The organism is Flavobacterium terrisoli (assembly GCF_030167905.1).
Lineage (GTDB): Bacteria > Bacteroidota > Bacteroidia > Flavobacteriales > Flavobacteriaceae > Flavobacterium > Flavobacterium terrisoli.
On sequence record NZ_JARGNA010000009.1, the window covers coordinates 115343 to 173013 of the forward strand.

At 37.9% G+C, this 57671-nt stretch carries 56 protein-coding genes (2 of these 56 running past the window's edge); 39 read left to right on the forward strand and 17 right to left on the reverse strand.

What is annotated here, in order from left to right:
- From P1K33_RS13630 to P1K33_RS13680, 11 genes are all read left to right on the forward strand, one after another.
- Positions 1-49, forward strand: the end of a protein-coding gene (locus P1K33_RS13630; protein WP_284653543.1) for a hypothetical protein. The gene continues 515 nt to the left of window position 1, outside the view; only the last 49 of its 564 coding nucleotides appear in the window; the start codon falls outside the window, past its left edge; its stop codon occupies positions 47-49.
- Positions 50-205: 156 nt separating this feature from the next.
- Positions 206-667 carry a hypothetical protein gene (locus tag P1K33_RS13635; RefSeq protein WP_284653544.1) on the forward strand — a complete coding sequence of 154 codons (462 nt, stop codon included), beginning with the start codon at positions 206-208 and terminating at the stop codon, positions 665-667.
- A 212-nt stretch (positions 668-879) separates the two neighbouring features.
- Positions 880-1113 (forward strand): putative signal transducing protein, encoded by a 234-nt coding sequence (locus tag P1K33_RS13640; protein WP_284653545.1) that lies wholly within the window; start codon positions 880-882, stop codon positions 1111-1113.
- A 107-nt stretch (positions 1114-1220) separates the two neighbouring features.
- Positions 1221-1721: a hypothetical protein gene (locus P1K33_RS13645; RefSeq protein ID WP_284653546.1), complete on the forward strand. Its 501-nt coding sequence runs from the start codon at positions 1221-1223 to the stop codon at positions 1719-1721.
- 173 nt (positions 1722-1894) lie between these two features.
- Positions 1895-2299, forward strand: a complete 405-nt coding sequence (locus tag P1K33_RS13650) for a lysozyme inhibitor LprI family protein (RefSeq protein ID WP_284653547.1) — start codon at positions 1895-1897, stop codon at positions 2297-2299.
- A gap of 196 nt (positions 2300-2495) precedes the next feature.
- Entirely contained in the window at positions 2496-2738 is a 243-nt protein-coding gene (locus tag P1K33_RS13655; protein WP_284653548.1) for a hypothetical protein, read from the forward strand.
- A gap of 3 nt (positions 2739-2741) precedes the next feature.
- Complete coding sequence (locus tag P1K33_RS13660; protein ID WP_284653549.1) at positions 2742-2957, forward strand: hypothetical protein; 216 nt, start codon at positions 2742-2744, stop codon at positions 2955-2957.
- A gap of 171 nt (positions 2958-3128) precedes the next feature.
- A complete protein-coding gene (locus tag P1K33_RS13665) occupies positions 3129-3899 on the forward strand; it encodes an Abi-alpha family protein (protein WP_284653550.1) in 771 nt (256 codons plus the stop codon).
- A gap of 183 nt (positions 3900-4082) precedes the next feature.
- Positions 4083-4574 (forward strand): hypothetical protein, encoded by a 492-nt coding sequence (locus tag P1K33_RS13670; RefSeq protein ID WP_284653551.1) that lies wholly within the window; start codon positions 4083-4085, stop codon positions 4572-4574.
- 306 nt (positions 4575-4880) lie between these two features.
- Complete coding sequence (locus P1K33_RS13675) at positions 4881-9155, forward strand: reprolysin-like metallopeptidase (protein ID WP_284653552.1); 4275 nt, start codon at positions 4881-4883, stop codon at positions 9153-9155.
- 105 nt (positions 9156-9260) lie between these two features.
- Positions 9261-9800, forward strand: a complete 540-nt coding sequence (locus P1K33_RS13680; protein WP_284653553.1) for a hypothetical protein — start codon at positions 9261-9263, stop codon at positions 9798-9800.
- Positions 9801-9873: 73 nt separating this feature from the next.
- Here the strand turns inward: P1K33_RS13680 and P1K33_RS13685 are convergent, their stop codons facing one another.
- Both P1K33_RS13685 and P1K33_RS13690 read right to left on the reverse strand, forming a co-directional pair.
- On the reverse strand, positions 9874-10563 hold the full coding sequence (locus P1K33_RS13685) for an SIMPL domain-containing protein (protein WP_284653554.1): 690 nt from the start codon (positions 10561-10563) through the stop codon (positions 9874-9876).
- A 51-nt stretch (positions 10564-10614) separates the two neighbouring features.
- On the reverse strand, positions 10615-11256 hold the full coding sequence (locus tag P1K33_RS13690; protein ID WP_284653555.1) for a rhomboid family intramembrane serine protease: 642 nt from the start codon (positions 11254-11256) through the stop codon (positions 10615-10617).
- A gap of 134 nt (positions 11257-11390) precedes the next feature.
- On the opposite strand from P1K33_RS13690, the gene P1K33_RS13695 reads away from it, so the two are divergent.
- Positions 11391-12263 carry a lysophospholipid acyltransferase family protein gene (locus tag P1K33_RS13695; RefSeq protein ID WP_284653556.1) on the forward strand — a complete coding sequence of 291 codons (873 nt, stop codon included), beginning with the start codon at positions 11391-11393 and terminating at the stop codon, positions 12261-12263.
- Positions 12264-12283: 20 nt separating this feature from the next.
- Here the strand turns inward: P1K33_RS13695 and P1K33_RS13700 are convergent, their stop codons facing one another.
- Complete coding sequence (locus P1K33_RS13700) at positions 12284-13771, reverse strand: aminotransferase class V-fold PLP-dependent enzyme (RefSeq protein WP_284653557.1); 1488 nt, start codon at positions 13769-13771, stop codon at positions 12284-12286.
- Between the two features lie 258 nt (positions 13772-14029).
- Between P1K33_RS13700 and P1K33_RS13705 the strand changes: the two genes are divergently transcribed.
- From P1K33_RS13705 to P1K33_RS13750, 10 genes are all read left to right on the forward strand, one after another.
- Complete coding sequence (locus P1K33_RS13705; RefSeq protein ID WP_284653558.1) at positions 14030-15418, forward strand: DUF1800 domain-containing protein; 1389 nt, start codon at positions 14030-14032, stop codon at positions 15416-15418.
- Between the two features lie 2 nt (positions 15419-15420).
- Positions 15421-16587 (forward strand): DUF1501 domain-containing protein, encoded by a 1167-nt coding sequence (locus P1K33_RS13710; protein ID WP_284653559.1) that lies wholly within the window; start codon positions 15421-15423, stop codon positions 16585-16587.
- A 117-nt stretch (positions 16588-16704) separates the two neighbouring features.
- Positions 16705-17157, forward strand: coding sequence for a hypothetical protein (locus P1K33_RS13715; protein WP_284653560.1), 453 nt, complete (start codon positions 16705-16707; stop codon positions 17155-17157).
- A 78-nt stretch (positions 17158-17235) separates the two neighbouring features.
- Positions 17236-18951 (forward strand): sensor histidine kinase, encoded by a 1716-nt coding sequence (locus P1K33_RS13720; protein WP_284653561.1) that lies wholly within the window; start codon positions 17236-17238, stop codon positions 18949-18951.
- Entirely contained in the window at positions 18948-19562 is a 615-nt protein-coding gene (locus P1K33_RS13725; protein ID WP_284653562.1) for a response regulator transcription factor, read from the forward strand. The genes P1K33_RS13720 and P1K33_RS13725 overlap by 4 nt, the downstream gene beginning before the upstream one ends.
- Before the next feature lie 317 nt (positions 19563-19879).
- The gene (locus tag P1K33_RS13730) at positions 19880-20617 is read left to right on the forward strand and encodes a hypothetical protein (RefSeq protein WP_284653563.1); all 738 of its coding nucleotides are present in this window, start codon (positions 19880-19882) and stop codon (positions 20615-20617) included.
- A gap of 26 nt (positions 20618-20643) precedes the next feature.
- Complete coding sequence (locus P1K33_RS13735) at positions 20644-20871, forward strand: hypothetical protein (protein WP_284653564.1); 228 nt, start codon at positions 20644-20646, stop codon at positions 20869-20871.
- Positions 20872-21241: 370 nt separating this feature from the next.
- A complete protein-coding gene (locus tag P1K33_RS13740) occupies positions 21242-21883 on the forward strand; it encodes a DUF2306 domain-containing protein (protein ID WP_284653565.1) in 642 nt (213 codons plus the stop codon).
- Between the two features lie 149 nt (positions 21884-22032).
- A complete protein-coding gene (locus P1K33_RS13745) occupies positions 22033-22398 on the forward strand; it encodes a VOC family protein (RefSeq protein WP_284653566.1) in 366 nt (121 codons plus the stop codon).
- 9 nt (positions 22399-22407) lie between these two features.
- Positions 22408-22845: a GNAT family N-acetyltransferase gene (locus P1K33_RS13750; protein WP_284653567.1), complete on the forward strand. Its 438-nt coding sequence runs from the start codon at positions 22408-22410 to the stop codon at positions 22843-22845.
- Here the strand turns inward: P1K33_RS13750 and P1K33_RS13755 are convergent.
- The gene (locus P1K33_RS13755; protein ID WP_284653568.1) at positions 22842-23570 is read right to left on the reverse strand and encodes a biotin--[acetyl-CoA-carboxylase] ligase; all 729 of its coding nucleotides are present in this window, start codon (positions 23568-23570) and stop codon (positions 22842-22844) included. The two genes, P1K33_RS13750 and P1K33_RS13755, sit on opposite strands and share 4 nt — an antisense overlap.
- Before the next feature lie 94 nt (positions 23571-23664).
- On the opposite strand from P1K33_RS13755, the gene rsfS reads away from it, so the two are divergent.
- From rsfS to P1K33_RS13800, 9 genes are all read left to right on the forward strand, one after another.
- The gene (gene rsfS, locus P1K33_RS13760) at positions 23665-24036 is read left to right on the forward strand and encodes a ribosome silencing factor (RefSeq protein WP_176305398.1); all 372 of its coding nucleotides are present in this window, start codon (positions 23665-23667) and stop codon (positions 24034-24036) included.
- 19 nt (positions 24037-24055) lie between these two features.
- A complete protein-coding gene (gene ftsH, locus P1K33_RS13765) occupies positions 24056-25990 on the forward strand; it encodes an ATP-dependent zinc metalloprotease FtsH (RefSeq protein ID WP_284653569.1) in 1935 nt (644 codons plus the stop codon).
- A gap of 114 nt (positions 25991-26104) precedes the next feature.
- A complete protein-coding gene (locus tag P1K33_RS13770) occupies positions 26105-26710 on the forward strand; it encodes a lactate utilization protein B/C (protein ID WP_284653570.1) in 606 nt (201 codons plus the stop codon).
- 1 nt (position 26711) lies between these two features.
- The gene (locus P1K33_RS13775) at positions 26712-27533 is read left to right on the forward strand and encodes a phosphatidate cytidylyltransferase (protein ID WP_284653571.1); all 822 of its coding nucleotides are present in this window, start codon (positions 26712-26714) and stop codon (positions 27531-27533) included.
- Entirely contained in the window at positions 27523-28173 is a 651-nt protein-coding gene (locus tag P1K33_RS13780; protein WP_284653572.1) for a phosphatidylserine decarboxylase family protein, read from the forward strand. Before P1K33_RS13775 ends, P1K33_RS13780 begins: the two co-directional genes overlap by 11 nt.
- 13 nt (positions 28174-28186) lie before the next feature.
- Positions 28187-28462 (forward strand): acyl-CoA-binding protein, encoded by a 276-nt coding sequence (locus tag P1K33_RS13785; RefSeq protein WP_284653573.1) that lies wholly within the window; start codon positions 28187-28189, stop codon positions 28460-28462.
- Positions 28463-28465: 3 nt separating this feature from the next.
- Complete coding sequence (locus P1K33_RS13790; RefSeq protein ID WP_284653574.1) at positions 28466-29242, forward strand: superoxide dismutase; 777 nt, start codon at positions 28466-28468, stop codon at positions 29240-29242.
- Between the two features lie 101 nt (positions 29243-29343).
- Entirely contained in the window at positions 29344-30273 is a 930-nt protein-coding gene (locus tag P1K33_RS13795; protein ID WP_284653575.1) for a helix-turn-helix domain-containing protein, read from the forward strand.
- 94 nt (positions 30274-30367) lie between these two features.
- Entirely contained in the window at positions 30368-31135 is a 768-nt protein-coding gene (locus tag P1K33_RS13800) for an SDR family NAD(P)-dependent oxidoreductase (protein ID WP_284653576.1), read from the forward strand.
- A gap of 49 nt (positions 31136-31184) precedes the next feature.
- Here the strand turns inward: P1K33_RS13800 and P1K33_RS13805 are convergent, their stop codons facing one another.
- The 5 genes from P1K33_RS13805 to P1K33_RS13825 all read right to left on the reverse strand — a co-directional run bounded on the left by P1K33_RS13805 (position 31185) and on the right by P1K33_RS13825 (position 35760).
- Positions 31185-33224 carry a M13 family metallopeptidase gene (locus P1K33_RS13805; protein ID WP_284653577.1) on the reverse strand — a complete coding sequence of 680 codons (2040 nt, stop codon included), beginning with the start codon at positions 33222-33224 and terminating at the stop codon, positions 31185-31187.
- Positions 33225-33354: 130 nt separating this feature from the next.
- Positions 33355-33555, reverse strand: a complete 201-nt coding sequence (locus P1K33_RS13810; protein WP_284653578.1) for a hypothetical protein — start codon at positions 33553-33555, stop codon at positions 33355-33357.
- 100 nt (positions 33556-33655) lie between these two features.
- Positions 33656-33991, reverse strand: a complete 336-nt coding sequence (locus P1K33_RS13815; protein ID WP_284653579.1) for a hypothetical protein — start codon at positions 33989-33991, stop codon at positions 33656-33658.
- 183 nt (positions 33992-34174) lie between these two features.
- Positions 34175-34609 carry a hypothetical protein gene (locus P1K33_RS13820; RefSeq protein ID WP_284653580.1) on the reverse strand — a complete coding sequence of 145 codons (435 nt, stop codon included), beginning with the start codon at positions 34607-34609 and terminating at the stop codon, positions 34175-34177.
- A gap of 26 nt (positions 34610-34635) precedes the next feature.
- Complete coding sequence (locus P1K33_RS13825; protein WP_284653581.1) at positions 34636-35760, reverse strand: hypothetical protein; 1125 nt, start codon at positions 35758-35760, stop codon at positions 34636-34638.
- Positions 35761-35936: 176 nt separating this feature from the next.
- Here P1K33_RS13825 and porX point away from each other — a divergent pair, with 176 nt between their 5' ends.
- The 4 genes from porX to P1K33_RS13845 all read left to right on the forward strand — a co-directional run bounded on the left by porX (position 35937) and on the right by P1K33_RS13845 (position 39688).
- Complete coding sequence (porX, locus tag P1K33_RS13830; protein ID WP_284653582.1) at positions 35937-37490, forward strand: T9SS response regulator signal transducer PorX; 1554 nt, start codon at positions 35937-35939, stop codon at positions 37488-37490.
- 91 nt (positions 37491-37581) lie between these two features.
- A complete protein-coding gene (gene tsaE / locus P1K33_RS13835) occupies positions 37582-37989 on the forward strand; it encodes a tRNA (adenosine(37)-N6)-threonylcarbamoyltransferase complex ATPase subunit type 1 TsaE (protein ID WP_284653583.1) in 408 nt (135 codons plus the stop codon).
- Positions 37990-38034: 45 nt separating this feature from the next.
- Entirely contained in the window at positions 38035-39228 is a 1194-nt protein-coding gene (locus tag P1K33_RS13840; RefSeq protein WP_284653584.1) for an alanine dehydrogenase, read from the forward strand.
- 70 nt (positions 39229-39298) lie between these two features.
- Positions 39299-39688 (forward strand): DUF4258 domain-containing protein, encoded by a 390-nt coding sequence (locus P1K33_RS13845; protein ID WP_284653585.1) that lies wholly within the window; start codon positions 39299-39301, stop codon positions 39686-39688.
- A gap of 52 nt (positions 39689-39740) precedes the next feature.
- Here P1K33_RS13845 and secDF read toward each other — a convergent pair whose 3' ends face one another.
- From secDF to asnB, 4 genes are all read right to left on the reverse strand, one after another.
- Positions 39741-42713, reverse strand: a complete 2973-nt coding sequence (gene secDF, locus P1K33_RS13850; protein ID WP_284653586.1) for a protein translocase subunit SecDF — start codon at positions 42711-42713, stop codon at positions 39741-39743.
- A 224-nt stretch (positions 42714-42937) separates the two neighbouring features.
- On the reverse strand, positions 42938-43873 hold the full coding sequence (mdh, locus tag P1K33_RS13855) for a malate dehydrogenase (protein ID WP_284653587.1): 936 nt from the start codon (positions 43871-43873) through the stop codon (positions 42938-42940).
- Between the two features lie 93 nt (positions 43874-43966).
- Complete coding sequence (gene gyrB, locus P1K33_RS13860; RefSeq protein WP_284653588.1) at positions 43967-45907, reverse strand: DNA topoisomerase (ATP-hydrolyzing) subunit B; 1941 nt, start codon at positions 45905-45907, stop codon at positions 43967-43969.
- A 187-nt stretch (positions 45908-46094) separates the two neighbouring features.
- Positions 46095-47711, reverse strand: a complete 1617-nt coding sequence (gene asnB, locus P1K33_RS13865; protein WP_284653589.1) for an asparagine synthase B — start codon at positions 47709-47711, stop codon at positions 46095-46097.
- A gap of 151 nt (positions 47712-47862) precedes the next feature.
- Between asnB and P1K33_RS13870 the strand changes: the two genes are divergently transcribed.
- From P1K33_RS13870 to P1K33_RS13880, 3 genes are read left to right on the forward strand one after another with little or no spacing between them, the layout of a single operon-like run.
- A complete protein-coding gene (locus tag P1K33_RS13870; protein WP_284653590.1) occupies positions 47863-47994 on the forward strand; it encodes a hypothetical protein in 132 nt (43 codons plus the stop codon).
- Positions 47984-49006 carry an acyltransferase family protein gene (locus P1K33_RS13875; RefSeq protein WP_284653591.1) on the forward strand — a complete coding sequence of 341 codons (1023 nt, stop codon included), beginning with the start codon at positions 47984-47986 and terminating at the stop codon, positions 49004-49006. The genes P1K33_RS13870 and P1K33_RS13875 overlap by 11 nt, the downstream gene beginning before the upstream one ends.
- On the forward strand, positions 48984-50489 hold the full coding sequence (locus tag P1K33_RS13880; RefSeq protein ID WP_284653592.1) for a phosphoethanolamine transferase: 1506 nt from the start codon (positions 48984-48986) through the stop codon (positions 50487-50489). The genes P1K33_RS13875 and P1K33_RS13880 overlap by 23 nt, the downstream gene beginning before the upstream one ends.
- Position 50490: 1 nt before the next feature.
- On the opposite strand, the gene P1K33_RS13885 is transcribed toward P1K33_RS13880, so the two are convergent.
- The 3 genes from P1K33_RS13885 to P1K33_RS13895 form a co-directional block, all read right to left on the reverse strand.
- Positions 50491-50940 carry a hypothetical protein gene (locus tag P1K33_RS13885; RefSeq protein ID WP_284653593.1) on the reverse strand — a complete coding sequence of 150 codons (450 nt, stop codon included), beginning with the start codon at positions 50938-50940 and terminating at the stop codon, positions 50491-50493.
- Between the two features lie 69 nt (positions 50941-51009).
- Positions 51010-52740, reverse strand: coding sequence for a porin family protein (locus tag P1K33_RS13890; RefSeq protein ID WP_284653594.1), 1731 nt, complete (start codon positions 52738-52740; stop codon positions 51010-51012).
- 1 nt (position 52741) lies between these two features.
- Positions 52742-55756 (reverse strand): tetratricopeptide repeat protein, encoded by a 3015-nt coding sequence (locus tag P1K33_RS13895; protein WP_284653595.1) that lies wholly within the window; start codon positions 55754-55756, stop codon positions 52742-52744.
- Positions 55757-55996: 240 nt separating this feature from the next.
- On the opposite strand from P1K33_RS13895, the gene P1K33_RS13900 reads away from it, so the two are divergent.
- Positions 55997-56680, forward strand: a complete 684-nt coding sequence (locus P1K33_RS13900; protein WP_284653596.1) for a cell division ATP-binding protein FtsE — start codon at positions 55997-55999, stop codon at positions 56678-56680.
- Here P1K33_RS13900 and P1K33_RS13905 read toward each other — a convergent pair.
- Positions 56649-57671 carry the 3' portion of an ArnT family glycosyltransferase gene (locus P1K33_RS13905; RefSeq protein WP_284653597.1) on the reverse strand. It continues 237 nt past the right edge of the window, so 1023 of the gene's 1260 nt are visible here — the last part of the coding sequence; its start codon lies off the right edge, out of view — the gene reads right to left on this strand; it ends in the stop codon at positions 56649-56651. The genes P1K33_RS13900 and P1K33_RS13905 overlap by 32 nt on opposite strands.

The window sequence follows — 57671 nt, forward strand, 5'->3', positions numbered from 1 at the left end:
AATGGATGGCGACTATGAAAAGCTTGCAAAAATTTTGGAAAGTAAATAAAAAACCAGCTCCTAACAGCCGTTTGGCGTAATAGCTGGTTTGTCTTTCTTGGAAAATACTCTGAACTTCAGCATTTCTTATTACATTTTTCTTTAACTTGCCGCTACTACGCCAATCGGCGGCACGTTAGCTGCAATGCTTAAAAACAACCGCTAAATGAAAAACTTTCTGAATTACATATTAACTATAATTCCTGTTTTATTCATTTCAACAGGTTGCTCGAATATTGATTATCAAAAGATTGTCATTAATAATCATAAAAAGACAATTAAGTTATTGAATCCAAATTTTGTAATCGATTCAATTTCCATAAGCAAGTTTGGAAAGTCTAAACTTTCAATTTCATTACAGAATAAATTACAAGGAAATTCCTTTTTAGACATCACTCAACCGAATTTGGCGTACAAAGTTTACGCTGATAAATTTGATTATTTAAGTTGTGATGATCCCAATTTAACGCTTAGAATTATCATTAGGCAAAAAGGTAAAGATGTAAAACTAACAGAAAATGTGGCTAACAATTTTGAAACTAATCCGTACATTCAAACACTTTACATCAAATATTTGCCTTGTTCAAAAGAAGTCGACACTTTCGAAACAGATGGACATCTTAAATGATTTTGGTGTGCTAGAGTATGCAGAAACGCACAGCAGCTAACAGCGGTTTGCAGCTATAGCTGGTTTAGATTTTCCTAGCCGGAAAATCTAAAAGAGAAAATTTGATATATTTACAACTAAAGATTAAAAACTTCGCCACGGCTGCAAGCCGCGGAACGTTAGCGGTCAGTTGCTCGCCAGAAACGAGAAAGTTCAATTTTAAAAACCAAAGCATGACAAATATATTTAGTGGAGAATTAATCGAAGCAATGAACATTCGAAATTTATTAGAAAATGAAAATATTGAAGTGTTCACGGTTAATGAATATATGTCAAGCATTGAGCCTTGGGTTATAAGTCCTGGAGGTTTCAAACCGCTAACTTTGCAAGTCAATGATGAAGATTTTGAAAAGGCAAAAAAAGTTTTGGAAGATTATGGAAGTGGAAAATTAGAGGTTGGAAAATGAAACTGACGAGTGTTAGTACACAACCGAACCGCTAACAGCAGTTTGTAGCAACTGCAAGGTTTGGGTTTGCCGGAAATCCTAGCGGATTTCCAAAAGTTATTTTGTACTTGGAAACTTTAGTGATAAATTTATTGCAGCTGCTACAAGCTGCGACACGTTATGCAACATTTTTTAAACCCATGACACGAGACGAATTTCTATTTCATTTAAAAGGAGCAAGTTTGATTGCTATGAAGTTTGCGGAAAATTACGTGAAAGATAAACTAACAACGGATTTTAAATATAACGTGATTCTGAACGTGTCGACTGACGATGTAAATTTGACTCAATTTGACATTTATCCAGAAGATACCGGAATTATAAAACTTGACTTAACAGACAATGAAGTTGTTGAATTACTTTATAGAAAAAACAAAGTTCCGGTTTGGATTGACATAAGTGTTCTCAAATCAAGCCGAAAAAGCACAACTTTTAATCTTTTGTGTGCTGGAAGATTCACGGACAACAAAGAAGAGTTTTATTATAATCGGAATGGTTCTGGACCATTTGGTATCAAAAGCCCGAAATTACCAATTGGTTATAAGGAAGGTGATAAGTTTAGCTTATAAAAAAACGTCGCATAACAGCGGTTTTGCGCCATAGCTGGTTTTATCGTTCTTGAAAAATACGCTGAACATCACAATTTCTTATTACATTTATTATTAACTTGCCGCTACGGCGCAAAGCCGTGGAACGTTAGCAAACATAGTCACGAACATTGTAAACACTAGAAAATAAAATTATGCTTCAAAAATGTATTTTATCTCTATTTCTATTGATTGGAATTGAATCTTATTCTCAAACATTAAAAACAGTAAAGGATTTGGAAGTTTCATATCAAAAATGTTTAGACAAAGGTCAAGACATGCGCGGATGTGCTGTAATTTATTATACAAAGACCGACAGTTTACTTAACGTTGCTTACAAAAAGCTTCGAAAAAAATTAAATGATTCAGAAAAAAGCAAACTCAAAACCGAACAGCTTGCCTGGCTAAAAAAACGAGACCAGTATTTCAAAAAAGAGTATTCGAAACTCAAAACCGAAAAGAATTTCGAAGAAGGAAGTTCTGACTTTGATATGGTTTACTATGACAAAAAAAGTCAGTTTGTAATGAAAAGAGTAAAAGAGTTAATAAATAGAAATTAAGCTACGTTTGCTAACAGCGGTTTGCAGCCATGGCTGGTTCCGATTTTGGCTTCGCCCTGTTCGGCGTTCCGCCTCGGGTCCTAGCCGGAAAATCTAAAAGAGAAAATTGCATATCTTTACAACTAAACCTTAAAATCGTCGCCACGGCTGCAAGCCGCGGTACGTTAGCTGAAATCGCCCACCAAACCAGGAAAATATGATAACAGAACAAGATCTCTTAGACTTAGGATATTCAAAAATTGAAGATTCAACAAGAAAGTATGGTAAAAACTTCTTGACTCGTTACAGACACGATGATGAAAATCGCAATTATTCAATTAGCCTAACAGACGACGGAATATTGACTTCACATTTCCCCATAAATCTGTTGAAAGAACCAAAAGGAATGGTAAACGTAACAGATTTAGAAATTTTTACAAATTGGCATAATAATCAATAAATCATGGAAGAAAAAATTAAAGAATTAGAGGCTAAAATAGATAGCTTAACTAAGTTTGTTGAAGAGTTTAATCAAAACCAAGTCGATATTAATAATCAAGTTAGAATATTTTTGGATGAATTGGTTAAAGGTGATGATATTTTAAAAAATGGTATTGTAAGTGCTCTGGAAATAACTGGAAAATTAGAAGCTGAAGTTGAACAACTGAAAAAGAAATAGATAGGCGACTTCAGCTAACAGCCGTTTGTCGCAATGGCTGGTATCGATTTTCCGTAAACGGAAAATCGAGCGCCGGAAATTTTCATATCTTTACCACTAACCGTTAAGCTTGTCGCCAATGACGACAAGCGGCGGAACGTTAGCAGTGATTTTTAAAGAAACCCGTAGAAAATGAGTAAAATAGAAAAAATTATTGACAACATCAATTTGCCTAAAAAAGTTGTCGAAAGTACTGAGTCTTTCCTAAAGACAATCTTGGGATCAGCAGTCGCAGAAACTGGCGAAATGATTACCGATCAAATTAGATATCGAAGATTCAAAAATCAAGTAAATATTTTTTCGAAGGCTCAAACGCTTCTTGAATCAAAAGCAATATCTCCAAAAACCATAAATCTAAAGACAATTGTACCATTAATCGATTATTCGTCGTTAGAAGAAGACGAACAATTACAAGTTGTATGGGCAAACGTTATTGCAAATCTCGCAAGCTATGAAACAGAAGATGCTCTAAACACTAAATGCATTGAAGTTTTAAAAGAAATAACTCCAAACGAAATAATTCTTTTAGACTTCTTTTATAGTATTTTTAAAGAAGAGGAATCTAAAACATTAAAGCGATGGAAAGAACAAAAAACTTTTGAAGAAGAAAGAAAACATGTACATCCGGACAATTCAGTATTCGCTCCTTGGAAACATCTAGATAATTTAAAAATGTCTCTATCTCAAGTAGATTTATATATTGATAGATTAATTTCGTTTGGAATATTTAAATACGAGTTACCAAATCTACATGAAAGTATTGACAAAAAGTATATAAGCGATACATTTTCAGGAAGATCTGAAGCCATTGATGTTCCTAGCTATGAATTAGAAAGTTCTGAGAGAGTTCACTTTACAAATTTTGGTGTATACTTTGTAAATCTATGCAAATATTCAACATAAAAACCACTGCTAACAGCCGTTTGGCGCAATAGCTAGTTTGTCTTTGCCTTCGGCCCGTTCGCTTCGCTCGGGTCTTGGAAAATACTCTGAACTTCAGCATTTCTTATTACATTTTTCTTTAACTTGCCGCTACGACGCAAAGCCGCGGCACGTTACCAGCTATTTTTTGAAAAACGATATTGAATGATAGAACCAATAATAGGATTTTCAGCTTTCTTCTTGATAATTTACATTGTAATTCGGATAGCAAATAAATCCCGAAAAGAACAATATATACAATTGATTGATGAAATAGAGAATCAAATATTACTCAAAATTGAACAAACGAAAAGCTCTATAACAACATTTGGACTTAATAATAGAGATTTTTTATTTAATAATTGTGATTTATATTTAACTCAAAATGCAATAGTAATTTTGGGATATACAAAAGGTAGCTTTTTCAAACAACTTTCAAAACCTATTATATTAACATCCGACGTGCTTGAATATTCCGCAAAGTTTCCTTTTGCATACATTATGAGGTTTAATAAAATTAATTTTGAAAATAATATTATGGGAGTTTATTTTGGAGAAAAAGGTTTAACTAAAACTGAAGTCGTAATAAAATTAAAATCTCTGAAGGAAAATGAAATTGATAAATTTAAAGAACAGGCATTAAAAAACTGCTGGTAACAGCGGTTTAGCTTCAATCCGTTTAGACCTTCTGTCTCGCGTATACTTAAACTCACCGGTAATAACTTCATTTGCGCAGTCTAAAATAGAATGGCCAATAATTTCATAGGTCAACCAATTTCAAAAACTATCCAATATTATCTATTTGTAAAATTTTGGTTAACTCAAACTTACAAGTTGTCAACAATTTTGCCAAAATATTATATATTTATTAACGAATTAGCATTCTTATTTTCAACTTATCAATAAATGTATATATTTGGCTCACTAATTAACCAAAGTGTACATATGAAAAACAAGTTACTCATGATAGCGCTAGTCGCTATCTCGGGCTTCTCATGGGCTCAAGTGAAAAAAGACCCATGGAAAACCACTTCAGAAAAGGCAGATGCAGTCGTCGTTGCCAACAAAAAAAACCTTATCAATCCAAGATTATTTGAGCTGGACGTAAATGAATTAAAGCATTCATTAGCCAGCGCTCCGGAGCGATTTACTTCAGGAAAATCTAACACCATTGTGGCTTTTCCAAATGCTCAGGGCCAAATGGAACGCTATCGAATTTTGGAATCATCCAACATGGATCCGGCATTGGCAGCACGGTATCCGGAAATCAAATCTTATATCGGACAAGGTGTTGATTCGCCAAGCTCCACTATTTATTTGAGTTTGTCTCCGCTGGGATTACAAACTATGGTTATCCACGCTGATCAATCGGCGGAGTTTATTGAACCATACACTACCGATTTAAGTACTTATGCTGTTTACAGCAAGGCTAATAAAGCCGCTTCGTTAAATAAATTTGAGTGTAAAGTGATTGCCACTGCTCAAAATGATTTAGCCAAATCGGGCAGCAATATCAGCATGGCCCGTCCGAATGCTGATGATGCTTTATTGCGCACCTACCGTTTAGCGATGTCGGTAACCGGTGAATATACCGCTTATTTTGGCGGAACAAAAGCTTTGGCTTTGGCGGCCATCAACAATACGATGACCCGTGTAAATGGTGTATTTGAAAAAGATTTTGCCACACGATTGGTATTGATTGCCAATACAGACAGTGTAATTTACACGAGTGCTTCTTCTGATCCCTATTCACCGGCTTCAGGTTTAGACAATTGGAATCTACAATTAATGAATACCTTAAGTTCCGTAATTGGCAATGCTAATTTTGATATTGGACACCTTTTTGGAGCTACAGGCGGCGGCGGAAATGCAGGTTGTATCGGATGTGTATGCAGCAATGACATGTCCACCTATGTTGATGGAGGAATCACGTATCCAAATAACTATAAAGGAAGTGCCTATACTTCACCAAATGATGGCGTTCCTTCGGGAGATAATTTTGATATCGATTATGTGGCACACGAAATGGGTCACCAATTTGGAGCCAACCACACTTTTACCCACAGTAATGAAGGAACAGGTGTTCAAATGGAACCGGGTTCGGGCTCAACCATTATGGGATATGCCGGTATAACCACCTTAGACATACAGGCACACTCTGATCCTTACTTCCACGCGGTGAGTATCCAACAGGTAACCAATTATATCAAAACGACAACTTGTCAAACCAATACAGCTACAGGAAACTCAATCCCAACGGCAAATGCAGGTTTGGATTATACCATTCCGAAAAGCACACCGTTCATGTTAACCGGAGCGTCAACTGATGCCAACGGTGACACTTTAACTTATGCCTGGGAACAATTCAACTCTCAAAGTACGGCCGCAGCGCCAAGCGCCACCAAAACTACCGGCGTAAATTACAGATCATACAATCCATCTACAACACCAACAAGATATTTCCCTAAAATGTCATCGGTATTAACCGGTGCGACAACTACAGCAGGAAGTGAAATTACGGTTGAAGCTTTGTCTTCTGTAGCACGCACATTAAACTTCCGATTTACCGTTCGCGACAACAGAGCCGGTGGTTCAGGAAACAACAGTGATGATATGGTCGTTACCGTAAATGCAACTGCAGGACCATTTAGTGTTACTGCTCCAAATACAGCGGTTTCATATGTTGGAGGTTCCACACAAACCGTGACTTGGGCTGTAGCAGGAACCACTGCCAATGGTGTAAACTGTGCCAATGTGGATATTTTAATTTCCACCAATGCCGGAAGTACGTGGTCAACGTTGTTAGCGGCTACGCCAAATGACGGAACACAAGCCGTGACTATTCCGAATACGGCTGGTACAACCAACAGAATTATGGTAAAAGGTACCAATCATATTTTCTTTGATGTATCGAATGCTAACTTTACGATTACTGCCGGTTCGAGTGATACTACCGCTCCGTCAGCACCAACCAACTTGACTGCATCCGGAACGACTCAAACCACCACTAACCTATCCTGGACAGCTTCTACTGATAACGTAGCGGTGACCGGATATGATGTATATAAAAATGGTGTTTTATTGGGTTCAACTACGACAGCCACTACCTATCCTGTAACCGGATTGACTGCTTCAACCGCTTATGCGTTTACCGTAAAAGCCAAAGACGCTGCAGGCAATATTTCAGCCGTAAGCAATACAGCAAACGTAACTACTTTAGCCAATGATACTACGACTCCAAGTGCACCAACAACTTTAACAGCTTCGGGAACGACTTATAACTCAACTAATTTATCCTGGACTGCTTCTACTGATAACGTTGCTGTAACCGGATACGATGTATATAAAGACGGTGTTTTATTGGGCTCAACCACAACGGCCACCACTTATCCTGTGACTGGATTAACCGCTTCAACTGCTTATGCCTTTACCGTAAAAGCAAAAGATGCCGCTGGCAATGTTTCAGCAGCGAGCAATACAGCCAACGTAACGACTCCGGCAGCACCAATTACATATTGTGCCTCACAAGGTAACAGCACCGCAGACGAGAAAATCGGCAGAGTGGTTTTTGGAACCATTGACAATCCTTCAACAGGAACGGCAGGTTATGAAAACTTTACAGCTATCGCGACTAATGTAACCAGAAGTTCTGCTTATACCATTACCGTAACACCATCATGGACCGGTTCAACATATCCTGAAGGTTATGCCGTATTTATTGACTACAATCAAAATGGGGTATTTACAGATTCAGGAGAAACCGTTTGGAGCAATGCCGCTTCAACGACTACTCCGGTTTCGGGTTCAATTACTATTCCTGCTACAGCTGCTTTAGGAAATACCAGAATGAGGGTTTCAATGAAATACAATGGTGTTCCAACCTCTTGTGAAGCTTTCTCTTATGGCCAGGTAGAAGATTATACCGTAAACATTCAGGCTGCAGCAGCGGATACTACAGCGCCAACAGCACCAACGAGTTTGACTGCTTCGAATACAACACAGACCACGACAGATTTATCCTGGACTGCTTCTACCGATAACGTAGCGGTAACCGGATATGATGTGTTTAAGGATGGTGTTTTATTGGGTTCAACCACTACAGCAACTACTTATCCTGTAACCGGATTGACGGCTTCGACTGCTTATGCATTTACCGTAAAAGCCAAAGATGCTGCAGGTAATATTTCAGCAGCGAGCAACAATGCCAATGTTACTACTTTAGCCGCACCGGATACCACTGCGCCAAGCGCTCCAACCAGTTTGACGGCTTCAAATACGACTCAAACCACAACTAACTTATCTTGGACCGCTGCTACTGATAACGTAGCCGTAACCGGATATGATGTGTATAAAGATGATGTTTTATTGGGTTCAACCACTACAGCTACCACTTATCCGGTAACCGGATTAAGCGCTTCAACAGCTTATGCCTTTACTGTAAAAGCAAAAGATGCGGCCGGGAATGTTTCTTCGGCAAGTAATACGGCTAACGTAACGACTTTGGCCAATTCAAGCAATGCAACCGATTTGATGTTCTCAGAATATTTGGAAGGTTCCTCTAATAACAAAGCCTTAGAAATTGCCAACAATACCGGAAGTGCTGTTAGTTTATCTGTCTACACCGTGAAGAAACAAACCAATGGAGCCGGTGCATGGAGCACAGGAATTGCTTTAACCGGAACTTTAAACCACGGAGCCAAATTTGTTTTGGTAAACAGTGCTATCAATGTGGCTTGCTATACTGCTGCTAATGCTAATGTTTCTAGCGGTGGTGCCGAATTGACTTTCAATGGAAATGACGCTGTCGGTTTATTTAAAAATGGCGTCCTGATTGATATCATCGGAACATTTAATGGTGGAACAGCCAACTTTGCGATAGATGTTACCTTAAGAAGAAAAGCAACCGTTTTATCTCCGAATACAACTTTCAACTTAGCCGCTGAATGGGATTCGTTTGCGATTGATACTTGTGGTGGTTTAAACAATCGTCCAAGTGAAAGCGCTTCAACTGATTTAAATGGAATCAAAGTATATCCTAACCCAATCAAAGGAGATGTGTTATCACTATCTCTTACTACTTCAGGAAACTTCAGAATCTTAAACTCTTTAGGACAGGAAATGTCTAAAGGAACTATAGATAACGGAACCGTTTCTGTGGCCAATCTTATATCAGGCATTTACTTATTAGAAATAAATACCGAAGGACAAACAGCGGTAAAACGCTTTATCAAACAATAGCTTTTACAATCTGATAATAGAAACAGCCGCAAAATTTTGCGGCTGTTTTTTTTGTTGGAGATATATTCAAAAAAAGTATCTTTGGTATTCTAATAATATTGCTATATGAAATCAAATCTAATTTTTAGTTCACTGCTTTCTGTTTCTTTTCTGCTTGTGTCTTGCAAAAAAGAGGAAGAAGCAGCTGTAACATCAGATGACAAACCAAAGGAAATCATCATGCCGAGAGTACAATCTATTCCGGCACAAACGTATACCCAACAACCACAGCAGGTACAAAATGTAAATCCGGCTCAAAGTCAACCGGTAACTGCAAGTCAAACCATTACACAAACACCGGTTGTAACCAAACCGGGAATGAATCCACCACACGGACAACCGGGACACCGTTGCGATATCGCTGTTGGAGCACCGTTGAATTCTCCTCCGGGGAAAGCGAACCAGGCAAAACCAACTGGAAAAGCTAACATCCAGCAGTTTGACCCAAGTACGATGACCACAACGCAAACCAGCACTCCGGCACCGGCAAGCACACCGGCCATTTTAGATCCGAATGCTCCGGTTACGGCTCCGGGAATGAATCCGCCACACGGACAACCGGGACACGTATGTGGAACCCCTGTTGGCTTACCATTACCTAAATAAACTATTTATCCATAAAAAAATTCCCGTCCTGTTTATGACAAGACGGGAATTTATATTTTAAAACCAATTGGTTTTATTCTAAAGCAAAAGTCACGCTCACATTGATGTTGATTTCCAATTCACCAACCGCTAAGGTTTCCCTTGGCATTGCAGCATCAGCCATAGCCAACATACCGCCTTTGTACATCGGTTGTGGTACATAACCGCTTGAGTTATCTGTGATCAATAAGGCTTTACCAACTTTTTGATTTAAAACCGAAACATAATCATTGGCTTTTTGTTTGGCATCCAGCATGGCTTTCTTTCTGGCTTCTCTTTCATAATCCTCCATTTTAGAAGATTTGAATTCTACGCCTTGAATCGTATTCACTCCGGCATCATTCAGTCCCATCATGATTTCATCATACTTTGACAAATCTTTCAGCGTGATGCTTAAGGTTTGATTCGCCTGAAAATTGTATTTTTTCTTTTCGTAGTCATAGCTTTTATTCAGGCTTACATTATTGGTTTTATAATCTGTGGCCGGAACACCGCTTTTCTTTAAAAATTTGATCACTCTGTCTACCACTTCATCATTGAGTGTTTTTACTTCTTTGGCGTCCTTCCCTGAGTTTTGAAAACCAACAGTCACGACGGCTTGATCGGGAACTATTTTTACTTTTCCTTCTCCGGTAACCGAAATCTGAGGAACCTGGGCTTTTTGTTCTTGCGCATTGGTAATACCTGCGACTAATAGGGCTAAAATTAATACTGCTCTCTTCATAACGTTTTTTTTTATTTAATTGTATTTGTCCAATTCCAAAAGTTGTGCCAATTATAATTTTCCAAGCTTGGCCAGAATAAAGAGTATGACTATCGGAATGGATAATAAAATGGCCATCAGCATGTTCTCCTGTAACAAAGCCGGATCTTTTAACAAAGTTATAGCATAACCGCCAATTGCACCGCCAAAATGCGCCGTGTGTCCGATATTGTCATTCTTGGCTTTCATTCCGTAAATGGAATACAACAAATAAGCAATCCCGAAAACATAAGCCGGCATTGGAATCACACCAAAAATCCCAATGGTCATATCGGGATTAATTAAAATGGAAGAATAAATAATTCCGGTTACCGCTCCTGAGGCACCAACAGCGCTATAACTGTATTCATTGCCATGAAAAACCATCGTCAGCAAACTGCCAAAAATCAAGCTTCCGGCATAAATCAATAAAAATGTTGTATCACCAAAATAAGCCAAAACAACCGGCGCAAAGGAATACAATGCGATCATATTGAAAGCCAAATGCACCATATCGGCATGAAGAAAAGCCGAAGTCACCATTCTGAATTGCTGTCCTGCACGAATGCTCCCCACATGAAATTGGTATTTCCTGAAAAAATACTCATCGTTAAATCCTTTGAAACTAATAAGAACGTTGGCTAAAATAATACCTAATAAAAATATGTTGAGCATGTTTGAAATGTTTTACTTCGTACAGTTTGGGTTAAAAGGCCTAGAGTGTAAAAATAATAATACTTCTTTAGGTTTTGTTAATGTTATCCGTTTAAAATGACATTTAACTTTATATTTGCATAAAATTAATCAACATGCAGTTCATCGCATTTCTTATACTTTATCCATTACTTTGGCTAATCTCCATATTACCTTTTCGACTATTATATCTGGTCTCTGACTTTGTTTATCTTTTGGTCTATTATGTTGTGGGCTACAGAAGAAAAATTGTCAGACAAAATATTGCCATGGCATTGCCTCATTTGTCCCAAAAAGAGCAATTGGCGGTTGAAAAAGAATCCTATGTTCACATGTGTGACATGTTTTTGGAAATGATTAAAACCATGACCATTTCTGAAAAGGAAATGGATAAGCGTTTTACTTTTACCAATTTGGAAGTGTATCAGGAATTAGAGAAAAAGCAGAAAAGCATAGCGCTGATGTGTGCCCATTATGCGAGTTACGAATGGGTAGTTTCGATGAACAAACACATCACCTTTGAAGGTTTTGCCATTTATAAAAAAGTAGCCAATAAATATTTTGACAAATTGGTCAAAGACATTCGTTCCAAATTTAAAGCGACCTTAATTACTACAAGAGAAACCATTCCGTGTATCGAAAGAAATTACAAAACCAAACATTTAGGCGTTTATGGTTTTGCCAGTGATCAATCGCCTCAGCTGAGTAAAACCCATCATTGGGGAACATTTATGGGCATTGAAACTCCGGTGCATACCGGAGCCGAAATGTTGGCCAAACGATATGATATGAATGTGGTTTTCCTGCGCACCAAAAAGCTGAAAAGAGGTTATTACCAGGCAACATTTGAACTGATGTTTGACAACCCGAAAGAAGTACCTAATTATCAGATATCTGATGAATTCTTAAGACGTGTGGAAAAGCAAATTTATGATGAGCCTGCTTATTATTTGTGGACACACAAACGTTGGAAACACAAGAAGAAATAGTCTGCAGTCGCAGTTTGCAGTTATTTGATACTGAACCAGTTTTTCACCATTGCAGCTTCTGAATTTTTGGCATTCTTATGAGCAAACTCATTGGTTTTTGGGTTGTATTCATAATCCATTCCCCATTGTTGGTGATTTTGTGCCAAAGCTTTGATGCTTTCACAAACAAACTGTATTTCTTCGGTAGTCGTTGTCGGGTGAATTGACATTCTGATCCATCCCGGTTTTTTGATTAAGTCGCCAGAGGTAATTTGGCACACCAAATCATGAGACGTTTCCTGGTCAACATGCAACAGATAATGACCATAAGTTCCGGCACAACTGCATCCTCCACGGGTTTGAATTCCAAATTTATCATTCAGTAATTTAACCCCCAAATTAAAATGCAGATCATCAATATAAAACGAAATCACGCCCAAACGGTCTTGGTGTTGGTTGGCCAAAATATTGATGTTTTCTATCGAATTCAATTCTGAGAACACATAGTCCACAATTTCATGTTCGCGTCCTAAGATGTTTTTCACACCCATTTGCTCTTTCAGTTGAATCGCCAAAGCGGTTTTAATTACCTGCAAAAATCCTGGTGTTCCGCCATCTTCGCGGTCTTCAATGTTGTCTATGTATTTGTGTTCGCCCCAAGGATTCGTCCAGGAAACGGTTCCGCCACCGGGACAATCGGGTACATTGTTTTTGTACAAATTTTTATTGAAAATCAAAACACCGGAAGTTCCTGGTCCGCCTAAAAACTTATGAGGCGAAAAGAAAATAGCGTCCAGATAGCTTTCTTCATCCGGATGCATGTTAATCTCAACATAAGGGCCAGAACAGGCAAAATCTACAAAGCAAACGCCATTGTTTTGATGCATCAATTTGGCCACTTCATGATAAGGAGTTCTTATTCCGGTAACGTTGGAACAAGAAGTTATTGAAGCTATTTTAAAACTTCTGTCTTTGAATTGCTCTAACAATGTCGCAAACTCATTCATGCAGAACAAACCGTCTTCATCAGCCGGAATGACCACCACATCGGCAATGGTTTCCAACCACGAAGTCTGGTTAGAATGGTGTTCCATATGGGAAATAAAAACGATTGGCTTTATAGCTGCCGGTATCGAAGTAAAATCTTTTAAATTTTCAGGCACTTTTAAACCTAGGATTCTCTGGAACTTATTTACCACACCGGTCATTCCGGTACCATCATTAATCAAAACATCATTATCATTGGCATTCACATGTTTTTTGATAATGTGTCGGGCTTCGTGATAGGCCATGGTCATGGCAGTTCCTGAAATAGTTGTTTCGGTATGGGTATTGGCCACAAAAGGTCCGAATTCATTCATCAGCTTTTCCTCAATCGGTCGGTATAATCTTCCGCTGGCGGTCCAATCTGTATAAATGATTTTCTTTTTTCCGAAAGGAGACTCAAACTCTTGGTCGATTCCAATGATATTCTTGCGAAATTGCTGGAAATACTTTTCTAAAGTGGTTTGGGTTTCTGTGGTAATCATAATGCAACTATTTGTGTTCAAAGATACATTATTTTTAATTTTAGCTCAAAAAAAATCCCTTTTATTGATAAATTCATAATCATTCCGACAGATTTAAACCTTAACTTTGGGAACGAGTCTTACTTAGCAAATGTGAAAACATTTTCCAATACTGCAGATTATTTTTTGCAATTAGTAAAAATAGCTGACATATCATAATTGTTAGATAAATGCAGTAAAATAGCTATTCATCAAACGCAAGAGCCATACAATAATATCATGAATAAGAACACTCTTTGGTCATTACGCCTGGGATTTTCATCCAAGCAAAGCAAGCAACTTGACGCTTTAGGTATGAACCAGTTTTTAGAACGGTCGTTTGCTCTAAAGTTTGAGGATACAATTCCGTCATTTTTAGAAAACAGTCCAAAATCACTCAAAGAACTCAAAGCCAAAAGACAGGCTATAAAAAACGAATCTCCTGAGAATGTAAAAAAAATGCTCCGTGAAGAAGCAGGTGTTTCCCAGGAAATGAAGGCTTGGTGGCTTGAAAAAATGAAAGAGGACGAATTTCCGTTGCGCGAAAAAATGACCTGTTTTTGGCACAATCATTTTGTGTCAACCTTTCAAAAGGTAAAAGTGAATCATTGGGTTTTTCAACACAATCAAATCTTGCGTAAAAACGCCTTCGGCAACTTTAAAACCATCACTAAAGAAATTATTCAATCTAATGCCATGGTGCGTTATCTGGATAATGTTGACAATAAACGCAATGATGTAAATGAAAACCTCAGCCGGGAATTATTGGAACTTTTCACACTTGGTATAGGCAATTATACAGAAGAAGATATTAAAAACGGAGCCAAAGGATTAGCAGGACTAAATATCGGAGAAAACCGAGCCGTGTATCGACCACCGTTGGAAAATAATGAGTCGATGGTTTATTTTGGTCAAACCGGCAAATTCAAAGCCAATGAGATGATTGACATCATTTTCGAACAGAAAGCGGCACCATATCTACTGACGAGAAAAATGCTGAAATGGTTTATTTATGACAATCCGAGTGAAGATTTAGTAATTTATTACGGGGATTATTTCAGAAAAATGGATTTTGAAATCAAACCACTACTCCAAAAAATTTTCACTGAAGAATATGCCAAAGACACTGCAGGCAGTAAGATTAAAGACCCTTTGGTTTACATATTACAGTTGATGCACGAATTGAAAGCGGAACAAATCAATCCTAAGTTGGTTGCTTTTTTCCTTCGGCAACAGGGAATGGATTTGTTCAACCAACCCAATGTCAAAGGTTGGAATGGTGGAAAGGAATGGCTTACTTCTCAAATCTTTTTACAAAGAAACAATACCGCCGATTTATTGTGTAACGGTAGAGGCTTAAGGCGAAAAAAACAATTTCCGGATGAAATTGGCGACTATGTCTCTACCGATATGATGCCAGTAAGCATCGATTGGAAAAAAACGGGTAATAATAAAACCATTATTGCGGATTTGGCTGAACGACTGCTGTTTAAAGTCGATGCCAATTTACAAAAGGACTTTGAAGAGATACTAAAATACGATTTCGACCCAAAAACTGAGAGTGCAGCTAATGCCGTTTTACGATTGTTCAATGCGATGGTGAAAACACCGGAGTACCAACTGATATAACTATGAACAGAAGAAATTTTCTAACCTTAACCGGTACATTCACCGGCGGCGCTCTACTCCTGCCAGATTTCTTGTACGCCTATGGCAGTCAATCCAATTTGGTTATCGGGGAACAATGCTTGGTTTTTATTCAATTGAATGGTGGTAATGACGGACTGAATACCTTTATTCCGTATGACAATCCATTGTATTATGAGTTTCGTACTAATGTTGCTATAACCAAAGACAATGTGCTAAGCAAAAATAAAGGTATGGGATTTCATCCTGCCTTGAAAAGCTTTGCTGCTATTCAACAAAACGGGGATTTGAGTGTGATTCAAAATGTGGGCTATCCTGAGCCCAACCGCTCTCATTTTCGCAGTCAGGAGATATGGCAAACTGCGTCAAGTTCGAACCAATATATTAATGAAGGATGGCTTGGTCGTTACCTTGATTTGCAATGCAAGGACCATCAACCGACAGCCGGAATCAACTTAGATTCGATTGATAATTTAGCTTTAAAAGGTAGTGAGCCTAACTTTATTACCGTTAAAGACCCAAACCGATTCAAAATTAAAAACGACAGTAGCAGCTTGGCTAAGTTATCCGACAATCCGCAACTGGATTTTGTTCGCAAAATCGCCAGTTCAGTTGCTGAAGGCTCCGACGATATCCAAAAAGCGATTGACAAATCTACTGCTGAAATGAGTTATCCAAAGACTAACTTGGGAAAAAATCTGGAATGGATTGCACGGCTTATCAAAGGTAATTTGAACTCCAAAGTATATTACACCTCTCAAAACGGCTATGACACACACGATAATCAGATTAATATTCACCAGCGCAATTTAACAGAATTGAATGATGCAGTAAACTCCTTTTATACCGATTTAAAAAAAGCGGGCTTATTGCCCAATGTGACAATTGTAGTTTTTTCAGAATTTGGCAGAAGGGTTAGAGATAATGGTAACGGAACGGATCACGGAACCGCTGCTCCTTTGATCATAATAGGAGGCAATAACACCGGAAAAGTTATAGGCAACAACCCCAATTTAACTGATTTAGATGATGGTGATTTAAAGTATGAAACGGACTTTAGAAGTGTGTATGCAACATTACTTAAAAACAAAATGAACTTTGATGGTACACGAATAGGCATTGATTCACAGCCAATAAAAGGCCTCTTTTAAAATAAGTTCTTTCATTACAATATTTACAATCAAAATCGTGTTAAAATTCCCCGTTTAGGGGTTTTTTTTACAAATTAATTTCTCATCTTTGATGTACAACAAAACAAAAAACAAAATATGAAAGTTTACGAATCCACCGGAAGCTACAATCCAACAGCAAAGACCTTGACTTTTACCATTATTACTACTGAAATCGACCCCGATCAGTTTAAAGTTACAGCGTACTACAATATTTGTACTCCAACACGTTATGCCATTGTAGCTATTTTACAAACTGAGGACAATGATGCTACTGATTTCAGTAATTATCCTCCGGACAGGACACTGACCCTGAGCAGTGTACCTTTTAGCAGTTTTGATAATTCTTACTGGACTCCCGGGGATTTGGATATCACTAAAATCGGAACCGGTAAAACAATTACGGTATACGTACATCACGGCATAGGCTTTGACCCAACCACGAATACCTTTGATGATAAATATATTGAAAACTATAAAGCCGGTACCTATACTTATTACGCTGCAGGTTCGCCCCCGGGAAAAGGGGCACCGGGCACATTACCAGGTTAAATTATCTAAATGATTGTCAAAAGTCATAAACAGTTATGGTTAAAAACAGTAATAATTTCATTTATTACTGTTTTTGCTATGGCTCAAAGCAAAACCTTAGAAAAATTTGAAAAAGATTTTGACAAACTGAATTATAATGAAAGGATTTCCTTTTTAACCAAAACAAACCCCAAACAGCTGAGCGAAGCTGACAAAGGAAAATATTTCCATTTATACGGCAAGACAAATTACCTTGACAATCAAGGTGATGAAGCTTTATCCCTTTTTCTAAAGGCAAAAGAAAGCTATCAAAAGGAGAAAAATTTCAACAAAGTCATCGAAGTAAATATTACCATTGCCCAAATTAAATGGCTCTCCAAATATAAATATGAAGATTATAAATACTTGTTGGATGAAGCCATAGTCTATGCCCGAAGGGAAAACAACATCCCTTTATTGTGTTCTACACTAAGGGAAATTGGGAATAGCATATACCAAACCGAACCTGCGAAAGCAATCAATTATTACCAATTGGCAAAGACAGAATGCCAAAAAACAAAAGACTCCTTACTTATTGCTAAACTTGACATCTCAATAGCAATGGTTTATGGCCTTTATTTAAATCAACCTAAAACAGCCAGAATTTATCATGCGAATGTTCTGAAATACCTCAAAAGAACAAAAAATACCGACTTGATGGCTTATGTTTACAGTAATGAAGCTGAATTTTACAGAAAAGAAGGAAAGCTAAATGAAGCCATAAAAAATTTCCTGATTTCAGATACTCTAAAAATGAAGGATTATGAAACCAACTTCAAGATTAATCTTTATGGAAACATATCTGAAACATATAAGGAAATGAAGAACTATGAAAAAGCCATTGAATACAACGACAAAAAAGATACTCTAGAAAGAAAAGTCAACGAACAGGAAGAAGCAAAAACCATCCTTGAACTTAATACCAGATACGACACCAAAGAAAAAGAACTCGAAAACAAGAATCTCAAGATAAAAGACCAAAAAAACAAACTCATCATTTATCTGTTTGTTGGGATATTTTTAATTTTTGTTATTGGCGCTTATTTCCGCATCAGTTATATCAATAAAAAGAAGCAGATCGCAGAACAGGAAAAGTTAATCGAAAGCCAGAAGCTCGAAAATGTTCTCAAGGATCAGGAACTTCACGAGATAGACAAAATGCTTGAAGGCCAGGAAAAGGAAAGAATTAAAATTGCCCATGATTTGCACGACAACCTTGGCAGCATATTGGCTACACTCCGACTTAATTTTCAAAACCTGCACCATCAAAAAGAAGGCATCAATGAAGAAGAGGCGGCCATGTTTGCCAAAACCGATGACTTGATTGAAGAAGCCTATCAAAAAGTAAGAGGCATGGCTCATGCCAAAAACGCGGGAGTTATTGGCAGTGAGGGATTAGTACCTGCAGTACAAAACATTGCCAAAAAAGTAGCCATTCCTAACAAACTAAAAGTACAGGTTATCCCTTTCGGTATGACCGGACGGCTCGAAAACGCACTTGAGGTGACACTTTTCAGAATGGTACAGGAAATTTTGACCAACACCATCAAGCACGCTGAAGCTACCGAAATTACGATCAGTTTAACACAGGACGAGGAAAGCATAAACATTATCATAGAAGACAACGGAAAAGGCTTTAATCCAAAAACGATTGATAAAAAGGAAGGTATGGGATTGAGCAATATCGAAAAGAAAGCCGAACAGCTTAACGGCACATTTAGCATTGACAGTTTCGAAGGAAAAGGAACAACCATCATTATAGATATTCCCATATGATAACACTGATTATAGCCGAAGACCATCAAGCGCTTATTGATGGAATGAAGTCATTTCTGAAAAATGAAAGTGACATAGAAATCATCGGTCATGCCAATGATGGTTTGGCACTTATTGATATTGTGCGTCAACTGAAGCCCAACGTTGTCATTACCGATATCCGCATGCCAAAATGTGATGGCATTATGGCTACAAGAACCATCAAAGCCGAATTGCCCAACACCAAAATCATTGCGTTCAGCATGTTTGACCATGATGATGCTATTTCGCAAATGAGAGAAGCCGGTGCTTCAGGTTATATTATGAAAAACTCTTCGCTCCAAACGGTGCTCGATGCCATCCGGGCAGTAAATCAAGGCTATTCTTATTTCGTTAATGATGCTGAGGAAGAATATGAAACCCCAAAAAACGAATTGTTTTTCAGCACCCGTGAAAAAGAAATTCTGCAATTGATTGCAGAAGGAAAATCATCTCAGGAAATTGCCGATATCCTTTTTATTGAGAAATCTACGGTTGATTCTCACCGCAAAAACATGTCAAAAAAAATCAAAGTTATCGGGAAAACCGATTTAATAAAATTCGCTTTAGAGCGCAAATACGACTATTTGTAGTAAAAATACCTTTGAAACCCGAAAAAAAATCCCCATTAATGGGGATTTTTTTTTTGCTTTTGTTTACCGAATTTTAAATAATCAAAAACGTAATTATTTAAATTTTGGTTAGTTACAAAATTCTGCCCGCAATAAAGGGACTTTCTTAGTGGTATTTGAGGGTTAAACTTAGGGCAGTTTTTTTTTAGCTAAATTATAATTATCGGTTTCGGTTGTTAATAAGATCCTGCCCGTTTAAGAAAAATTTTTTAGTGGTATTTGAAATTGATTAAGGGCAGGTTTTTTATCATTCTTTGAAAGACGAATCAAAATTATATATGCCAAAGAGAAACCCTACCCCAAATCTGGTGATTTCCTATCACCGTCTACGCCAATCCATTGGTTGGCTCGGATTAAGCTTGCCTTTCACCCTACTTATAGGCAATTATATCATCAACGATTGCAACTTACTTAATAACGAAACTTTTGTAATGACACAATGTAATATCTATACAGCTGATAATCCTCTGAAGTCTTCTATCAGCGACTATTATTATAGTACTGTAGGCGGAATCTTTACCGGAACGCTTTCAGCTGTGGCCTTATTCATGTTTAGTTACCGCGGTTATCCGCAACGCGACGAAGAACTTATCCCTTCAGATAGTTTTATGACTAATCTGGCCGGAGTTTGTGCTTTAGGCGCCGTGATTTTCCCGGCTTCATCAGATTTTTGCCTTTCCGACAATATCCGCTCATTTGTGAGCAGTGAAATCATCGGATACGCCCATTATATTTTTGCAGGTTTCTTTTTAATGACTTTGTCCCTTATCTCGTTATTTAATTTCAGACGCAGTGGGAAAGTGGAAGATTTTGGCAAGATGCCTTCGCATGATTTCTACAAATATTGTGGTCTCATCATGCTTTCTTCCCTTGTATTGATTTTGATTTATTCATTATCGTTAAAAGGAAATTTTCCTGTATTAGAAAGGTATAATATCACTTTTATTTTAGAATCGATCGCCCTGCTGGCTTTTGGTTTGTCATGGCTGAAAAAAGGAAGTGTAAACAGTAATTAAAAACAAAACAAAAAACTATAGAAATCATGTGCTGGAACAAAGTAGAAAACCAATGTAAAATGGTCTATGAAAAACCATTCATTAATGCAGCAAAACCATCAGACCGCAAATTCATTATCCATATCATATCGGAGGAATTTCCCGATTTTCCGCGTGTTCGCATCGCGGCAACAGTAGACCGCTGTTTGAAGATATTCCCCGCGCCGGTAGAGCGACAAAAACTTTTGCAGTTTATGCAAATGAGCTTACGCTGAAAAAACCGGCATTATATACCTACCGCTCCGCCCTCTTCCATTTTGAGACTTTTGAAAGAGGGTTTGGGGTGAAACCATTTTAATACAAACCCTGATCCCAAATCAGACTAAATTTGACTCCGTTGAATTGTGTCTGATTTTTTTATGTATTCTAGGTCAACGCTCCAAGATAGTTACCTACTAACAGAGGCGATTTTTTGTATATTTAGTAAGAGATAAGACAGTGTTCATACTTATAGACTAGTTATGGCTGGTTTAGCTTTTCTTCGCCGAAAATAACTCAACGAGAAATTTACATATCTTTACAACTAAGTGGTAAATTGTCCCCAAAACACAAGGCCGCAGAACATTAGCAACAAGCTGAAATAACATGATGGATAAAAAGAAAGTACTAATGAGGATATTTTGGACTGCAATAATCTTATTGAGTTCATATTACCTTTACAGAGCGATAAACTTCAGGTTTGTTAAAGAAGGCACAGGTCCAACATTTTGGAATAAACAATTTTGGTTTGTGTCTCACTTAGCTACTGCGGTTCTCCCTCTTATAACAGGACCTTTTCAATTTTGGAATTGGTTTCGCAAACGCAATATTAAATTGCATAGGTTTTTAGGAAAAGTATACATTATAGGATGTCTTTTGGGAGGTCTTTCAGCATTATATCTTAGTATTACTCAGCCATATCCCGGTTCTATAGTTCCATCTCTGATTCTTGCTTTGCTGTGGCTATTCATGACATCAGCTGCGTGGATTACCATAAAAAGAAAAGATATTCAAGCACATCGTTTATTTATGATTCGAAGCTATACCTTGACATTATCCTTCGTGTTTCTTCGTATCTTATCTGATCTTGTTTACAAACATAATTTTCTGTCCTTTATCAAAAATCAAGACGTAAGAGATGCCACATATGAATGGATGAGTTGGGTAATCCCCGTTTTGGTTGTTGAACTCTTTATTTCTTGGCTGCCTGCAATAAAAAAACTTAAACCCTCTAAAATTAGCCATTAACAACAGTTTACAATAATTTTTAGAATGTGCCAACTAAATGTTTTTGTATATTTGAAAGTAACAAGACCTAACCGGAAAACATTGACAATAAAGCCACTCTCTATTGATGAGTATGAGAAAACTATAACCAAAGACAATTAATAACAATAATGGAACACAACGCAAAATCAATCCGGCCTTTTATAGGCGCCAAAGACTATGAAATTTCCCGAAGATTTTACAGAGACTTAGGCTTTGAAGAAGTGGTTTTATCTCCTGATATGTCACTTTTCAAAACGGAAGCACTGGGCTTTTACCTGCAGAAAGCTTACGTCAAAGACTGGATAGACAACACCATGGTTTTTATGGAAGTGGATGATGTAAAGCGCTTTTACAACGAACTCATTGCTTTGCAATTGCCCGCTAAATATGAAGGTGCTAGAGTAACGCCTATCCGAAATTTGGATTGGGGAAGCGAATGTTTTTTGCATGATCCATCCGGAATTCTGTGGCATTTCGGTGAATTCAAAAAATAAATAAATTAAATGATTCGAGAAGCAACAGTTGCAGATATCAAACCGATTCAGATCGTTCGAAATCTAGTCAAGGAAAATCCCTTATCAGACCCTAATTTGGTTACCGATGAAGATTGCAGGGTATTTATGTTTGAAAGAGGAAAAGGCTGGGTTTTTGAAATCAACAACCAAATTATCGGATTCGCCATTGCCGATTTACAGGATCATAACATTTGGGCTTTGTTTCTCCATCCCGAATTTGAAAAACAAGGTATCGGTAAACAATTACATGACACTATGCTCCATTGGTATTTTGATCATACCCATCAAACCGTTTGGCTCGGAACTGCTCCAGGTACCAGAGCGGAAAATTTCTACCGAAAAGCCGGCTGGACAGAAATTGGGACACATGGGAAAGGAGAAGTTAAGTTCGAAATGACTTATGACAATTGGACAAAAAACCGTTAGTACAATAACTTCACTTCCTTCAATCCGTAATATTCCACTGAATCATCATTCAAAAGCACCGCGAGTTTACCATCGCGGGTCACACATTTGATAATGCCCATAAAACGGTCACCAGTTGGAAATTCAAAAGCCGAAGGTTTGTTTTTTTTAAACAACAAATCATTGTAATGCGCCCAGGCTTCATCAGCGCGTTCCGGAAAAAGAATCAAATGCAATTTGAGTGATTTGATAAAACTTTGTGCCATTTCGTCCAGATCATAAGTCTGTTTGGTTATGTTGGCCAACGAATTGGCCTGTGGTAAATGTTCAAAATCGGTTTGGTTCAAATTCAGACCAAAACCAACCACTGCCGTAAAACTGCCATCCGGCTTTAAAGTGTTCTCTATCAATATGCCACCAACTTTCTTGTTTTCTGCCATAATGTCGTTAGGCCATTTGACATTTACTTTGGCCACACCATTCATCGTCAACAGACCGATTGCTGCCAATGCCACGGCAATATTGAAATCATAAATCGATATCATGTCCTGTGGCACATCTTTAACCAACACGCTAATAGTAAGGTTTTTACCTGCCTCACTCACCCATTCCGATCCCATTTGCCCTCTGCCTTTGGTTTGCTCCAAAGCCATGACAGCAGTGTAGTTTTCCAACCACTTTTCTTTGGCTAATTGTTTTAAATAGTCATTGGTCGAATCTGTGGCATCGAGTTTGATTATAGGCATAATAGAAATAAAAATTAGTGGTAATTTTTAAACTTTTGTTAAGCAAAAATAAGCACAAAAAGTGATACCTTTGCCAAATACACATAAATACTAGATGACGAAAAAAGCAGTAAACACCGATATACTCTTAGCGAGTATTATCAAAGGCATTGAAGAAGTAAAAGGAAATGATATCGACATACTCGATTTAAGAGCTATAGACACCGCCGTTTGTGATTATTTTATCATATGCAACGGGAACTCCAATACCCAGGTTAACGCGATTGTTAACTCTATCCAAAAATTAGTTTCCAAAGAATTAAAAGACAAACCATGGCACGTAGAAGGTACGGACAATGGCGAATGGGTTTTGATGGATTATGTTGACATCGTAGTACACGTTTTCCAAAAACAAATCCGTGAATTCTACAATATTGAAGGATTATGGGGCGATGCCCAAATTACCACCATTCCAAGTAACTATTAAAAAATTGCGCTAAACATATATGGCTACCGAAAAGAAACCCAATAATTTTAAAGTAAGTCCGTGGTGGATTTACGCTGGATTAATTATCATATTCTTCGGATTAAATTACATTGGCGGCTCCGGTTTTCAGGATACCGCTGTGATTTCTTCGTCTAAATTCAATGAATATTTGGACAAAGGACAAATCGAAAAGGTAGTGGTTTATAACAAAACCGAAGGTGAAGCTTATTTGACAAAAGCGGCTTTAAAAGACAAAGTACACAGCAAGTTAGCCAAAGACATGTTGGGTAACGAAAACAAAGGACCACACTACTCTTTTGAAATAGGAAACGACGAAGTTTTCCAAAACAAAATTGAGAAAGCTAAAATTGAAGGCAAATTAAAAGACTACGACTTTAAGCCAAAAAGCAATTGGAGCGAAATATTCATGGGCTTGTTGCCAATCGTTGTCATTATTGGTCTTTGGATCTTAATCATGCGCAGAATGTCAGGAGGTGGTGCCGGAGGTGGTGGAGGCCAAATCTTTAACATCGGAAAATCGAGAGCCAAATTATTTGACGAAAAAACCGATTTAAAAACCACTTTCAAAGACGTTGCCGGATTAGAAGGTGCCAAAGAAGAAATACAGGAAATCGTTGAATTCCTCAGAAACCCGGATAAATACACAACCCTTGGAGGTAAAATTCCAAAAGGTGCCTTATTGGTTGGACCTCCGGGAACAGGAAAAACCCTTTTGGCGAAAGCTGTAGCCGGCGAAGCCAAAGTGCCTTTCTTCTCTTTGTCAGGTTCTGACTTCGTGGAAATGTTCGTGGGTGTCGGTGCTTCACGTGTGAGAGATTTATTCAAACAGGCCAAAGACAAAGCACCAGCCATTATCTTTATCGATGAGATTGATGCTGTAGGTCGTGCCCGTGGCAAAAACAATTTCTCAGGTTCAAATGACGAGCGTGAAAACACCTTAAATCAGTTATTGACTGAGATGGATGGTTTTGGAACCAACACTCACGTAATCGTATTGGCAGCCACCAACAGAGCGGATGTTTTAGACAAAGCTTTGATGCGTGCCGGACGTTTTGACCGTCAGATTTATGTAGATTTACCGGACGTTAGAGAGCGCAAGGAAATATTTGAAGTACACTTAAAACCTTTGAAAAAAGTAGAAGGTTTGGATATAGAATTTTTGGCCAAACAAACTCCGGGATTCTCGGGTGCTGATATTGCCAATGTTTGTAACGAAGCTGCTTTGATTGCGGCCAGACAAAATAAAACAGCAGTTGACAAACAAGATTTCTTAGATGCTGTTGACCGAATCGTTGGTGGTCTAGAAAAGAAAAACAAAATCGTTACACCGGAAGAAAAACGTGCCATTGCCGTTCACGAAGCCGGTCATGCCACCGTGAGTTGGATGTTAGAACACGCCGCGCCATTGGTAAAAGTGACCATTGTACCCCGTGGACAAAGTTTGGGCGCAGCCTGGTATTTGCCGGAAGAACGCTTAATTGTACGACCGGAACAAATGCTGGATGAGATGTGTGCTACCATGGGTGGACGTGCTGCCGAAAAAGTAATGTTTAACAAAATCTCAACCGGAGCGTTAAGCGATTTGGAAAAAGTAACCAAGCAGGCTCGTGCGATGGTTACCATTTATGGATTGAACGACAAATTAGGAAACGTTACTTACTATGATTCTTCGGGACAAAGTGAGTACAATTTCTCCAAACCATACTCAGAAGAAACAGCTTTGACCATTGATAAGGAAATTTCGAACTTAATCGAAACCGAATACCAAAGAGCTATCAAAATCTTAGAGGAAAACAAAGAAAAACTGCACCAATTGGCTGATATTTTGATAGATAAAGAAGTCATCTTTAAAGACGATTTGGAAACTATTTTCGGCAAAAGACCTTTTGATGATCATTCGGAAGAAACAGTGGCAGAAACAGTAATTGACTAACGTTTACCGTTTTTTAACATTTTTTTAAAATCTTAATTCAAAAGTAAGTTTTGAATTAAGATTTTTTTATCTTTGAGGGATTTCAAATTCAAAACCAGATTATACCAAACAAGCATGAGTCTTTTCAGAAAAATTTTTGGCACGGGAAACGATGCCTCTGACGAAGAAAGTCAAAGCGAATTTAACAATACTCCTTCCAGCTTTTCATTACTTCCGGTAGATGAAAAGTTCACTTATAATTTCAAAAAAAATGGCGGAAAGTTTTTGTACTGCGAAAACTTGAATGAAGTAAAAGACCAATTTCTAAACATCTTAGAAGAAAACGATTGGTTCGAATGTGAAGCACTTTGTTACGAACCGAAATTGTTCAGCATGCTGGATGAAAACAAGTTGCACTACGACAAACCTTCTAACCCAAAATTTTTATTTGCCAGTTGCGAAAATCTTATTGCTGATGAAGGTTCAGTGTTGTTTTCTTCCAACCAAATCAAGCAAAATAAACCCAACGATTTACCCATCAACATCATCATTTTAGCCACAACCAGCCAGATTTTGGAAACCAAAAGTGATGGTCTTCGCGTGATTAAAAAGAAGTATGATAAGGATTACCCAACCAATATCACTACCATCAAATATTTCGAAAAAGCTAAAGACGAAGATTTCCTGCAATACGGAAGCACCGCCAAGAATTTATACCTCTTGCTTTTAGAAGATTTATAGCATGACGACTACCGTAACAAGAGCTTTATCCGGAGCAGTATACGTACTGTTGCTGGTTGGCGCGACTTTATATTCGCCATACAGTTTTTTGTTATTATTTGGCCTCTTATTGCTGTTTTCGGTGGTTGAATTTTGTAAATTGGTTTCGCTGAAACCGATCTTTCCGCTCGCCATAGCCACAGTTGGTTATGTACTTTGCAATTTAAACCATACCGTAAAAACCAACGAAATTTTATTATTGATTGCAGCATTGTTGGTTTCCATTCGCGCGCTTTTATTTCTGTTTGAAAAGAAAGACAGGTTCCTGGATACCCAAGCCAAATACGTTTTCCTGATTGGCTATTTAATCATTCCGATTATTATTTTTACCAAAATTCCTTTTGTGTACTTAAAAGATGAACCTGGAATCCAATACAAACCCGAGATTATCATCAGTATTTTGGTCATTATCTGGGCCAATGATACTTTTGCCTACTTGGTTGGAATTACGATGGGAAAAAACAAACTGTTTGAAAGAATCTCTCCTAAAAAGACCATTGAAGGTTTTGTCGGAGGCGTCATTTTTGCGATTGTTGCCGGAGTTTTATTGGCTCAGTTTTATTTGCATCAGGAAGCTATCAAATGGATTATCATTGCGATGATTGTTAGTGCCTTCGGGACGCTTGGTGACTTGATAGAATCAAAATTTAAAAGAATCGCAGGCGTCAAAGACAGTGGCAATATTATGCCCGGTCATGGTGGTTTTCTAGATCGCTTAGATAGTATTATATTTGTAGCACCATTTGTTTATTTGTTTTACCAAATTATTTATTATGTTTCATAAAGAAGGTTATAAAATCATATTCATTGCCATTTTAAGCTTCATAGGAGTATTATTATTGGCAGATAAATTTGTGCATATCTCGTGGCTTAAAATAGGCATCCAGCTCGTGGCACTTTTCCTTTTTGTAATGATTTTGCAATTCTTCAGAAATCCAAACAGAAAAATAACGCCAAACGAAAACTATTTTCTGGCTCCGGTAGACGGAAAAGTAGTGGTTATCGAAGAAGTATTCGAAGCCGAATATTTCAAAGACAAAAGATTACAGGTTTCGATTTTTATGTCGCCCATTAATGTACACGTAACGCGTTATGGCGCTTCAGGGAAAATCAAATACAGCAAATACCATCCGGGAAAATACTTGGTAGCCTGGCATCCAAAAGCCAGCACCGAAAACGAAAGAACAACAGTTGTTATTGAAACTGCTGCTTTTGGCGAAGTGCTATACCGTCAAATTGCCGGTGCATTGGCACGCCGAATTGTAAACTATGCCGAAGAAGGACAACAAGTGATTCAGGGTGAAGATGCAGGTTTTATAAAATTTGGTTCAAGGGTTGATATTTACTTTCCTTTAGGAACTAAAATTGACGTTACATTACAGCAAAATGCTGTTGGGAACCAAACCGTTGTTGCTACAAGATAATAGTGTAAAAAAAATGTCTGAAAAAGAATTGGAAATTCGATTTCAGGAAGCCGTTGAAATAGCTTCCAAAATGTCACAGTCATCGTTACCACAAGATGTACAGTTGCGTTTGTATGCCTATTATAAACAAGCCACTTTTGGCACTATTGAATACAACAATTCATCTGCTTTTGATTTAAGAAATGCTTTTAAGACCAATGCCTGGATGCAAATCAGCCATCTTTCAGTCGAGGAAGCCAAAGAATTATATATTGAGGCAATCAATGCCATTGTAAACGAAAAAAAATAAATTATGAAAAGGATTATTACTCTTGCATTATGTTTTTCTTTTACGTTCTTATTGCCTTCCTGCAATAAAAAAAAGCTTACCGAAGTGGTTGAAGTGCCATTGCCTTCCGCTGAAGAAAAAGTAACTATTGGCCAACCTGATGATGTCACTGCCGAAGAAGGACAATTTGCTTTAGCCAAATTGCCTTATGAATACAATGCATTGATGCCAAGCATCGACATCCTTACCATGGAAGTGCATTATTCCAAACACTATTTAACGTATACCAACAACCTAAACAAATTGGTTGCTGCCGATCCTTTGATGGTTGATTTGGCCATTGAAGATATCTTGAAAAAAATGGACATGAACAATGCCGATTTACGTAACAATGCCGGTGGTTATTACAACCATACATTGTTTTTTGAAGGCATGGCGCCAAAAGCCGGAGGACAACCCAAAGATACTTTGGCCGCTGTAATCACAAGAGATTTTGGCTCATTTGAAGTTTTTAAAAACCAATTTGAAGATGCAGCCGAAAAACAATTTGGCTCGGGTTGGGCTTGGCTCGTAACCGACAAAGCAGGAAAACTCACGGTAACCAGCACACCAAATCAGGATAATCCATTAATGCCAGGCCAAACCGTTAAAGGAACACCGATTTTGTGTTTAGATGTTTGGGAACACGCCTATTATCTCGATTACCAATACAAACGCAAAAAATACATCGAGGCTTTCTTTAAAGTCATCAATTGGAAAAAAGTCTCTGACCGATATATGGAGGCTGTGGCAACAAAATAGAGTAGCAAAACCTAATCCAATGATTAGGTTTTTTTTGGGGCCATTGAGAGCATATTTCTAAATAATCCTTTACTTTGCATGTTATTTGAATTTTACAAAACATGGAAACCATCACCATAAAAGAATTCTACAAGGAAGTCTTTAGCAGCAACTGTCCTTTATTGGATAGCTTTCTGAATGAAAGCAGCAACAACGATATTGGTCATTTCAACGTTTTTAATATTAAAGAGTTGTACAGATCATGTTCCACCAAAACAACCATGCCTTACAACCGGCGAACATATTACAAAATCAGCCTCATCAAAGGCAAAAACCGTGCGGAGTATGCCGACAAAACAATAGAAATCAGCGATTACGCCATTCTATTTGCCACTCCTAAAATACCCTACAAATACACACCACTTGACCAAGAGCAAGGCGGTCATTTTTGTGTTTTCACCAAAGACTTTATAACCAAATCCAATAGCGGTTTGGTCCTAGATGATATTCCAATCTTCAAATCCAACAGCGATTTTATTTTTGAAATCTCGAAAGAACAAGCGATAGAATTTGAGTCGGTATTTGAAAAAATGCATACCGAAATAGCTTCTGAATACCCCTTTAAGTACGACCTTCTTCGAAACTATGTCATCGAATTAATTCATCATGGGCAGAAACTTAAACCGATTAGGCCTACAGAAAATGAGTTAAATGCGGCAGCCAGGATTTCTACTTTGTTTATTGAATTACTCGAAAGACAATTCCCCATCGAATCACCAACACAAGTACTCCAACTCAAAACCGCGAAAGATTATGCTGAGATGCTTCGCGTACATGTAAACCATTTAAACAAAGTACTGAAAGACATCACCGGAAAAACCACAACCGAAATCATTACCAGTCGAATCACGCAGGAAGCAAAGTTATTACTGAAGCACACCACTTGGAATGTTTCTGAAATAGCGTATAGTCTCGGTTTTGAGGAAGTAGCTCATTTTTCAAATTTCTTTAAAAAACAAACCCAATACTCTCCATTAACCTTTAGGGAATAATTGATTGAATTTTGCAAATAACAGTTTGAATTTTGCAACCGCTTAATAATGAAATCTGCTGAATTTTGTCATGTAATATTAATCTATTAAAATCATGACAAAAAATTCAAAAAAAATAGCATTGGTTACTGGTGGTAGCCGTGGTCTGGGAAAAAATATGGCGTTGCAGTTAGCTCACAAGGGAAATGATGTAATCATAACCTACCACAGCCAAAAAGAAGAAGCTGAAAATGTTGTTGCTGAAATCGAGTCAATAGGCCAAAAAGCAACAGCACTTCAATTGGATGTTTCAAAAAGCAGTAGTTTTGATGCTTTTACCGACAATCTTAAAGCAATCCTTCACAATGCATTCCAAACGGACAAATTCGATTCGTTGGTAAACAATGCCGGTGTTGGAGTACATGCGAATTTTGAAGAAACCACTGAGGATCAATTCAATTCGATGGTTGATATTCATTTAAAAGCACCTTTTTTCCTTACACAAAAATTACTGCCGCTCCTGAATGATGGCGGTAGCATTGTCAACATTTCATCGGGCTTAGCGCGTTTCAGCTTTACCGGATATGATGCCTACGCTGTCATGAAAGGCGGCGTTGAAACTTTAACTCGATATCAGGCGAAGTATTTGGGTGAAAGAAAAATCCGTGTTAATACAGTTGCTCCCGGCGCCATTGAAACAGATTTTGGCGGTGGAGCAGTTCGCGACAACCAAGAGCTGAATCAAATGATTTCTTCCTTGACTGCTTTGGGTCGCGTAGGATTGCCTGATGACATCGGAAGTGTTGTTGCCTTTTTATGCTCGGATGACTCCAAATGGGTGAATGCCCAAAGGATTGAAGTATCCGGTGGAATTTTTATTTAAAAAATCACTAAAAACAATCCCCAACGTTAAAGTTGGGGATTGTTTAGCTTTACCATATAACCACTTTCAGGTTGTCCGGTCTTCTCATTTTACTTCCGGGTTTGATATCAAACGCCTTGTAAAAATCCGGATTGTTTTGCAATGGTCCATTGATCCTGTATTTTGCCGGAGCATGTACATCGGTCAATAATTGCTGCGCCAATGATTCCGGTTTAATGTTCACCATCCAGGCATAACCATACGCCAGAAAGAAACGTTGTTCCGGTGTGAAACCACTGATTTTTTCCTTGTTTTTGTATTGTGCCGATTTTTTAAAGGCTTCAAATCCCATTACCACACCACCTAAATCAGCTATGTTTTCGCCCTGTGTTGCATCACCGTTTACAAATTTACCCGGTAAAGCTTCATATTGGGTAAACTGATCAACAATCAGTTTGGTTTTCGCTTTGAATTTTGACAAATCTTCCGGTGTCCACCAATTGTTCAGGTTACCTTTTTCGTCATATTGACTGCCTTGGTCGTCAAATCCGTGTGTAATTTCATGACCAAATGTTGAGCCACCGATGATTCCATACAACACAGCATCATCCGGCATTCTACCTTCAAATCCGGGAACCAATATATTACATGCCGGAACACAGATTTCATTGTTGCTTGGACTGTAATATGCATTATACGTTTGCGGATACATTCCCCATTCTGTTCTATCAACCGGTTTTCCGTATTTCGAAATCATATCATTAATTGCCCATTTATTGGTTGCCATGACATTGGCCAAATAAGTCCCTCTGTCAATGCTTACGCTGCTCAGGTCTTTCCATTTATCAGGATAACCAACTTTCATTACGATTTTGCTCAATTTAAACAACGCTTTTTTCTTGGTTTCGGCACTCATCCAATCCAGGTTTTTAATACGCTCCGCATACACATCACGGATGTTATTTCCAATTTCCAAAAGCTTTTCTTTGGAACCTTTTGGCAAATAATCCTTCACATAAACCTGACCTATCAATTCACCTAAAGAACCGTCTGTTTGTTCTACAATTCGCTTCCAACGTGGCTTTTGTTCTTTCACGCCACTCATTACGGTTGAATAGAAATAGAAATTTTGTTTTTCAATTGGGCTGCTCAAATACGATGCGTAAGAATTCACCAAATCCCATTCCAGATACGTTTTCCAGTTTTCAATTGAATAGCTTTTTACCATTTTGTCCAAAGCTTTGTAAAACTCAGGCTGGCCAACAATTACAGTATCTACATTTTTGATACCGATACCGGCTGTCATTTGTTGCCAATTGATATTAGGCGTAGCGCTGTTGATCTGGGCAATGCTCATTTTATTGTAATTCTTGATTGGGTCACGCAGTGCTTCCAATTTTCTGGAGTTCTGAGCCAACTCGGTTTCTAATTTCATAATCACTAACGCATCAGCTTTCGCCACATCCGCTTTTTTACCAATCAGTAAGCCCATTTTTTCCAAATGCTTTACATATTCAGCACGAATGTTTACCGTTTCCTTATCGGTATTGAAATAATAATCACGATTGCCAAGACCCAATCCGCCTTGACCTAAAAACACCGCATACTTGGCGCTGTTCTTATCGTCTTGACCAACATACATTGAAAATGCCGGATTCGCTCCGATTGTATGCAAATATGCGATGGTATTTAATAATGATGGTACATCTTTAACCGCTTTGATTTTATTCAAATCAGCTTTCAAAGGAGAAATCCCTAACTTCTCTATGGTCATGGTGTCCATACCTGAAGCATAGAAATCACCTATTTTTTGTTCGTTGCTGCCTTTAGCGGCATCAGTCATCTCGGCTGATTTTTCGCAAATCTGCTTGATCTGGGAATTAATGGTATCACCAATTGTCCTGAAAATACCATTGCTTCTTTCACTTGCAGGAATTGGGTTTCGCTTGAACCAACCGCCATTGGCGTACATAAAGAAGTCATCTGCCGGATTCACCGTCGTATCGCGATTGGTCAGTAACGGATCCTGAAAATCGGCTTCTTTTTGGTTACAACTTGAAATTGAAAGGGCTAAAATTAGGGCTAGGAAGGGTAATTTATTTATTCTCATATAGTTTTTAGTTTGATTATGACATTGGAAATAAGTAGTAAAAGTAAAGATATTGTTACTTAAAAATCATTTTTAGACCTAAAAAAAGCGCCCCAAATCTGGGGCGCTTCCAATTTTAAAAAAATTAAGACTAAGCTTTTTTGTCTTCTGCTTTTTTAGCTGAACAACATCCTGCTTTTTTCTCACCGGTAGCACAAGCTTTTTTCTCTTCAGTTGTGCAAGATTTTTCAGTTTTTGCTTTCTTTTTTGTTTTTGGGTCACCATTGGCGGCATTAGCATTGATAGCAAATAATAAAGCGATTGCTGCGAAGGTTGAAACTATTTTTCTCATGTTTTCTATATTTTTTAAATTATTATTTTTTAAGGTTCTGAGCTTCTAAGGCTCTGAGGTTCTAAGTTCTTTCTTAGTCTCTTATATTGATTGATGATTTTTAGGCAATGGAAAAAATTTCCGGTGGTTGCCAGATGGTTACGCTGAAATTGGCCGTCAAATGATTGTGATATTGTATTTTTTCTTTTACCGTAGTATTGATGAACTCTTTCGGAAGTTGGTAATCGGTATTGAAGACTAAAAAAGTGATGTTATTAAAATTGAAATTCAGCACACATTTTTCTTTTCCGCAGCCATTGGGTAAATCGCTATCCGAGTCGTTGTCGCTGCATGACCTTTGACAAGTCTCAAAAAATATCATATTCACAGCTTTAACCGAAGGTAAAACGGTCAGAACATTTAAATACAAACAAATTGAGAGAGTAAAAAGCTTCATAAAAAAACCTGACTTTGCTGCCTGTTAACCGATTAACAACAACCAAATTTATCTATTTTTTTGAATGCACAACATTCTTTAACATTACTTTGATTTTTTTAATGGTCATTTAATTGCTGCAACAATAACAAAAAGAGGTTTAACCTTGTGGCCAAACCTCTTTTGAAATGTATTTATTCGAATTTACTGTTTTTCAAACACAGTACCGTTATCCTGGTTTAGCATATCTTCCTGAGTATCATAAGTCGTAAAGCTCTGGTAATCTTCAGAAAATATCACAATCCCCGGAATTGTTTCTCCCGTTTCATTGTCGGTAGTGGTATAATTATAAATAGGATCCGAGGTTCTTTCCCAGGCAAATGAAGTTACTTCACTTGACTCACCACAATATTTAATTATGTATTTCCCGGTATTGTTCCCTGAGAATTTTAAAATCTCATCGTCACAAGGTTCGGCTTCATAAGGTTCGAATACACCAACATACATATCGCCTACGTATTTCCAAGACCCAACAATATTGTCTGAACTGGATGCGCCGCCTGATGAATCATCTGAACTACAAGAGTTAAAAGAAAATGCCAAAACAATGGCGCATAAAATGGTAATTGCTTTTTTCATAATAAAATAGTTTAAGGGTTATAGGGTTAGTTTCTGCTTTTAGGTACAACAAGGATTTTATCTGAGGACAAAATGTATAAATTAGGATTTGACGGATCTTTTGATGTTTCTATTTGCCCTGATTGAAAAGCACTGACTTGTGAATAATAGTCCAGAAGAACTTGCTGGTTTGTGGTCGTTGGCGGATCCGGAATGATATTGGTTACAGATGATGAGAAAAGATGTTTTTTGGTACCATTTGAAGTATACAGATAACTATTATCAAGACAAAAATCTCCTCCTAAAAAATTAGCATCTTCAATGGTATTGAACAAACTCAAAGTGTTGCCATCTGCCACTTTAAATATCTTGTTTTGGCAACGAAAATAAACATCCTTGTGTGATGGATCATAGGAAAAACGAATTTTCTCGATTGAATTAAGCGGAAAGTTCGGATCATTAAAGCTTGCTACATTAAAACTGGTAACCTGACCGCTGGCTGTTATTTTGTATAAAATATTTCCGGCTGCTGCCCAAACAATGGAATCAAAAGGATCAGCCTCTGCCAAACTAACTCCGCCTACGGTTGGAAGTGTACAAATCACATCAAAAATACCGGTATCATTATTCTGCTGGATTTTTACTGTGCTTCCTTCAAACAACCATTTATAGGCTCCTGTTGAGTTGTCAACTAACATTATCGATGATCCCGAGCCTGGCGGATTATCTTCTTCAAGCAAAGCCGGTAAACCGGTATTGATGCTGACCCAGCCATTGGTATAAAGGGTATGGAAAAAAATCTCGAAAAAGTTTTCATTCTCACTCACCGGTCTGCCCGGTGCCCAATGAAAATACAATTCGGGTTGTTCATGGAAAATCCAGGAAGGAGAAGCACCACCTTGCTGCAATCGGTAAATCCAATCGGTATTATCAGTGTATTTGGAAACATGCATATATAGGCCTTCATTGGATGTTTTCAAATCTAAAGCGGCTCCGGTTCCGGCCTGACTGTCTATACCTGGAATTTCAACAAACTTACCAAAAGCGGAAGAACCGGGATTTTCCCATCCTGTATTGTTGTTATTGCTATTGCTTCCACCATCATCGGAACTACACGAAAACAAAGAAATTAAAGCACAAAAAATGCTGAGGGTTGAAATTGTTTTTTTCATAATTGGCTGTAATTAAGGTTAGAGAGTTTCAAATTTAATAATTTATTACAAAAAGTCTTAATAAATTTTGACAATTTCAGCCAACATTATTTCTAAAAGATTACTATTAATTTATAATAATTTTAATATTACTGCGTTTTATAAATAGTAATTTGCACAAAAATTAAAATGTACTTATGGACAAAATCAAAATACTTTGGGTTGATGATGAGATTGATTTATTAAAACCACACATCTTATTTTTAGAGAATAAAAACTATAAGGTTACGACCTATAATAATGGCCGTGATGCTATTGATGCCTATGAAGACGGTAATTTTGACATCGTTTTCCTGGATGAAAACATGCCCGGAATGAGCGGTTTGGAAACCCTATCCGAAATGAAAGAAAAAAAATCTTCGACTCCTGTGATTATGATTACCAAAAGTGAGGAAGAATATATCATGGAAGAAGCCATCGGTTCCAAGATTGCCGATTACCTTATAAAGCCCGTAAATCCAAACCAAATCTTGTTGAGCCTTAAGAAAAACCTAGATCATTCAAGATTGGTTTCGGAAAAAACCACTTTGGATTACCAAAAAGAATTCCGCAAAATTGCTATGGAAATGGCGATGGTGAACAGTTATGAGGATTGGGTGGAATTGTATAAAAAACTGATTTTTTGGGAACTGGAATTGGAGAATATCAATGACCAAGCGATGTTCGAAATTTTGGAAAGCCAAAAAGTCGAAGCCAATTCGCAGTTTGGGAAATTCATCGAGCGCAATTATGAAGATTGGTTTGAACCCAAAGCGGATAAACCGATTCAATCACATACGCTTTTCAGAGAATTGGTCGTTCCTGAATTGGCTAAAAAAGACAAGCAAATTTTATTCGTCGTGATTGACAACTTGCGTTATGACCAATGGAAAGCCATGGAAAGCACGGTGGCCAATCATTACAAACTCGAAAAAGAGATTCCTTATTTTGCCAGTTTACCAACAGCTACACAATACGCTCGAAATTCGATTTTCTCCGGTTTAACGCCATTGGAAATGGAAAAACAGTTTCCTCAGTATTGGAAAAACGACGTTGAAGACGGTGGAAAGAATTTGTATGAGGCCGAATTCTTAACGGCACATCTGAAACGTTTAGGTTTAAATATCAAACAGGATTATTTCAAAATTACCAATCTTGCCGGCGGTAGAAAATTGGCAGACAATTTCAAAGGATTAAAAGACAACAATCTGGTTACGGTAGTCTACAACTTTGTGGACATGCTTTCACACGCCAAAACCGAGATGGATGTGGTAAAGGAATTGGCTTCCGATGATAAAGCTTATCGTTCGTTGACGTTGAGTTGGTTTAAAAACTCACCGCTTTTGGAAATCATACAGCAGGCACAGAAGCTTGGTTTCAAATTAATTATTACGACCGACCATGGAACAATTAATGTAAAGAATCCATCGAAAGTGATTGGCGATAAAAACACCAGTTTGAATTTGAGATACAAAACCGGAAGAAGCCTGACATATGAAGACAAAGACGTCTATGCGGTAAAAGATCCTAAAAAAATCGGATTGCCAACAATCAACATGAGCAGTTCCTACATATTTGCCAAGAATGACTTATTTTTGGCTTATGTAAACAACTACAATCATTATGTGAGTTATTATCGAAATACGTACCAGCATGGTGGGATTTCGCTCGAAGAAATGATTGTGCCGTTTTTAGTTTTTAATCCGAAATAGGGCCGAGCGTTAAAAAACAGTCTGGCAGACTGTTTTAGCGATGGAGCCAGCAGGTGCCATGGCTATCGATTTATTAAATAACATAATTTTCATGCAAGTCATATTTTCAATTGACGAAATACAAGAAGTTGCCAAAAAAATTTTAGCCGAAAACCCAAACAAAGTGATCTTATTTCACGGCAATATGGGTGTTGGCAAAACCACTTTGATAAAGGCATTGGCCAAAGAATTAGGCGTGAAGGATGCGACAAGCAGCCCAACTTTTTCTTTGGTCAATGAATACCAAACCGATGACAATCAGTATGTGTATCACTTTGACATGTACCGATTAAAGTCGGAAGCAGAAGCTCTGGACATGGGCATTGATGAATATTTGTATTCCGGGCATTGGTGTTTTATTGAATGGGCAGAGAAAATTCCAAACCTGTTACCGGATAATTTTTCCACGATTAACATAGCGATAACAGTTGAAGGCAAAAGAGATTTAAGATTGACATAATTCGATAAAATTTTGTAATTTGGACACTAAATTCAATTTCGCATTATGTCATTAACCCCATTTACCAAGCAACAGCTTTTACCTCAAGAGGAAAAATTAGAAGTATTTCGTCATAAAAGTGAGCTTTTCATTGGCATTCCCAAAGAGACTTCTTATCAGGAAAGACGAATTTGCTTGACCCCTGATGCGGTAAATTCCCTGACATCACACGGACATAAAGTAATGATTGAATCGGGGGCCGGACTGAGTTCGAGTTATACCGATAAAGAGTTTAGTGATGCCGGTGCGACGATTACCAAAGACACCAAAAAAGTATTAAGCTGCCCCATGATATTAAAGGTCGAGCCATTGACCATGGAAGAAATTGAGTTGGTTAATACGAATGCGATAGTGATTTCGGCCATCCAGCTAAAAACCAGAAAAAAAGAATACTTCGAAGCTTTATCAAAGAAAAAAGTAACGGCTTTGGCCTTTGAATATATCAAAGACGAAGACGGTTCGTATCCTGCGGTAAAATCTCTGAGCGAAATCGCCGGAACTGCTTCGGTGCTTATTGCGGCCGAATTAATGATCAACAACCAATTTGGAAAAGGATTGCTGCTTGGCAATATTACAGGCGTTCCACCAACAGATGTTGTGATTCTTGGTGCCGGAACCGTGGGTGAATTTGCCGCCAAAACGGCATTAGGATTAGGCGCCAGTGTCAAAGTATTTGACAATTCAATAACCAAATTACGCCGATTACAGAACAATTTGAACCAAAGAATATTCACTTCCACCATACAACCTAAATCGCTTTTAAAAGCACTCAGAAGATGCGACGTAGCCATTGGTGCAATGCGTGGCAAAGAACGTTGTCCGGTTGTGGTCACTGAAACCATGGTGGAACACATGAAAAAAGGTGCGGTGATTGTGGATGTAAGCATTGATACCGGTGGTTGTTTTGAAACTTCGGAAATCACCACACATGAAAACCCAACTTTCATTAAAAGCAATATCATTCATTATTGTGTGCCCAATATTCCTTCGCGCTATTCCAAAACGGCTTCGTTATCCATCAGCAATATCATTACGCCTTACTTGCTTCAAATCGCCGAAGATGGCGGTATTGAAAGTGCCATTCGCTGTAATAAAGGCTTGAAAAACGGAGTATATCTGTATCATGGCATTTTGACCAATAAAGCCATTGGTGACTGGTTCAACCTACCGGATAATGACATCAATCTGATTGTATTCTAAAATAAAACGGGATTTCATTTACTGAATATCGAACATTGATTACTTTTGCCAAAAATAATCAATATTACATATGAAATTTTACCAACGATTGGCCTACTACTTAGTGGGTTTTGTCATCGGGTTGTTTTTTGTTGCTTTAGTACTCAGCGGAAAAGATACACGATGCAATTATTTCCCAAATGCCCGTGTACTAAATGATATCAGGAACAAACCTTTTCATTACGATTCCGTTGCCATCAAAAAACTAAATGAGAAATGGATTGATACAGCCGACATCAAAAAGATCCTTACCTATGGCGATGTAGATTTTGACAGAAGCAACAAACCAAATCCGGGCGGCGGAAAAATATATGTGATTGAAGGTAAAAACAAAAAAAACAAAGCCGTTACTTTAGAAGTTATCAATTATTCCGATAAAGCAGTTTTAAAGGATATCATTAAAAACAAAGAAGAAGAATAAAAAAAGGGTTGTCAAATTGACAACCCTTTTTTTATATCTATAGTTTTAAAAACTATGCCTGTGCTCCTTTGTGACGGCTTTCGATTTCGTCTACTTCTTTTTTGCTCATCGTATCAAATACAACCGGAGTTGCAATGAACAATGAAGAATAAGTTCCTACAACGATACCAACCAACATCGCGAAGATAAATCCTCTGATTGATTCTCCACCAAAGATGAACATGATTAACAATACCAAAATCATCGTTAATGACGTATTGATGGTTCTTGAAAGTGTCGTATTAATAGACGCGTTAACCACATCTTTAAAGCTTCCTTTTACATTACCGGCTAAGAACTCTCTAACCCTGTCAAATACGATTACGGTATCATTCATCGAGTAACCGATAACCGTTAGGATAGCCGCAATAAAGTGCTGATCCATTTCCATGTGGAAAGGCATGTATTTGTATAGTAAAGAATATAATCCCAATACGAAAATTACGTCGTGGAATACCGCTGCCAATGCACCCAATGAATACTGCCATTTACGGAAAGAAATTACTAAGTACAAACCAACAACCAACATCGCTCCGATAACTGCCCAGAAAGAGTTTGTTTTGATATCTGCAGAGATCGCTGCTCCAACTTTAGAAGCCTGTAATACTCCAAATTGTTTTCCATCGTAAGTATTGGTGAATTTTTCATAAGTGATACCAGCACCGAAATATTTTTTCAAGCCTTCAAACAACTTCTCATTCACTTCCTTGTCTACTTCTACTCCATCTTCTTTGATTTTGTATTTGGTTGTAATTTTCAACTGATTGTCATCACCAAAAACTTTGGCTTCAACAGCCACTCCAAAAACAGCAGATAACTCTTCAGCTACTTTGGCTTGTTCAACCGGTTTTTCAAATTTCACCTGGAAAGTTCTTCCTCCAACAAAATCAACACCTTCATCCAAACCATTAAAGTAGAAAGAAACACAACTTACAATTACTACCAAAGTAGAGAACATATATGACCATTTTTTAGCTTTGATAAAGTCAAAATGGAAACCTGTAAACCAGTTTTTGGTCATCGAAGTTGTAAAAGTTAAAGCTCTGTTATGAGCAATATCTCTATCAATAAAGATTCTTGCAATAAAGATTGAAGTAAATAAAGAGGTAAAGATACCGATCAACAATGTAAGGGCGAAACCTTGAATTGGTCCTGTTCCAAAGATGAATAAGATTGCTCCTGTCAAAACGTGGGTTACGTTAGCATCAATAATTGAACGCATCGCACCTTTCCATCCGTAAGAAGATTTTACAGCATCCGCTAAAGATTTTCCTTCGCGTAATTCTTCTTTTGCTCTTTCATAAATAATGATGTTCGCATCTACCGCAGTTCCTAAGGTTAATACGATACCAGCAATACCCGGTAACGTTAATACGAAACCGAAACTTGCCATTACACCAAACAAGAATAACAAGTTCAATAATAAGGCTGCATTAGCATACCATCCTGCTCTACCGTAATAGAACACCATCCATAAACATACCAATAGGAAACCTACGATTGAAGAAGTCAAACCAGCATCAATAGCTTTTTGTCCTAAAGATGGTCCAACAATTTCCGATTGGATGATTTCAGCAGTAGCAGGCAATTTACCGGCTCTTAAAACGTTAGATAAATCTTTGGTTTCCTCTACATTAAAACTTCCTGTGATTTCAGATCTCCCACCAGCGATTGGTCCTGAAGTTACTCCCGGAGCAGAATATACAACATCATCTAACGCAATGGCGATAAAACTTTTTTGCGTATAAGCATTTCCTGTTAGTTTCTCCCATTCTTTTGCACCTGCACCATTCATTTGCATTGACACAGCCGGTTTACCCATTTGGTCAAATGTATCTCTTGCATCAACAATAACACCACCGCTCAATGGAGCAACGTTATCTTTGTTTCCTTTTAAAGCATATAAATCAACAGTCGTTGTTTCTTTTTTCGTTTTTTCATCAACTTTGGTCACCGGTTTACCCCAGGCAAATTTTACAAAACGCTTGTCTCCAGGCAATAAAGCACGGATTTCGGTTCTTTTTAAATAACCATTGATTGCAGCTGTATCTTTTATATTTGAAACAAATAAAACAGGTCCACCGCCACCACCGGCAATTTTATCTACAATAGGTCCTTTAGACGCTGCTGTACCTGTTGAATCTTTGTCTTTATCAGTCAATAAACTTGTCAATGAATCAGCTGGTTTTGCTGCTTCTACTTTTTCAGTAGTTTTAACAGTTGCTTTCAATGCTGTGTTGGCAGCATCAAGGAATTGTCCAAACTCTTCCGCTTTGTAAGTTTCCCAGAATTTCAATTCCGCCTTTTCCGAAACTAATTTCTTAATACGGTCAACATCTTTTGCTCCTGGTAATTCGATTAAGATTCTACCGGTTTGGCCTAACTTAGCAATGTTTGGTTGCGTTACACCAAATTTATCGATACGGCTTCTCAATACCCCAAAAGCAGATTCAACCGATTCGTCAACTTTCTTTCTTAATACTTTTTGCACTTCTGCATCAGTAGAGTTGAAGTTTAATTCCTGGTCGTCAAAGTTTCTGTTAGCAAAAATATCAGGAGATGCTAATTTTGTAGTCCCTTTATTGGCATCAAATGCTTCGAAGAAAGCATCAAGGTAAGATTGATTTCCTTTTTGATTCGCTTTTGCATCATCCAATGATTTGATGAAAGCAGGATTTTTGGAATCATTTGATAATTGAACCAAAACATCTCTAACCGAAATCTGAAGAATTACGTTAATTCCTCCTTCAAGGTCAAGACCTTTGTTAATCTGTTTGTCTTTCACATCATTGTATGTGAAAAAATCAAGAAAAACTTTCTCTTTCCCTATCGAGTCAAGATATTTGATTTCTTTTTCAGGATTTCCTCCTGCAAAGTTTTTGGCATCATCTTTTACTTTATTGGCCACAAAAGTGAACGAAAGTTGGTAGATACTTACCAATGCAAATAGAATTGCGAAAAATTTAACTAGTCCTTTATTCTGCATTATTACTAAAAATTAATTAATTCTGTGTTTTATTGTTAATTTAAAAAACAAAAACTATTGAAATTCAAAACATTATAAGCTAAAGTATTGAATTTACAACAATTCGGTTTTTTAGGAAACGTGCAAATATATAATTATAGATAAGATTAACCAATATTTTCATGATTAATATCAAAAAAAAGACTGCAAAGTTTGCAGCCTCTTTTTTAAGTTACCTTAATATATTATGCTAAATGAGATTTTAAGTCATTATTCATGCTTCTAACCGCATCGGCACTCTTGGCAAATAAAGCTTTTTCAGCATCATTCAGGTTGATATCCACGATTTTTTCAATACCGTTTTTACCAATGATACAAGGTACACCGATACAGATATCGCTTTGACCATATTCCCCTTCCAGATATACCGAGCAAGGGATCATTTTGTGCTGGTCATTCAAAATGGCATCCACCAAATAAGATACTGACGCACCCGGCGCATACCAGGCAGAAGTCCCTAATAAACCGGTCAAAGTTGCACCACCAACCATAGTATCAGCAGCCACTTTTGCCAATTCGGCCTCAGACAAAAACTGAGAAACCGGAACACCATTATAAGAAGCCAATCTGGTCAACGGAATCATGGTTGTATCACCATGCCCACCGATTACCATTCCTGAAATATCATTCGCAGGTTTGTCCAACGCCAAAGACAAATACGTTTTAAAACGCGAGCTGTCTAGAGTTCCACCCATACCGATGATTCTGTTTTTTGGCAAACCTAAAGATTTGAATGCCAAATAGGTCATCGTATCCATTGGATTGGACACAATCACAAAAATAGCGTTGGGAGAATGTTGCAATAAACTTTCTGCCACCGACTTCACGATTCCGGCATTGATTCCAATTAACTCTTCACGGGTCATTCCCGGTTTTCTTGGAATTCCCGAGGTAATTACTACCACGTCGCTTCCTGCCGTTTTTGAATAATCGTTGGTACTTCCAACCACTTTGGTATTAAACCCTAAAGTAGTCTGGGTTTGCATGATGTCTAATGCTTTTCCTTCAGCAAAACCTTCTCTGATATCCACCAACACAATTTCGCTGGCAATTCTTCTGTAAGCAATAGCATCGGCACATGTTGCCCCAACGTTTCCTGCTCCTACAATCGTAACTTTCATTTCTATTTAGTTGTTTATTTGTTTATTCGGTTATTTGGTTATTTGTGAAAGGAAACTCGAATAACCGAATTACCAAATCCACAAATCCACTTTTTATGCGTCAATCTTAGCGTACACTGCATTTTTCTCGATGAACTCTCTACGTGGTGGTACTTCGTCACCCATCAACATTGAGAATACTCGGTCGGCTTCAGCCAAACTATCAATCGTAACCTGACGCAATGTTCTGAATTCAGGATCCATAGTAGTTTCCCACAATTGCTCTGCGTTCATCTCTCCAAGACCTTTATAACGCTGAATTGCAGCACTTCCGCCCATTCTTTCGTTAGCAAGATCACGTTGGTCATCATTCCAAGCGTATTCTTTCTTGTTTCCTTTTTTCACCAAATACAAAGGTGGCGCAGCGATATAAACGTGTCCGCCTTCAATGAGTTCTTTCATAAAACGGAAGAAGAAAGTCAGAATCAAAGTAGAAATGTGACTACCATCGACGTCGGCATCACACATGATGATTACTTTGTGGTAACGCAGTTTTTCTAAGTTCAGTGCTTTGGAATCTTCTTCGGTACCGATGGTTACTCCAAGCGCGGTGAATATGTTTCTGATCTCTTCGTTTTCAAATACTTTGTGGTGCATTGCTTTTTCCACGTTCAAAATCTTACCACGCAAGGGTAAAATCGCCTGGAAATTACGGTCACGGCCTTGTTTAGCTGTTCCACCCGCCGAATCTCCCTCGACCAGGTAAACCTCACATTTTGCCGGATCTTGTTCTGAACAGTCAGACAATTTCCCTGGTAAACCTCCACCACCAAGAACAGTTTTGCGTTGAACCATCTCACGTGCTTTCTTAGCGGCATGACGCGCCTGAGCTGCAAGGATTACTTTCTGTACAATGATTTTGGCATCATTTGGATTTTCTTCCAAATAGTTCTCCAACATTTCCGCTACCGCCTGAGATACCGGAGAAACTACTTCACGGTTACCCAATTTGGTTTTGGTTTGTCCTTCAAACTGTGGTTCCTGGACTTTTACCGAAATAATCGCAGTCAATCCTTCACGGAAGTCATCACCCGAAATTTCGAATTTTAATTTTTCCAACAAACCGGAAGCGTCAGCATACTTTTTCAACGTACGGGTCAATCCCATACGGAAACCTTGTAAATGCGTTCCACCTTCGTGCGTGTTGATATTATTTACATAAGAGAAAATGTTCTCTGCGTAACTTTCGTTGTAAATCAAAGCCACTTCCACCGGAATTTCGCCTTTTTCATGCTCCATACTGATCACATGACTGATGATAGGCACACGGTTTCCGTCAAGGAACTTAACGAATTCCTTCAATCCTTCTTTCGAATGGAACACTTCGCCTTCAAAGTCACCATTGTCTTTGGTGTGTCTTCTGTCGGTAAGTGTAATCGTGATGCCTTTGTTCAGGAACGAAAGCTCACGCATACGTCCGGCCAAAGTATCATACGAATATTCTAAGGTTTGGGTAAAAATGGTTGAATCGGGTTTGAAAGTAACCGTTGTACCTCTTTTGGTGGTTTCGCCAATTTGCTTCACCGGATACATTGATTTCCCTCTTTCATACTCCTGCTCATATATTTTGCCATCACGGAAAACGGTAGCACGCAAATGGTCAGATAACGCGTTCACACACGAAACCCCAACACCATGCAAACCTCCGGAAACTTTATACGAATCTTTATCAAATTTTCCTCCGGCTCCGATTTTGGTCATTACAACCTCTAATGCCGACACACCTTCTTTTTTGTGGATGTCAACCGGAATACCACGACCATTGTCTTCAACGGTAACGGAATTGTCTTCATTAATAATTACACTGATGGTATCACAATGTCCAGCTAAAGCTTCATCAATCGAGTTGTCTACGACTTCGTAAACCAAGTGATGCAAACCTCTGACTCCAGTATCTCCAATGTACATGGAAGGACGCATTCTTACGTGCTCCATTCCTTCTAACGCCTGAATACTATCGGCTGAATAATTGTTCTTTTTAATCTCGTCGCTCATATAAATTTATCGTAAAAAATGTGATTTTTGTCTAACACGCAAATATATAAAAACGCATAGGATTTCCTACTGTAAAAAGGGTTTAAAAGGCTTAAGTTATTAACATTTTTAGCAGGATTTCAACAAAAAAACGCCCGCCAAAAATGACGGACGTTCTTTAACAAACAAACTAAACTTCAATCTAAACTCAAACGGTTACGTTTGGTTTTGCTATTTCAACATCTGCCTGGACGTGAGCCGAGTTGGCTCGTCCGCTTGGATCTTGATTTTCCTGCCATTTTGGTATCCATTTGCGGACGGTTTGGGCTGCACTGACCTGTGGATAATATTTATGGAAAATAGTTCTGTAAAAATAGGCTTCTTTCGTCGCCGGGGTATTGTATGGGAAAAGCGTTGCTGCTTTTTCCATTTGTTCATCAGTTACCTGAGACGAACAGTATTCAATTAAGGTGTCAATCCAGTTGTAACCCACGCCATCCGAAAATTGCTCTTTCTGGCGCCATAATACTTCGCTTGGAAGATAAGGCTGATCCGGTGTATCAAAGGCTTTTCTCAAAATGTATTTTTCTTTTCCGTCATAGGTCTTAGGCTGTTTTTCTTCGCCTTTGATTTTCATCGCCACATCCAGGAAAGCCTTGTCCAAAAACGGTACACGAGCTTCTAATCCGTGTGCCATGGTTGATTTATCGGCACGCAATAAATCGGCAGTAAATAACTTTTGTACTCTTTCGATGGTTTCCTTGGTAAAATCTTCAGTGCTTGGTGCATTTCTGAAGTACAGATAACCTCCGAAAACCTCATCGGCTCCTTCTCCCGAAAGCACTACTTTGATACCCATATCGGTAATCGCTTTTGAAAGGAAATACATTGGTGTGCTGGCTCTTACCGAAGTTACATCATAGGTTTCCAGATGCCAAATCAATTTATCCAAAATCTCAATACCTTGCTCGATAGTAAAATGAATTTCGTGGTGTTTAGTCCCTAAAAACTCAGCTACTTTACGGGCGGCTTTGGCATCCGGAGCCTCAGCATCCAATCCAATTGAAAAAGAATGCAGTTCTTTTCCTTTTTCTTTCAACAAACGCGCTGCGATAGATGATGTCAGTGAAGAATCCAATCCTCCTGAAAGCAATACGCCAATCGGCACATCACTCATTAGTCTTTTGCGTGTGGCTTCGGTTAATGATTCTCTAATTGCAGTATAATCAACCTCAGCATCGCAAGTGGTATAATCTTCGTATTCCGGAGTATAGTATTTTACAAAACCGGTTTCTGCAGTATAATAATGTCCCGGAGGAAAAGTCGAAAACGTTTTGCATTGATCGGCAATCGGTTTCATCTCGGAAGCAAAATACATTCTGCCTCTTTCATCCATACCATAATATAACGGCTTCACTCCTAGTGGATCGCGACCCGCAATGTAATCATCGCCATCGATTACTACGAAAGCGAAATCGCCATCCAACAGGTGAACAAAATCATAACCAAATTTTTCATATAAATGTACAATCACTTCCGAATCCGATTTAGAACGGAACACATGATCTTTTAAAATCGTGTCTCTTAATTCCTGATGGTTGTAGATTTCTCCATTGTGAACCATCCAGGCCGTTGAACAACCTTGAATGGGTTGTCTTCCCGAATGCAAATCTATAATTGATAAACGTTCGTGACTTAATATATGTCCGTTTTCCGTAACATGAATATCACTTTCATCCGGACCGCGGTGAGACATTCTTTTTGAAAGTTGCTTCACCAGTTGCTCGTCTTTTCCTTTTCCTATAATGGCTAATATTCCGCACATAATCGTATTCTTTTATTTCATTTGATAAAGCAAAAATGCCATATTCATTTTAATGCGAAAACCAAAAACATTAAATTAGTTTTAATTTATAACTTAAAATAGAAATTAAACGCATTTATAAAAGTTTAAATTGAAAAAACACTGCGTTTAAGTGAAAATCTATAAAATTCAGGCCATTCCAAATACCTATAATGTGATTTGTCCTATTGGTTTAAACTATCTGAAAACATTATTCTATATTTGGTGGAATCAAGTTAAAGATTACTTTTCCGATGAGCAATAGCGGTTTTATAAAAAAGGAAATATCCAACAATAGAATAAACTGGGTTGACCAAGTGAAAGGAATCACCATCTTTTTGGTCGTGTATGCACACAACTTTCCTTTCAATGAAAAATACATCTACGGTTTTCATATGCCTTTATTCATTATGATTTCGGGTTTTTTCCATCCGAAAGCACCACAGCTAAAGGATTTAACGAAAAGACTTTCAACCATAATCATTCCCTATTTTATTTGGAGTTTGTTGTTGTACATTTTTTGGTTTTTTGTCACCAGCAAGTTTGGCGAAAGTGTCCAATTGAATTTATCTCCGTTGAAAAATTTCATTGGTATCTTTTATGCTCAAGGCGACAGGCCTTATATGGATTGGGGCATTCCAATGTGGTTTCTACCGGCCATATTCATGACTTTCCTGATTTTTTATTTGCTCCAAAAATTAAAGAACACCTATCTCTTTTATACCGCTTTGCTCCTAACCATTGCCGGAGGTTTTGTGTATTCCCAATTCACTAGGATAAACTTGCCTTGGAGCATTAACATTGCGATGGTGGCTTTGGCTTTTTATGCTTTTGGTTTTTACAGCTTTAAAAAAATAAACTCCATATCAAAAAAAACAAGCATCCTATTGGCTTTAGCAATGGGATTACTCAATTTTGGATTATACAATTGTAATATCAAAATCGACATGTATCGAGCGGTTTATGGAAACGCAGCTTACTTTTTGCTCATTGGCATTTCGGGAAGTTTGTTTTTGCTATTCTTTTTTAAAGCCTTTCCCGTGTTTAGGTTTTTAGGCTTTATCGGAAAATTTTCCCTGACCATCTTAGCTTTGCAATTGGTTGCGATGAGCTTTATCAAATTTGTTCTTTTGTATCTTTTGGGACAAAGTGATTTCAACTTTTCCGAATGGGAGCGCTTTTTATATGCCATTTTGCAGATACTATTACTGATTCCGGGCTTTTTTATCATCAATAAATATTTACCAATACTCAATGGAGGTTATAAAAAAATATAAAACGCAGCTACTTTTTCATCTCTTTTTGAATTTGGTCTTTGCCATCTTTGTCACTTTTGCTTCCTATTATCATTTGCCGGTATATAAGTTTAGTGATTTCGGATTTTATTTAGCTCATTTTTTGGCGCTGCAGTTTTCCGTCTTTGGTTTTTTATATGTCTTAAGCCTAAATAAATTTGTGTTCCGGATTGGGTTTCCGATAGTATTCTTTTTGTTCTCCATTGTAGGCTATTGGGTTTACTCGCAGGACATTGCCATCACACACAGCATCATTCAGGTGACATTGGAAACTAAACCAGATATTGCTCTCGATTTAATAAGCCTTCCGTTTATCTTTTATGTCCTGGTTTCGATAGCAGTTATTTTCCTGGTACTTCGATTGTACAGTAAGGTAAAAGTCAATCCACTCAAATCACCTTTGATTCTATTGGCCATCATCGGTATCGCGAGTTACTCTTTTGTGGAAAATTACCGATTTGGAACCTTCAACCGAAGATTGCCTTATAATGTTATCATTGCAACACAGGATTATTTCGAACAAAACAGCCTCGCCTTAAAACCGATAAACACTTCGCTGAAAACCAATGTCGATAGTTTAAACGTGATATTTATATTAGGCGAAAGCATCAGGGCTGATCATCTTCAATTGAATGGCTACGAAAGAAACACAACGCCGTTATTATCCAAAAGAGACAATATCATCAGTTTTCCAAAGGCCTATACACCGCTGACTTATACCGCCATCAGTGTTCCTCAAATATTAACCAATGCCACATTAACCGATGATTACAGCCAGGCCAAATATTCCTTAATCGAGGTTTTGAATCATGCCAATATCCAAACCAATTGGATTGGCAACCAAACTCCCGAAAAAAGCTATGAGGTCTTTATTGAGCAATCGCAATTCCATAAAATCATTGATCCGCTGCATTCCGAATTGAGTTTTCAGAAAGATTATGATGAAAAAATACTACCGGTTTTTGAAACCGTATTCAAACCTCATCAAAACCAATTCACCACTTTGCACATGATGGGAAGCCATTGGTGGTATGAAACCCGATATCCGGATGCTTTCAGGACTTTCAAACCGGTAATTAAAAGCAAACACATTCCGTCGAACACAACAGCAGAAATGATCAATTCCTATGACAATACTATTTTATACATGGATCATTTCGTCAATGAAACCATCAGGATTGCGGAAAAACAAAACGCAAATACACTGGTTATTTATTTGTCAGATCACGGAGAAATATTGGGTGAAGACAATTTATGGCTTCATGCCCAACCGAACAAAGCCAGTGAGAATCCGGCGATGATTGTTTGGTATTCGAATCAATTTGCAGCCAAGTATCCTAAGGTTATTTCGAATTTGAAATCACGCCAAACGCAAAAGATAGGCCTGGATTTCTTTTTCAACAGCATATTGGATTTATACCAAATCAAAGGTATTCCTTATGACCAAAAGAAAGTGATTTTTTAAGCTATTCGATGTTTTTGATCAGGTATTTTTTTCCCTGAAGTTCAAACTCATATCCAATTGGATTTCCCATCAACTGACTTCCCAAAGGCGATTGTGGTGAAAGCGCAAATATGGTTTTCCCGTCAAAAGTGATTTTAGGCAGAGCCGCACTGATAAAAAGCAACAATTCATTGGTTTGAACCAAACTGCCCAAAGCTACTTTCTGGTGAACTGCTGAAGCATCAATTTTGTCAAGAATACTTTTCTGCTCGAGGATTTCCTTAAGCTTATGGTTGAGTTTTTCCTGTTCCAAATGCATCATCGACAAAGCTGTTTCGTGTTTGTCACCAGCCGAACCTTTGGCATCGTTTTGCGCATCAACCGTCAACCCTGAAATCATGTCCTGAAAAACATCAATTCGGTCCTGGATTAATTCCTTATAGCGATTGAGTATTTGTTGCTTTAAAGTCATCTGTATTGGAAATAAAAAATCCTGCAAAGCAAAGATAGCTCTACAGGATTGTTTTAGGTGAAATATATTTTAAAAATCAAATTTATAATTTGCGCCGGCCATGACCTGTAATCCTTGTACCGGATAGTTCATCCAACGCTCGTAATTCTTATTGGCCAAATTGTTTCCTTTTAAGAAAAATGAGAAACGCTCATTGAATTTGTAACCCACATGGGCATTCAAATCGAAATAGCTTTCCAAAGTAATGGTATCATCCGCTGGAACTGGAAAAGTAGCCGCATAATGCGCAAAATCTTTTCTTTCGCCTACGAAAAACAAATTGGTTCCGGCATATAATTTTGGTGTAATATTGACATCCAAACTGGCGCCGATATTGATACTTGGCAAATTCCAGGCTTCTGGTTCGACACTGGTTGAATAACTGCTGAAAGTTCCGTTAACACCAAAAGTCACATTTCTGGAAAAATCGGCTTTCAATTCTCCAAAGAAACTGATGGTTTTTAATTTGTCATAAACTACTTTAAAGGAATTGCCATATTGGTATCCTTCAAAACCAATCAACTCTTCATAACCGTTGCTTTTGAAAAAGGCTTTGTTATCTTCATTCATATAAGAACCGCGAATGTTATAGCTTACGCTATTGGCCAGTTTTCCTTTTAATCCGGCATAGATATCATACTGCTGATCGGTTGGCGCAACAATTAACGTTGGCGATACAAAGAAATTCTCCTGAACAAAATCGTGGTAAGAGTTTTGTTTTAAACCACCTTCGATTCCGGCGTAGAAAATCATCAAATCACCTACAACTCTATACGAACCGGTGATTTGTGGATAGATAAAGAATTTGCTTTCGCCTTCTTCCTGTGCCGCACTGTAATAGAAACCTACTCCGGCATTCACTGTTAAATCGTCTCTTTTGATTTTAATGCTTGGCTGGAAAGCAAAATTGGCAAAACCATATTTATAGCCTTCATTTCCATTGATGTCTTTTTCAAAAGAACCGCTGATATAATCAACCAAAAAGTCGGTTTTAATTTTTTGTTCCACTATGTCAAATTCCAATGATGGTTTGGCTACGAAACGATTTTCTGCAGAACCTTTGGCATCCCAAAAACGGGTGAATTTAATCGAGCTTTCCTTTAAAACATCACCCAATCCCAATCTTCCGCCTACATATAAAGTCTGATACGTTTGTTTCTCATCTATGGTTTCAATGGTTGCATCAGTTAAAGTATTCGGATAAATCCCGTACCAATTGTAGATTTGGTGTTTGTAACCCAAATCGGCATTCCAGGTCATCGACTTGGTTCTGCTGCCATAAGTCACATCCAGCGCCGTATTCATAAACTTATCATCCAAAACCACTTCATCAATTCCGCCCTGAGTGGAATTGTGACGCAACATGCCACCAAAATAATCGGTATTGCTGATCTCCTGGGTAACAAATAATTCTGCATTGGCGGTGCCATAATTTCCGGCGGCCAGGGTCACATAGTTGCTGAAAATTTTCTCCTGTGGTGATTTGTCTACGCTAGCTGCTTTCCCTTTGGCCGGTGCAAAAGTCGATGCTACCGGAAACGAAAAGATATTGTATTTGATGTTTTCCTTTTTCAAAGTTTCTTCATCATCCAGTGTTGGCGTTTCTTTTACCTTAAACGCATCAGAAATCGTTGGCGTATAAGGCTTCACTACGTTTACGACTTCCGTACCTATATTGTCGTCTTTCTTTTGGGCCAGGGTTTCTTGAAAACCTGCCAAAACTAAAACTGTGGCTATTGTATATTGAAATGTCTTTTTCATATTATTTCTCTATTGATGAATTCGTTTTGGCCGCTTCGCCTTTGATAAAATCCAATTCGGTTTGTGCTTCGGCTACGACATCGGTATAAGAAGCAAAGTTTTTAATTACGCTGTCCAGGATGGAAGTCGCGCTGAAATTGTCTTTCATTTGGTAATAGTTTTTGGCCATTACTATCAACCCTTTGGCACCAAAATATTTATACCCCGAATAGTCTTTAGCCAGTTTCTGAACCGTTTTATTCGAATCCTCATATTTGCCGTCTTTGTTTTTGAAATAGGCATCATAATACAAGGCTTCAGCAGCTAATTCCCCTTTGGCAATAGTTAACAATTTGGCGTAAGCCGCTCTGGCTTTAGGTTCATCATTCACCTGAATGGCAGAACGCGCCACGATAATCTGTGCATCACTTTTTACTTTGTTATCTGTTTTTGGATTCGCCAAAACCTTATCAGCATAAACCACTGCGTTGGCATAATCTTTTTGATCATAATACGCACGCATCAGATTGGCTTGTGCAAAAGTTACGTTTTGTGGAAAATCGGCTTCGGTTTCCAAACGTTTCAGGATTGGAGCGGCTTTGGTATAATCATCTTTTTTCAAATGGATTTCAGCCAAACGCGCTAACGATTGTTCGGTAAACTCATTTCTTTGTCTGCCAATCACATATTCATAATTCGGAATTGAACTCGCTTCCAAGCCATCGGCATAATAAGATTGTGCCAAATAGAAATTGGCTTTCAAAGCGTGGATTCCATTCGGGAATTTAGAAACATAACCACTCAAAGCTGAAATTGCCTGTTTGGTATTGTTTTGCAGATATTGTTTTTCAGCCGCTTCGTAAGTATCATTATCCAAATCGGCATCAGACACTTCCACAAAATCCAACGTTCTCACCCAGGAAGCATATTCATCAACCCTTCCTTTATCCATATAAATCAAACGCGCCGTGGCAACTGCTTCCAAGGCTTCCGGCGTATTCGGATACTCAGCTGCCACTTTTTTGAATTTGATTAAGGCCGATTCATCTTTCTGTGAGTTGTAATATACCAATCCCTGACGCAGAATCGCTTTGGCGGCAAAAGAACCGTTTTTGAATTCACTCAACAATTGGTCATAGGTTTTTACCGCCATATCCGTTTTGTTTTCGGTTACGTAGGTATTTCCCAATTCGAACAAAGCATCATCACGGTATTTAGACGTTTTGAAGTTTTGCAGAAACTTATTGAAGTCTTCTATTTTTTTGTCATTACGGGAAACAAAACCATAGCTCAACGCTTTTTGGAATGCCGCATAATCGGCATCGATGGCTTTCATTTCGATGGCTTTGTTATAAGCATCCATCGCCGGCCAATATTTGGACGTTACAAAACGGGAATCACCCAAACGCAGGTAAGCATCATTCAAACGCACTTTGTCGTCCTTGTTTCCATCAACATAACTTTGGAAATAATTTCCGGCCTGTTCGTATTCCTTTTGCTTGAAATAAGCATAGGCAATATTGTAATTGATGTTTTTGTTTTCCGGGGTTTCTTTCGCAGATGCGTAACTCGTAAACTGTTTGAAGCTCAATAACGATTCGTTGAAATTATCCAAAACATATTCGGTTTCGCCTTTCCAGAAAGTTGCTCTGGCGGTAAATTTCTCATTTCGTGGCATCGCGATTGATTTTTTAAACATCGCTAATGCATCCTTGTAATTCCCATCGGTATACAATTCGATTCCGCGGTAGAACGTCACTTTTTGGTAGGCCGGTTTGTTGGCTTCAGTATTGTTTTTTTCCAATAAGGTCAACGCATCTTTATAGTTTTTCGAAGTGATATAAGAATTGATCAATAAGGTTTCGATTTCGGCTTTGCTTGGTGAATTCGGATATTTAGCCAAAAACGATGACAATACATCCGGAACACTTTGGTACGAATTTCCAATTTCATAACTCAATTTGGCGTAATTCAAATGGGCATCTTCCTGGATTTGTTTGTCAAAATCCATTTCTGAAGCGCTTTTGAAGGCATTTAATGCCTGTTGCTTTTTATCGGTTTTGAAATAACATTCACCCAAGTGATAGTAACCGTTTTGTGCTACAAAGTCTTTACCATCAATGATTTTATTGAATTGCGTAATCGCATTTTCATAGTCTTTCTGCATATAGTAAGCATAACCTAATTGGTAATAATCGGTATTGCTCCATTTGCCTTTTTTGCCTCGGTATTCTTTTAGATAAGGCAAAGCCTTGTCATATTGCTTTAAGTTGAAATAACTCTCACCGATGATTTTATTCAGTTCCGATTTCTCAGAAGCATTTGATTTTGGCATTGCAGTGAGTCCGGCATCAATCGCTTTTTGAAAATTGCCTTCCTTGAAAGCCATATCGGCTTTGAAATAAGACAATTTCTCTTTGTATTTCTCTTCGTCTTCAACCTCTTTGAAATACTTATTGGCTTCCTGATAATTGTTACCTTCGTACTCCATAAATCCTAAGTAGTAATTGGCTTGTGTGCCATATTCCTTAGAATTCACTACTTTTTTCAGATACTCTGCCGCTTGTTTTTTGTCGCCTGAGGTGAAATAAGCATATCCTTTTTGGAAGGTGAATTTTTCACTTTGCTCGTAGGTCAGGGCGCTTTCATCCACTTTGTCAAAATACTGCAAGGCCTGTGGAAATTTACCTTGTTCGAAATAGTATTGTGCCACTTCAATATAAGCCTGATTTTGTTTTGAACTCGTTGGGTAATCCGCAACAAATTTCTCCATCAATTCGTCAGCATTATTCTGATTCAAGTGAATCGCACAAATACCGATATAATAAGCACAGTCCGCTAAAACATCTTCTGCTTTAGTGTCTTGCTTTACTTTTTCAAAAAGGATTTGTGCCGATTGGTACTGCTTGTCTTTATACAATAAAATAGCCTTGTCAAAATCGGTTAAATTATGGGTATAAATAGCAGATTGTTGGGCTGAAACCGCTGGTATTCCTGCTATGGACAGCAGAAAACATAACATTAAAACTCTACGCATGGTTTTTATTTTTACTTATCCAAAATTATTACTCTATACTCTATAACGGGAAAACCATGCCATTTATTATAAACATTCTTTTAAACAATTTCTTTTGAGAGAAAAGAGTAAAGAAAATAGAGAAAAGAAGCTCGGATCAAAAAAGAAAATCTATTTTCTATTCTCTATATTCTATTCTCTTTTAGGATTTGCGAATTAGGATTATTATTTACTATTTTTACCCAATAAACCAAATTACTCATGTCACAAACAGTTTTATCTTTAAAAAACGTAACTATCTATCAGGAAAAGAAAGTGATTTTATCACAGGTTAATCTGGAAGTTAAAGAAGGTGAATTCCTTTATATTATCGGTAAAACAGGTACAGGTAAAAGTAGTTTTATGAAAACCCTTTACGCTGATTTGGCACTTACCGAAGGCCAGGGCAACATCGTAGGTTATGATTTGAACAACCTGAAAGAAGATCAGATTCCGTTTTTGAGAAGAAAACTGGGCATCGTTTTTCAGGACTTTTTATTGTTGCCGGACCGAAGCATCAATGAAAATTTGCTTTTCGTTTTAAAGGCCACCGGCTGGACTGACGCAGCTTCCATGCAGAATAAAATTGATGAAGTGTTGGAAAAAGTAGGTTTGAGAGGCATTGCGCAAAAAATGCCACACCAACTTTCGGGCGGTGAGCAACAAAGAGTAGCGATTGCCAGAGCTTTATTGAATGACCCTGAATTGATTTTGGCTGATGAACCAACCGGAAACCTTGACCCGCAAACCAGTGCGGAAGTATTGGCCGTATTGAAAAAAATCAATGAAAATGGTAAAACGGTAATTATGTCCACACACGATTATGCGGTGATTATGAAATTCCCGTCGAAAACTTTGAAATGCGAAGACAATACTATTTTTGAAGTGGTTCAGAAGACGGTTTAATCCAATTCCTATCAGTTAAAAACTTAGCCAAAAGCAAGATGGCAAAAGGGAAAGTCACTAGGTGAAATCTATCGCCCTGACCACAAGATACGCCCGACAGCACAATAATATAGACTATAAAAAATGCTATAAAAAAGTATAGTTTTTCTTTTTTGTAATACTTTAGTAAAAAGTAGGCAGAAAGCAAAACGGCCAACAAAGTAAACAAACGGTTCTGCCATTTGGTGATATCAAAAACCAACGATTTCCAAAACGCAAAGTGGCTTCTGTTTGCATGGTTTTTTAAATCTTCAATACAGCCATTCCCAGATATGGCATTCTCTTTTACATCATCAAAATAGGCTTTGACAAAATTTGGAAAATTAGTCGTAATCTGGTTTTTGATGTCTTCCGATGCCACTCTTTTCTGTTCGGTAAAAGGTAAACCAAACAAATATTCTGCCCTTGGATTGTTCATCTGACTGTATTCCTTGCCATTCTTAAAACATTCCGCCTTGCTGCAGATATAATTGTGATACGTCACGCCGTCTATATAACTGATAGTAAAATCACCATATTGCACACGCATTCCCACGACCTGTATAACAATCATCAGCAAGCTTCCATAAATGAAAACCATGCTTTTATCCTTGTAATTCCTGAAAATTTCCCTGAAAAAAAACAAAGTCATGATAATGGCAAAAAACTTCGCTCCGGGTTTAATCAACATGCTTGACAACAGTAAAGTCAAGGCCAATGAGAGAAACCAGAATTGTTGCGTTTTATAATATTGGAACAATAAATAAAAAGCCAGCATGATAAAAAACACAAAGATGTTTTCCGTCAGAATGTGGAAATTCCAAATGATATTTCCCAATAAAAAAAACGGAAGAATGGCAAACCAAAAAGCGATTTTCTCTTTGACAAAATGCTTGGCAATTTCAAACAGCAGTATTGATGTTCCCAGCCAGCAGAATATATTGACAAACAAACTCCATTGGAAAATCCCGGC

Bases quoted from the DNA above. Each gene is read 5' to 3' on its own strand.
- P1K33_RS13635 (WP_284653544.1), top strand. From the start codon at position 206: ATGAAAAACTTTCTGAATTACATATTAACTATAATTCCTGTTTTATTC.
- P1K33_RS13640 (WP_284653545.1), top strand. From the start codon at position 880: ATGACAAATATATTTAGTGGAGAATTAATCGAAGCAATGAACATTCGA.
- P1K33_RS13650 (WP_284653547.1), top strand. From the start codon at position 1,895: ATGCTTCAAAAATGTATTTTATCTCTATTTCTATTGATTGGAATTGAA.
- P1K33_RS13655 (WP_284653548.1), top strand. From the start codon at position 2,496: ATGATAACAGAACAAGATCTCTTAGACTTAGGATATTCAAAAATTGAA.
- P1K33_RS13660 (WP_284653549.1), top strand. From the start codon at position 2,742: ATGGAAGAAAAAATTAAAGAATTAGAGGCTAAAATAGATAGCTTAACT.
- P1K33_RS13665 (WP_284653550.1), top strand. From the start codon at position 3,129: ATGAGTAAAATAGAAAAAATTATTGACAACATCAATTTGCCTAAAAAA.
- P1K33_RS13670 (WP_284653551.1), top strand. From the start codon at position 4,083: ATGATAGAACCAATAATAGGATTTTCAGCTTTCTTCTTGATAATTTAC.
- P1K33_RS13675 (WP_284653552.1), top strand. From the start codon at position 4,881: ATGATAGCGCTAGTCGCTATCTCGGGCTTCTCATGGGCTCAAGTGAAA.
- P1K33_RS13680 (WP_284653553.1), top strand. From the start codon at position 9,261: ATGAAATCAAATCTAATTTTTAGTTCACTGCTTTCTGTTTCTTTTCTG.
- P1K33_RS13685 (WP_284653554.1), bottom strand. From the start codon at position 10,563: ATGAAGAGAGCAGTATTAATTTTAGCCCTATTAGTCGCAGGTATTACC.
- P1K33_RS13690 (WP_284653555.1), bottom strand. From the start codon at position 11,256: ATGCTCAACATATTTTTATTAGGTATTATTTTAGCCAACGTTCTTATT.
- P1K33_RS13695 (WP_284653556.1), top strand. From the start codon at position 11,391: ATGCAGTTCATCGCATTTCTTATACTTTATCCATTACTTTGGCTAATC.
- P1K33_RS13700 (WP_284653557.1), bottom strand. From the start codon at position 13,771: ATGATTACCACAGAAACCCAAACCACTTTAGAAAAGTATTTCCAGCAA.
- P1K33_RS13705 (WP_284653558.1), top strand. From the start codon at position 14,030: ATGAATAAGAACACTCTTTGGTCATTACGCCTGGGATTTTCATCCAAG.
- P1K33_RS13710 (WP_284653559.1), top strand. From the start codon at position 15,421: ATGAACAGAAGAAATTTTCTAACCTTAACCGGTACATTCACCGGCGGC.
- P1K33_RS13715 (WP_284653560.1), top strand. From the start codon at position 16,705: ATGAAAGTTTACGAATCCACCGGAAGCTACAATCCAACAGCAAAGACC.
- P1K33_RS13720 (WP_284653561.1), top strand. From the start codon at position 17,236: ATGGCTCAAAGCAAAACCTTAGAAAAATTTGAAAAAGATTTTGACAAA.
- P1K33_RS13725 (WP_284653562.1), top strand. From the start codon at position 18,948: ATGATAACACTGATTATAGCCGAAGACCATCAAGCGCTTATTGATGGA.
- P1K33_RS13730 (WP_284653563.1), top strand. From the start codon at position 19,880: ATGCCAAAGAGAAACCCTACCCCAAATCTGGTGATTTCCTATCACCGT.
- P1K33_RS13735 (WP_284653564.1), top strand. From the start codon at position 20,644: ATGTGCTGGAACAAAGTAGAAAACCAATGTAAAATGGTCTATGAAAAA.
- P1K33_RS13740 (WP_284653565.1), top strand. From the start codon at position 21,242: ATGATGGATAAAAAGAAAGTACTAATGAGGATATTTTGGACTGCAATA.
- P1K33_RS13745 (WP_284653566.1), top strand. From the start codon at position 22,033: ATGGAACACAACGCAAAATCAATCCGGCCTTTTATAGGCGCCAAAGAC.
- P1K33_RS13750 (WP_284653567.1), top strand. From the start codon at position 22,408: ATGATTCGAGAAGCAACAGTTGCAGATATCAAACCGATTCAGATCGTT.
- P1K33_RS13755 (WP_284653568.1), bottom strand. From the start codon at position 23,570: ATGCCTATAATCAAACTCGATGCCACAGATTCGACCAATGACTATTTA.
- rsfS (WP_176305398.1), top strand. From the start codon at position 23,665: ATGACGAAAAAAGCAGTAAACACCGATATACTCTTAGCGAGTATTATC.
- ftsH (WP_284653569.1), top strand. From the start codon at position 24,056: ATGGCTACCGAAAAGAAACCCAATAATTTTAAAGTAAGTCCGTGGTGG.
- P1K33_RS13770 (WP_284653570.1), top strand. From the start codon at position 26,105: ATGAGTCTTTTCAGAAAAATTTTTGGCACGGGAAACGATGCCTCTGAC.
- P1K33_RS13775 (WP_284653571.1), top strand. From the start codon at position 26,712: ATGACGACTACCGTAACAAGAGCTTTATCCGGAGCAGTATACGTACTG.
- P1K33_RS13780 (WP_284653572.1), top strand. From the start codon at position 27,523: ATGTTTCATAAAGAAGGTTATAAAATCATATTCATTGCCATTTTAAGC.
- P1K33_RS13785 (WP_284653573.1), top strand. From the start codon at position 28,187: ATGTCTGAAAAAGAATTGGAAATTCGATTTCAGGAAGCCGTTGAAATA.
- P1K33_RS13790 (WP_284653574.1), top strand. From the start codon at position 28,466: ATGAAAAGGATTATTACTCTTGCATTATGTTTTTCTTTTACGTTCTTA.
- P1K33_RS13795 (WP_284653575.1), top strand. From the start codon at position 29,344: ATGGAAACCATCACCATAAAAGAATTCTACAAGGAAGTCTTTAGCAGC.
- P1K33_RS13800 (WP_284653576.1), top strand. From the start codon at position 30,368: ATGACAAAAAATTCAAAAAAAATAGCATTGGTTACTGGTGGTAGCCGT.
- P1K33_RS13805 (WP_284653577.1), bottom strand. From the start codon at position 33,224: ATGAGAATAAATAAATTACCCTTCCTAGCCCTAATTTTAGCCCTTTCA.
- P1K33_RS13810 (WP_284653578.1), bottom strand. From the start codon at position 33,555: ATGAGAAAAATAGTTTCAACCTTCGCAGCAATCGCTTTATTATTTGCT.
- P1K33_RS13815 (WP_284653579.1), bottom strand. From the start codon at position 33,991: ATGAAGCTTTTTACTCTCTCAATTTGTTTGTATTTAAATGTTCTGACC.
- P1K33_RS13820 (WP_284653580.1), bottom strand. From the start codon at position 34,609: ATGAAAAAAGCAATTACCATTTTATGCGCCATTGTTTTGGCATTTTCT.
- P1K33_RS13825 (WP_284653581.1), bottom strand. From the start codon at position 35,760: ATGAAAAAAACAATTTCAACCCTCAGCATTTTTTGTGCTTTAATTTCT.
- porX (WP_284653582.1), top strand. From the start codon at position 35,937: ATGGACAAAATCAAAATACTTTGGGTTGATGATGAGATTGATTTATTA.
- tsaE (WP_284653583.1), top strand. From the start codon at position 37,582: ATGCAAGTCATATTTTCAATTGACGAAATACAAGAAGTTGCCAAAAAA.
- P1K33_RS13840 (WP_284653584.1), top strand. From the start codon at position 38,035: ATGTCATTAACCCCATTTACCAAGCAACAGCTTTTACCTCAAGAGGAA.
- P1K33_RS13845 (WP_284653585.1), top strand. From the start codon at position 39,299: ATGAAATTTTACCAACGATTGGCCTACTACTTAGTGGGTTTTGTCATC.
- secDF (WP_284653586.1), bottom strand. From the start codon at position 42,713: ATGCAGAATAAAGGACTAGTTAAATTTTTCGCAATTCTATTTGCATTG.
- mdh (WP_284653587.1), bottom strand. From the start codon at position 43,873: ATGAAAGTTACGATTGTAGGAGCAGGAAACGTTGGGGCAACATGTGCC.
- gyrB (WP_284653588.1), bottom strand. From the start codon at position 45,907: ATGAGCGACGAGATTAAAAAGAACAATTATTCAGCCGATAGTATTCAG.
- asnB (WP_284653589.1), bottom strand. From the start codon at position 47,711: ATGTGCGGAATATTAGCCATTATAGGAAAAGGAAAAGACGAGCAACTG.
- P1K33_RS13875 (WP_284653591.1), top strand. From the start codon at position 47,984: ATGAGCAATAGCGGTTTTATAAAAAAGGAAATATCCAACAATAGAATA.
- P1K33_RS13880 (WP_284653592.1), top strand. From the start codon at position 48,984: ATGGAGGTTATAAAAAAATATAAAACGCAGCTACTTTTTCATCTCTTT.
- P1K33_RS13885 (WP_284653593.1), bottom strand. From the start codon at position 50,940: ATGACTTTAAAGCAACAAATACTCAATCGCTATAAGGAATTAATCCAG.
- P1K33_RS13890 (WP_284653594.1), bottom strand. From the start codon at position 52,740: ATGAAAAAGACATTTCAATATACAATAGCCACAGTTTTAGTTTTGGCA.
- P1K33_RS13895 (WP_284653595.1), bottom strand. From the start codon at position 55,756: ATGCGTAGAGTTTTAATGTTATGTTTTCTGCTGTCCATAGCAGGAATA.
- P1K33_RS13900 (WP_284653596.1), top strand. From the start codon at position 55,997: ATGTCACAAACAGTTTTATCTTTAAAAAACGTAACTATCTATCAGGAA.